The sequence below is a fragment of the Cohnella luojiensis genome, assembly GCF_004564235.1.
Taxonomy (GTDB): Bacteria; Bacillota; Bacilli; order Paenibacillales; family Paenibacillaceae; genus Cohnella; species Cohnella luojiensis.
The window spans coordinates 1-57671 of the sequence record NZ_SOMN01000030.1; the positions used below are offsets into that span (position 1 = coordinate 1).

The window sequence follows — 57671 nt, forward strand, 5'->3', positions numbered from 1 at the left end:
GATTTCCCAATTCGTAAGACCCCTGGAAGAACACCAGGTTGATAGGCTCGGGGTGGAAGCGCGGCAACGTGTGCAGCTGACGAGTACTAATCGGTCGAGGGCTTATCCTAAACGAATGACACTGTAAGACAAATGATACTCACCACCTTCTTCTAAGCTTTGCTTCGCATCCAGTTTTCAAGGCGTAAGTATGCAACGCAATGCTACACATTGCCGTCTGCAACATTGCGGGTCGTGACGATTTCATCGCACGATGGCGCAAGCCTCTTTATGTAAATTCCAAGCATCCTATGCGATAGGGTGCTTTTTTGTATTCGTTGATTTCTACCCCTTTCGTCTAAAAAGTGCAGGCAAATGAACCAACATTTGCGGAGGCCTTTTTTATTTTGACCATAACGGATAGGAATAAAGCACGGGGGACCCCCGAATAATAAGGTTAAACCATTCGAGGAAAGAAGGAGCGAAGACACTTTGCATTTTTTTAAAAGCCGAGTATAATGGGACTATAGTCAAAGAAAGTCAAAGTCAGATCCGCCCCTGTTTGACGAACCGGCAAGAGACGCCTAAAGCGATCTACAGTCGGCTTGCATCGATGAAAGGAGGTTGGACGTTGCCGAACATTACCGATCTGATCGAGCTTTATTTGAAGAAAATTCTGCAGAGCAGCTCGGAAGGGTCCGTTGAAATTCAAAGAAGCGATTTAGCGGATAAGTTTTCATGCGTCCCATCGCAAATCAATTACGTGATAAGTACGAGGTTCACCCTGGAAAAAGGCTACTACGTGGAAAGCAAGCGCGGCGGCGGAGGATACATCCGTATTCAACGCGTCAGCCTTCCCTCGCTTGAAGCGATTCAGAACCATATCCGGCAAACGGTCGGAGAACAGATCGATCAAACCGCGGCCGAAGGACTCATTTATCAATTAGAGGAAGCCCGATTCCTTACCGAGCGGGAAGCGCATCTGCTTAAAGCGGCTGTTTCGCGGGATGTCATAGCGTTAAAGCTGCCGGTTCGGGACGAGATCAGGGCAAAGCTTATGAAGGCTATGCTTATCGCGTTGCTCGTGAAATGAGGAAAGGAGTCCTGTCCGATGCAATGCCAAGAATGCGGTAAACGTCCCGCGACTTTGCATTTTACAAAAATCGTCAACGGAGAGAAAACGGAATTGCACATTTGCGAAGCATGCGCGAGGGAGAAGGGAGAGCTTATTCCCGGAAACCCAAACGGATTTTCCATTCACAACTTGCTTTCCGGGCTTCTTGACTTCGAGCCTCAGAACCCCAATCCCATGGCTAAGCAGCCAGCGGCTAAATGCGATACGTGCGGGATGACCTATGCTCAGTTCAGTAAAATCGGCCGCTTCGGATGCAGTCACTGCTATAAGCAGTTCTCGGAACGGCTTGATCCTCTGCTGAAACGGGTACATGGTAATACGGTGCATGTTGGTAAGGTGCCGAAGCGAGCGGGGGGACGTCTGAAGACGAAGCGGGAAATCGACCGGCTTAAGAAGGAAATGCAAGGCCGAATCGAGCGCGAGGATTTCGAGACTGCCGCGCAGCTGCGCGATCGGATCCGCGAGCTTGAGAAGGAAATGAGCGGCTGAAGGGTAGGGAAAGACAATGGCCAAACGGAAATTCGTCAAACAAGCGCTCAGTCAGTGGATGAACGGTGAAGGTCCGGATTCGGAAGTTGTTATCAGCAGTCGAGTGCGCATCGCCCGCAATATTCGCAACATGCCTTTTCCGATGATGGCGGGACCAACCCAATCCCTCTCGGTCATGGAGCAACTGCTCGGGGTCGCCGAGAGCGGAAGGCTGAATGGACTGGGCAAGATCGAGCAAATTCGGTTGACCGAGCTAACAGAGCTTGAAAAGCTCGTACTCGTCGAGAAGCATCTGATCAGCCCCAACTTGGCTAACGAATCCCGCAACGGAGCACTCATTCTGAGTCCTAACGAGGATATCAGCGTCATGATCAATGAGGAAGACCATTTGCGAATTCAATGCTTGCGCTCCGGATTTCAAGTTCACGAAGCTTGGGATTCCGCCAGTAAAATCGATGATATTTTCGAGGAGCAGGTCGATTTCGCCTTCGATGAGAAGCATGGCTTCCTCACGAGTTGTCCGACTAACGTAGGTACCGGCATCAGGGTATCGGTCATGATGCATTTGCCGGCACTCGTCATGACGGGCCAGATCAGCCGAATCCTGTCGGCCGTTACCCAAGTGGGGCTAGCCGTTAGAGGATTATACGGCGAAGGCAGCGAAGCGACCGGGAACCTATTCCAGGTATCGAACCAGATCACGTTAGGTCAGTCCGAGCAGGAGATTATCGAGAATTTATTTCAAGTCGCCCGCCAAATGATCGAACATGAGAAGTCGGCCAGGAGTAAGCTATTAACCGAGTCGCGGCTACGGGTAGAGGATCGGGTACGGAGATCCTATGGAATATTGTCCCAGGCGCTCATCATGGATTCGAAGGAAGCTTCTCAGCGACTATCGGACATCCGGCTTGGCGTTCATCTAGGACTGCTGCCGGAGGTAAACGAGCTTATACTTAACGAGCTTCTCGTGTCGACTCAGCCCGGATTTCTCCAACAGACGTTCGGGGAAGCGATGAGTCCGGAAGACAGGGATAGGTCAAGAGCGGAATTAATTCGCTCGCGACTGGCAACTCGTTCATAAATGTTTTATTCTTAACTTTATAGGGGAGGTGTTTTTCATGATGTTTGGTAGATTTACGGAACGTGCGCAGAAGGTATTGGCATTGGCTCAGGAAGAAGCAGTACGTTTGGGACACAATAACATCGGTACGGAACATATTCTGCTCGGTCTCATCCGGGAAGGGGAAAGCATCGCCGCCAAAGCCCTGATTGCTTTGGGTCTTGGTTTGGAGAAGATCCAAGATGAAGTGGAATCCCTTATCGGCCGGGGTCAAGAACAACCTACGAACATCGCTTATACCCCGCGTGCCAAGAAAGTTATCGAACTATCCATGGATGAAGCACGCAAATTAGGTCATACGTACGTGGGCACGGAGCATATCTTGCTCGGCCTTATCCGCGAGGGAGAAGGCGTTGCGGCTCGCGTTCTTAACAATCTTGGCATAAGCCTCAACAAAGCGCGCCAACAAGTATTGCAACTGCTCGGAAGCAACGAGAGCGTGTCGCAGAACCATGGTCCATCCTCCAATGTCAGCACGCCAACGCTGGATGGCTTAGCTCGCGACCTGACCGCTAGCGCCCGGGATGGGAACATTGATCCCGTCATCGGACGTCAGAAGGAAATCGAGCGCGTTATTCAAGTGTTATCCCGCCGGACGAAGAACAACCCGGTACTTATCGGGGAGCCTGGCGTAGGTAAGACGGCGATTGCCGAGGGTCTCGCCCAGAAGATCGTCAACAACGAGATTCCCGAGACTTTGCGCGACAAACGCGTCATGACCCTCGATATGGGTTCCGTCGTCGCAGGTACGAAATACCGCGGTGAATTCGAGGATCGACTGAAAAAAATCATGGACGAAATCCGCCAAGCCGGCAACGTCATCCTTTTCATCGATGAGCTTCATACGTTGATCGGAGCTGGCGGCGCGGAAGGCGCGATCGACGCTTCCAACATTCTTAAGCCGGCGCTTGCTCGCGGCGAGCTTCAATGCATCGGAGCGACGACGCTGGATGAGTACCGCAAATATATCGAGAAGGATGCCGCTCTCGAGCGACGGTTCCAGCCGATTACGGTTGATCAGCCGACGCCTGAGGAAGCGATCCAGATTCTGTTAGGCTTAAGAGACAGATACGAAGCCCATCACAGGGTAAAAATCACCGATGAAGCGATCGATGCGGCGGTTAAGCTGTCCGATCGTTACATTCCGGACCGGTTCCTGCCGGATAAGGCGATCGACTTGATCGACGAAGCGGGATCCAAGGTGAGGCTGAATTCCTACACGGTACCGCCTAACTTGAAGCAGTTGGAAACGAGGCTCGAGGATATCCGCAAAGAGAAGGACGCCGCAGTTCAGAGCCAAGAGTTCGAGAAAGCGGCCGCTCTTCGAGACACGGAGCAGAAGATCCGCGAAGAGCTCGACCACACGAAGAATCAGTGGAAAGAAAAGCAAGGCCGTACCGATTCCGAGGTGACTCCGGAAGATATCGCCCAAGTCGTAGCAAGCTGGACCGGCATTCCGGTTAGGAAGCTGGAAGAGGAAGAGACGCAACGCTTGCTCAATATGGAAACCATTCTTCACGACCGGGTTATCGGTCAGGAAGAAGCCGTTAAGTCCGTGTCCAGGGCCATCCGTCGCGCCCGCGCAGGTCTTAAAGATCCGAAACGTCCGATGGGCTCCTTCATATTCCTAGGACCTACGGGCGTCGGTAAAACGGAGCTCGCCCGGGCAATCGCCGAAGCGATGTTCGGCGACGAGAACGCGGTCATCCGCATCGATATGTCGGAATACATGGAGAAGCACTCGACTTCCCGTCTCGTCGGAGCTCCTCCGGGATATGTCGGCTACGAAGAAGGCGGCCAGCTGACGGAGAAAGTCCGCCGCAAGCCATACTCGGTCGTATTGCTTGACGAAATCGAGAAAGCCCATCCCGAAGTATTCAACATTTTGCTGCAGGTGCTGGAAGACGGTCGATTGACCGACTCGAAAGGCCGTTCGGTCGACTTCCGCAATACGCTGATCATCATGACGTCCAACGTCGGGGCGGAGCAAATCAAGAAGAATTCCACGCTCGGCTTCACGGCCGCGCAGGATGCGGGACGCGATTATCAGAACATGAAGGAAAAGGTGCTCGCCGAGCTGAAGAAATCCTTCCGTCCGGAGTTCCTCAACCGGATCGACGAGTCCATCGTGTTCCATCCGCTCAACGAGGAGCATATCACGCAGATCGTAACGCTTATGGCGGACGACTTGCGGAAGCGCCTCGTGGAGCATAACGTGAGCTTCGAATTGACCGACTCGGCCAAAGCTTTCCTGGCGAAGGAAGGTTACGATCCGCAGTACGGCGCGCGGCCGCTTCGCAGGGCCATCCAGAAGCATATCGAGGATCGTTTGTCGGAAGATCTGTTGCTCGGCAAGATCACGAAGGGCAACGCTCTCCTTATCGACGAGGAGGACGGCGGTCTCGTTGTCAGACAAAAGGGCGAAATCGAATTAACCAAAGCTTAATCGCATAAAGTAAGTAGGACTCTCCGAAGCGCCAGAAATGGCGATCGTTCGGAGAGTCCTTTTTTTAACCCGCCCAAAGACGGCGACAGCCGTTTATGCTTGTGTTAAAATTCAACTATAAGCAATGCGCGCAAAGGAGCCGTTATCTGCAATGGCCAAGGTCAAAACAAAATTTGCCTGCACCCAGTGCGGCACGGAATCTCCGAAGTGGATGGGCAAATGTCCCGGCTGCAACGAGTGGAACACGATGGTCGAAGAAACGGAAACGGAGATCAAGGCTCCCGTGGGGCGAGGCGAACTACTCCGGACGAAAGAAAAAGCGCGAGCTATCATAGATATAGAAAGTGGGCGGGAGCCCCGCGTTTCGACCGGTCTATCCGAGCTGAACAGGGTACTCGGCGGGGGGCTAGTCCCAGGATCGCTTTTACTGGTCGGCGGCGACCCGGGAATCGGGAAATCAACCTTGCTGCTCCAAGCCTCGTATTCCCTGTCGACGCAGGGTTTGAAGGTGCTATACGTGTCGGGAGAGGAGTCCGTGCGACAAACCAAGCTGCGCGCGGATCGGCTCGGCGCATTAAATGACAGGCTATTCGTTCTGTGCGAGACGAACCTGGAAGTTATCGAAGAAGCGATAACCGAAGTGAGTCCGGATTTTCTCGTCATCGACTCCATTCAGACGGTATACCGTCCGGAGGTTGCGTCCGCTCCCGGCAGCGTAGCGCAAGTAAGAGAGTGCACCGCCCATTTCATGAGAATATCCAAAATTAACGGTGTGGCTACCGTTCTCGTGGGGCACGTAACCAAGGAAGGTGCAATCGCCGGCCCGCGGCTGCTCGAGCATATGGTCGATTGCGTGCTCTACTTCGAAGGCGAACGCCATCATACTTATCGGATATTACGCGCGGTTAAGAACCGCTTCGGATCGACGAATGAAATCGGCATTTTCGATATGACGGAAGACGGCCTTCGGGAGGTTACGAATCCCTCGGAGTTATTCTTGTCGGAGCGTCCGCTTGGGGTTTCCGGCTCCACCGTCGTTGCAAGCATGGAAGGAACGAGGCCCGTATTGGTCGAGTTGCAAGCTCTTGTTACACCGACGCATTTCCCTTCGCCGCGGAGGATGGCATCGGGCTTCGATCATCACCGGATGTCGCTCGTTATCGCAGTGCTGGAGAAACGAATGGGCATGTTCCTGCAGAATCAGGACGCTTATCTTAACGTAGCCGGCGGAGTCAAGCTTGACGAGCCGGCAGCCGATTTGGCCGCGGCAGTCAGCCTGGCATCCAGCTTGAAGGATAAGCCGACGCGCCCTTACGACGCGATTTTCGGCGAAGTAGGATTAACGGGCGAGGTACGGGCCGTTTCTAGGGCGGAGCAACGGGTGAAAGAAGCGCACAAGCTGGGTTTCAAGCGGGTAATCATGCCGGAGCAGAGCATGAAAGGCTGGAGCCCGCCCAAGGATATACAACTTATAGGCGTTAAGACGGTCGCTGAAGCGCTTAAAGCCGCATTGGAATAGGGGGTATCGCTCATATAATGAAAGAACACAAAGACAGAGACCCTAAGGAAAAGGAACGCGCTCAGCAGGAAAAGACGATGAACCTGCTGCTGCAGATGGTAGCTCCCGGTACCCCGTTTCGCGATGGGCTGGAGAACGTGCTGCGAGCGAAGACCGGGGCGCTGATCGTTGTTGGATACAGCCCGGAAGTGATGGAGGTCGTGGATGGCGGCTTCTCGATCAATTGCGATTTCAGCCCGAACTATCTGTATGAGCTCGCCAAGATGGACGGCGCAATCATACTGAATGAGGACGTTAAACGCATTTTATATGCGAATACCCAGTTGATTCCGGATTCGTCCATTTCCTCCTCGGAGACCGGCATTCGTCATCGGACTGCGGAGCGAGTAGCTAAACAAACAGGTAAACTGGTCGTATCGATCTCTCAGCGGCGGAACGTTATCACGCTGTATCAGGGGCAATTGCGCTATGCGCTTAAAGAGATGGGCGTCATTCTCACGAAGGCCAACCAAGCGATTCAGACGCTGGAGAAATATCGGGCGGTATTCACCCAAGCGCTAACTAACCTTTCGGCATTGGAATTCGAAGAATTAGTCACGATGCATGAAGTGGCCTATGTCATTCAGCGCGCCGAGATGGTTCTTCGCATTAATAACGAGATTAATCGTTACGTTCTAGAACTCGGGAATGAAGGCAGATTGATTAGCATGCAGAAGGAAGAACTAGTCGGATCGGCCGAAGAAGAAGCTTGGCTGTTACTTCGGGATTATGCCAAGGACGATGCGGAGAACAAGGTTCGCGATATCCAGACTACCATCCGCAAGCTCTCATCCGAAGAATTGCTCGATTCCGCTTCGTTGATTCGGATTCTGGGCTATCCATCCTTGAGCTCCGTCGTTGAGGAAGGATTGTTGCCTCGCGGGCATCGGATGTTAAGCAAGATCCCTCGGTTACCCAGCGTTATCATACACAATCTCGTCGACCGGTTCGCAGCTCTGCCTCATATCGTAATGGCCTCGATCGAAGAATTAGACGAAGTGGACGGAATAGGCGAAGTTCGGGCGCGCGCGATTAAAGAGGGTTTGAAACGTATTCAAGAACAGGTGTTTATTGACAGACAGATATAAGGGGAATACAATTGGAAATGTTCTTCAATTCGCGAAACGAACTCATGCGCCATGCGAGACGCGCTTAACTTTGCGATCAATAGGGTATAGTAAAATCGAGGTGGCATACATGATTACGAAGTCGATACCGAATCTTTTTACCATTGGCAACCTGTCTTTAGGCGTGATCGCCATCATCTTGGCATTCAACAATGAAGCGAACACTTCGAACACGGCGGCCTTATTAGTGATTATCGCCATGCTTCTTGATGGGTTGGACGGTCGTGTGGCCCGCGCTTTAAACGTCCAAAGCGAATTCGGCAAAGAATTAGATTCCTTGTCAGACGTCATTTCGTTCGGGGTTGCTCCCGCGTTTATCATGTATCAAGCGGCATTCCAAGATGTGAATCCTGCGTTGGCTTGGATAGTAACCGCGATCTTCCCGATATGCGGAGCGTTAAGACTGGCGAGGTTTAACGTAATCGACGGTATTCCCGGCTATTTTATCGGGTTGCCGATTCCGGCGGCTGGCGGTGTGCTGGCTACGTTGGCGCTATTTCACCACGAGCTCCATTACTCCTTGCTGTTGATCAGCACGGTAGCTTTATCCTTCCTGATGGTCAGCAACATGAAGTATCCCAATTTCAAAAAGCTGGGTCTGCCGAAGAAAGCGATATGGGCCATTCCGATCGTCGTTCTGGCTGCAGCGGTCCTGGCCTTCATGTTCCAAGAAGCGATCCCGAAGGTCATCCTAGCATTGCTTCTTCTCTATGCGTTATGGGGCCTAAAAAAAAACGTTGATGGACTATTGCCATCGAGTAAGCGTGCGAAGCGCAGGAAGGCCGCGGAAGAGAAGGAACAATCCAAGCATAGCGCTTAGTTGACTTTAGTTGAACCGGAAGCATCGGATGTCTCTCTGTTATTGGGGAGTTATCGGTGCTTTTTTTATAGACTAATGATTATCTCAAATTAACGAAAAAGCAGCTTCCCGGCAATCGGGAGCTGCTTTTCTAGTTCATGATAAGGAGTTAAGTTAGATTAAACCAGCCTAACGTAGAGCATTTATCCGCTTCCTTGGCGACGACTTCCTCGAGGCTAATATCCAGCAGATTGCACATGGCAGACATATAGAACAGGTTCTTGCCCATTTCGTTGCGGATGACTTCGCGGCATTGCTCGCACAAGCTGCCTTCCATATGGGATTTCGATTGGCGATTCGCTTGGTCCAGCGGCATCTCCTCGGAAAACCCTTGGTTTCTGGCGTTTAATTCGATACATCCGCACTCGGTAATCGATTTGGATACGGCCCGGTTGACGGATGCGTTCGACTGGCTGTACTTCGTAACGACATCAAGCAGACTGCGATGACGGAGCAACAATTCCGACACCTGACTCTGAAATTCCTGGAGCGTAGGTGCGCTCATCCGTTCCACCTCGGTTACCTTTAATTTACTTTTCTCCTTCATTATAGATCAAGGGCTGGCAGAATTCAAAAGAAGTTGTTGTTTTTTAAGAAACTTTAAGAAGCTGGCTAAGGGAAGATTAGCAATCGAAAAATTGGAACATACTAGTAACGATATTTCTGACTTATTACGAGAAAGGGAGTGAATTTATGGTCATGAAAAGAGTAATACAAATCATCGGCATTCTGATAGGAGCCATGCTTGGTCAACAAATGTCTACCTGGCCGATGTCCTCGGAAGCGCCTTGGATGGGAGCGATGTTAGGAGCGACGACAGGAACGGGAGGCAGCTTCAGTGCCGTTGTCGGCGCATTCGCCGGATTCTTGCTTGCTACATCTATCGCGACTCCGTTATCTAGTTCCTTGCAACGCGGAATCGATAGGCTGTCCGGTTACCCTATGTCGGATCTTATGTCCGGCTTGATCGGTTTGACCTTTGGACTCGCACTTTCTTCTTTCCTGTATCCTTATGTAACGGACATTCCTTATGTGGGACAAGTATTGGCTGCGGGAACGGCACTTACGCTTGGATACGCGGGATTAAGAATCGGTATGCGCAAAAAGGACGAAATCGGGGATTGGGTGCGCACGCGCAAAACGGTTGAAGCACCGAAGAGCGATGGGCCGCGGTACGAGGAGCATAAAATTCTGGACACAAGCGTCATTATTGACGGCCGGATCGCGGATATTTGCAAAACGGGGTTTATAGAAGGGACCTTGGTCATCCCGGAATTCGTGCTGGAAGAACTCCAGCATATCGCGGATTCTTCCGACTTGCTCAAGAGGAACAGGGGGCGGAGAGGCTTGGATATCCTTAATAAAATCCAGAAGGAATTGGACGTTAGGGTGCTCATCTACGAGGATGCGAACGAGGAACCCGGGGAAGTGGACAGCAAGCTCGTCAAGCTCGCTAAGGCCATGCAGGGCAAAGTGGTCACGAACGATTTCAACTTGAACAAGGTGTGCGAACTGCAGGGCGTATCCGTACTTAACATTAACGATTTGGCGAATGCGGTAAAGCCGGTCGTGCTTCCCGGAGAAGAAATCGTCGTTCAAGTCATCAAGGACGGCAAGGAGCATGGGCAAGGCGTCGCTTACTTGGACGATGGTACTATGATCGTAGTCGAAGGCGGGAGAGACTACATCGGTACGACGATGGAGGTACTCGTCACTAGCGTGCTGCAGACCTCCGCGGGCCGGATGATCTTCGCTAAGCCGAAGCTATTGGAAAAAGCGCTCTAACAAGGTATGATAATAGAAATATGGGCGGGACGCGCTCTAGTGTCCCGTCTTTCGTCTGTTATTCAGGTCATATAAGCAGCAACTTAAGGGGAATGAGCCATGGATTGGGGAGCTGTCGTGGTTGCCGCAGGGCGTGGCACGCGCATGGGAGCCGCGGATAACAAGCCCTATCTGAAGCTTGCGGGGCGTACCGTGTTGGCTCATACGTTAGAGGCATTTGAGAGGAGCTCTTCGGTGTCTTCGATCATCTTGGTCGTAACATCGGGCGAGCAGAGGAAAGCGGCCGAGATCATCAGTGTTGAAGGGTTTTGCAAAGTCACTCTTATTATCCCTGGCGGAGCGGAGCGGCAGGATAGCGTCTACGCCGGTTTGGCCGCGTTATCGACGGAGGGCGTGCTGGTCCATGATGCGGCCAGGCCTTTAGTGACCTCCGAGCAGATCGAGGCTTGCTGCCGTGCTGCGGAAGAGCATGGCTCAGCCGCATTAGCCGTTCCCGTTAAAGATACGATTAAGGTTTCCGACGGCAATGGCTTCATCGTTGCGACGCCGGAGCGCAGAACGCTGTGGAGCGTGCAGACTCCTCAAGCCTTTTCTCGCCAAGAGCTAATGCAGGCGCATCGGGAGGCGCAAGAAGAGGGGGCGACCGCAACGGATGACGCGATGCTTCTCGAACGGCTGGGGCGCAAGATCGCCATCGTCCAAGGGGATTACGCGAATTTGAAAATCACGACGCCGGAAGATTTGCCGATCGCGGAACTGCTGTTAGCAAGACGTCATGGGAAGGAGATCAACAATGATTAGAGTAGGACAAGGCTTCGACGTACACCAACTGGTTGAAGGCCGCCCATGCATCATCGGCGGCGTGGCCATTCCGTACGAGAAAGGGTTGCTAGGCCACTCGGACGCGGACGTACTTTTACATACGATCAGCGATGCTATCCTCGGTGCTCTGGCCTTGGGAGATATCGGCAGGCACTTTCCCGATACCGACCCGGCATTCAAGGACGCCGATAGCGTCAAATTGTTGGAGCACGTATGGCGCTTGGCCAAGGAGCGCGGCTACAAGCTCGGCAACGCCGACGCGACGATCATCGCGCAAGCGCCCAAGATGGCGCCGTACATCCCGGCCATGGTTACGGTTATTGCCCGCGCTCTAGAATGCGAGGAGTCCCGGATCAACGTGAAAGCGACGACGACCGAACGGCTTGGCTTCCCGGGCCGCGGCGAAGGCATTGCTTCTCAAGCCGTTGTTTTGTTGGTTCGGGTGTAGGGTAGTTTATTGACTTGCTCGGTGAAGAGGGACGGAGGAAAAGGGTCAGTACGGAGAGTTTACGTCCGCCTTTAAAATCGAGTTGCCACTGCAAAGTCAATTCAGGCAACTCGATTTTAACAGCGGCGTAGTACTGACCCTTTTTCGTAGTCACGGTATTCCACGAGCTTTATACAGGAGGAAACAAAATGTCGACCAAAGTCCGCGTACGTTACGCGCCGAGCCCAACTGGCCATCTCCATATCGGCAACGCCAGAACCGCAATTTTCAACTACTTATTCGCTCGCCATCACGGCGGTGAATTCATCATCCGCATCGAAGATACCGATGTGAAGCGCAACGTGGCCGGCGGCGAGGAAAGCCAGCTTACCTATTTGAAGTGGCTCGGCGTCGATTGGGACGAGAGTGTTGATCGCCTTGGCAAATACGGCCCTTATCGTCAAACCGAACGTCTTGATATTTACCGTGAGCACACCCGGCAGTTGCTTGATCGCAAGCTCGCTTATCACTGCTATTGCAACGAGGAAGAACTGGAGCGGGAGCGCGAGGAGCAAACCGAACGCGGCGAAACGCCGAAGTATTCAGGCAAATGCCGTAATCTCGACGCTGAAGCGCAAGCTGCTTTAGTCGCAGAAGGGCGCATTCCGAGCATTCGATTTACCGTGCCGACCGATCGCGTTTATACGTTCCAGGATACGGTTAAGGGCGAAATCTCCTTCCGTGCCGACGATTTCGGCGATTTCGTCATCGTCAAGAAAGACGGAATTCCGACTTACAACTACGCAGTAGCGGTCGATGACCACCTCATGGCCATCACGCACGTATTGCGCGGCGAAGACCATATTACCAACACGCCTCGCCAGCTGATGATCTACGAAGCGTTCGATTGGTCTCCGCCCGAGTTCGGACATATGACGCTGATCGTCAACGACCAACGCAAGAAGCTGTCCAAGCGCGACGAATCCATCGTTCAATTCATTCAACAATATGATGAGCTTGGTTACTTGCCGGAAACTCTGTTTAACTTCATCACCTTGCTCGGCTGGTCACCTGAAGGCGAAGAGGAGATCTACTCCCGCGAGCAATTGATCGAGATTTTTAACGAGAATCGCTTGTCCAAGAGTCCTGCCGTCTTCGATACCGCTAAGCTAAGCTGGCTGAACCAGCATTACTTGAAGCAGGCTACGCCGGAGCGGGTCATCGGACTGTGCATTCCTCACCTGAAGTCGGCTGGCCGGTTGCCCGCGGAGCCGAATGAGCAAGAACTGGAGTGGGCGACCGCTTTGGTGAACTTGTTCCGCGACCACTTGCGCTTCGTGGCGGAGATCGTTCCATTATCGGACCTGTTCTTCCAAGAGGTGCCCGAGCTTAATGATGAGGCTGCGATCGTCATGGCGGAAGAGACCGTACCGACCGTGTTGAGCGCGTTCCGGAGCCAGATCGAAGCCGCCTCTGAACAAGATTTCACGATAGACAATATCAAGGCATGGATCAAAGCGGTGCAAGTCTCGACCGGCATTAAAGGCAAAGGTCTGTTCATGCCGATCCGCGTCGCCTTAACCGGACAGATGCACGGACCGGATTTGAACGGCACTATCTGGCTTCTCGGCCGCGAGCAAGTGTTGAAGCGCCTCGCCAAGTAATGCTGCCGGCTCGCCAAGCCCAAATAACGGTGCCACGCACCGCTATTTCACCAAAAACGGCTCGCCAAGCCCAAATAACGGTGCCACGCACCGCTATTTCACCAAAAACGGCTCGCCAAGCCCAAATAACGGTGCCACGCACCGCTATTTCGCCCAAAACGGCTCGCCAAGACCAAATAACGGTGCTGCGCGCCGCTATTTCGCCCAAAACGGCTCGCCAAGACGAAATAACGGTGCTGCGCGCCGCTATTTCGCCCAAAACGGCTCGCCAAGACGAAATAACGGTGCCACGCACCGCTATTTGAATCGAGCCACCTCAGGCAACCACATGACTCTTGTCACCCGAATAGGGTTAAGCTATACTGGTGCTATATCGAAAATGTGCGACGAACAGGAAAGTACGTTTCGCTTAACGAATGATCAGAGAAGGCGGTCTTGGCTGAGAGCCGCCACATTCACGCGAAACCGAATTGCGCCTGGGAGCTGCGCCGCCGATCGGACAACCGACGGGGCCGCGATCATCGAATCGCGAGCTCTACGGAAAGTTTCGGGTAAGCGGTGCCGGGGGGATCCCGTTAACCATCCAATGAGGAGCCGGCGTCTCGTAAGACGCAAGCTCAAGCAGAGTGGGACCACGTCACGACGTCTCTGCAGCGATAAGCTGCAGGGGCTTTTTTACATTCCAGGATGTATAAAATTACGTTATCCATTTCTGAAATGTCTCCGACATAAACCTCTGCCGCCATCCAAAGGACGGCGACAGCCGTTTATGCTTGTTCCATCGCTCAATCGGAATTTATTATTCGCTTTTTTAAGGGGGGGACGGGGGTATGGGGATGTGGCGTACAGTCAAATCTGATATTGATGCCGTATTCGAGAATGATCCTGCGGCCAGAAGTTGGTTTGAAGTCGTATTTACGTATGCAGGCTTGCATGCGATATGGTCTCATCGCGTCGCTCATTTCTTTTACCGCCGTCGGTTATTTTCCATCGCTCGCGTAATCTCCCAGGTAAGCCGGTTTTTCACCGGCATCGAGATTCACCCCGGCGCCCGTATCGGGAGTAAACTGTTCATAGATCATGGCATGGGCGTCGTCATCGGCGAAACGTGCGAGATCGGAGACGAGGTTGTCATTTACCAAGGGGTAACGCTCGGTGGAACGGGTAAAGAAAGAGGAAAGCGGCATCCGACGATCGGCAATCGCGTCGTCATCGCTTCCGGCGCGAAGGTTCTTGGATCTTTTACGGTCGGAGACAACACGAATATCGGGGCAAACTCCGTCGTTCTTCGCGAGATCCCGCCGAATAGCACGGTGGTCGGCATTCCCGGCCGGATCGTGAAACACAACGGAAAGAAGATAGGCGACCGGCTCGACCATACGAACCTGCCCGATCCACTCATCGAAACGTTCCGTTTCATGCAGAAGGAAATCAACGATCTGAAAACGGAAGTCGAACGTCTCAAAGCCGTGGACGCCGGCGGAAAGAATAAGGAATCCGACGAAACCGCAACGAATCAACCCGTGAGCATCCCCGATTACGAAGACAAAAGGAGCTAATGTCAGTGACCCTTAAGATATATGATAGCATGACCAGAGAACCTCAGCCGTTCGTGCCCCGCGAAGCGGGAAAAGTGAACATGTACGTGTGCGGACCGACCGTGTACGACTATATCCATATCGGCAACGCGCGTCCGGTTATTTTCTTCGACGTCGTTCGCCGTTATTTGGAAGCGATCGGCCTGCAAGTCAATTACATCGTGAATTTCACGGACGTCGATGACAAAATGATCCGCAAAGCGGCGGAGATGGGCATCACGGTTCCGGAGCTGGCCGAGAAATTCGTTACGGCGTTCAACGAGGACCGGGACGCGCTCGGTGCGTTCCCGTCGACGGTTTCGCCACGCGTAACGGAAACGATTCCCGAGATCGTAGACTTCATCCAAGGGCTCGTCGATCAAGGCGCTGCCTATGAAAGCTCCGGAGACGTGTACTTCCGCACCGGTTCCTTTCCCGAGTACGGCAAGCTGTCCCATAAAAACCTGGATGAATTGCAATACGGCATTCGGATCGACGTTGACGAGAGAAAAGAAAATCCCCAAGATTTCGTGCTGTGGAAAGCCGCTAAGCCTGGTGAGATTTATTGGCCTAGTCCATGGGGAGACGGACGACCGGGCTGGCATATCGAATGCTCGGCGATGGTACGCAAATACGCCGGAGACACGCTCGACATCCACGGAGGCGGACACGATTTGCAGTTCCCGCACCATGAGTGCGAGATTGCCCAATCCGAATCGCTTACGGGCCAACCGTTGTCCCGTTATTGGATGCACAATGGCTTCGTAAATATCAATAATGAGAAAATGTCCAAGTCGCTGGGCAACGGCGTTACCGTCCGCCAGCTTCTGAATGGCACTAGCAAATACGCGATTCGTTACTTGATGTTGGCTACGCACTATCGCAGCCCGCTTAACTTCAGCGAAGAGACGATCCGTCAAGCCGCTAACAGCATCGAGCGGCTGACGAATAACCGGGATAATGTTAAGCATCGGCTCTCCTCGGTTGCGACTGGAGAGTTAGCGCTGCCGGGCGATGAAGCTCTGAATGCTCGACTCGAACAGCTACGATCGGAATTCCATTCGAGAATGGAAGATGACTTCAGCACGCCGGATGCAATTACGTCTTGGTTTGGTCTCGTAACGGAAGTCAACGCCTATCTGCAGAAGGAAGCGGTTAGCGAGTCCGATTTGAAGCTGATTCTAGCCCGAATCGATGAGATGAACGGTATACTGGGTTTGTTGCCCACGTTAGAGGAAGCGGGTTTGCTGGATGAAGAAATCGACGCGTTGATCGCGGAACGGACGGCGGCGCGCGCGAACCGTAACTTCGCCCGTGCTGATGAAATCCGCGATTTATTGGCTGACCGGGGAATTCTATTGGAAGACACTCCGCAAGGCATTCGTTGGCGGCGCAAATGACGGAGCATGCAAGCAATATCCAAGCTCCGGTCATATCGCCCGTCGTGCCCTCGGATGTTCCCGTTAATCTGCTATCTCCCGTCGTACTCGCATATATCGGAGACGCGGTGTTCGAAATCTATATCAGGCAAAGGCTCATTGCCGGCTTTAACCGCAAGCCGAATGAGTTGCACCGAGCGGCGACTGGCTACGTTTCCGCAGCGGCGCAAGCGAAGCTTCTGCAAAGATGGATGCCTCTTTTGACGGATGAGGAAGCCGATATCGTGCGCAGAGGACGCAACACGAAGTCGGGCCAGCCGCCGAAGAACGCAGATCCGGCGGACTACCGCCATGCGACCGCTTTGGAATGTTTGGTAGGCCACCTGTACTACAATGGCGCTAAAGAACGCTTGGAGCAGCTAATCGAATTGGCTTTTGCTCGCGAAGCCGCAACAGACGGAACGCAATAAACAATAAAGGAAGATGATAATGAGCAACTATAACCCGAGATCGCAGGGAAATCGTCCTGCTGCCGGTTCTAAGCCGCGCTCTTCGGATGATCACAAGACTAAGCGTTACCAGCCGGCGGCTTCCCCGAAGGAAACGGCCGTCGAGAACGAGCAATGGGCGGAGGAAAGCACGCTTAAGAGCGAGGAAGAATATTTAGCTGGCAAGCATCCCATCCTGGAAGCCTTGAAAGCCGGGCGCGCGATTAACAAAATTTTCATGTCCAATCAAGCTCAACGCCATCTTGTCCAACCGATTATGGAAGAGGCCAAGGCGCGCGGAATCGTCGTTCAGCAGGTCGATAAGAGCAAGCTGGATCGGCTAGTTCCGGACTTGCAGCACCAAGGAGTCGTTGCCCAGGCAGCGGCTGTTGCTTATGCCGAAGTGGACGAGCTTCTCGCACGCGCCGCCCAGCGTGGAGAAGCTCCGCTTATCGTACTTCTTGACGAGGTAGAGGATCCTCACAATTTAGGCTCTGTCCTTCGTACCGCGGATTGCACCGGAGTGCATGGCGTAATCGTACCCAAACGTCGCAGCGCGGGATTGACGGCAGTCGTTGCCAAGACATCCGCCGGAGCCGTTGAATATGTCCCCGTTGCAAGGGTATCTAACTTGGTGCAGACGATGGAGAAGCTGAAGGAAGGCGGATTATGGATCGCGGGAGCGGATGCGGGCGCCAAGGAAGGCTTCTACGAGACGAATCTCACCGGGCCGCTTGCAATCGTTATCGGCAATGAAGGCCAAGGGCTTTCCCGTCTGGTCAGAGAGAGATGCGATTTCATCCTGTCCCTTCCCATGGTTGGGCAGATCAACTCGTTGAACGCATCCGTTGCGGCGGGAGTCATTCTGTACGAGGTCGTGCGTCAACGTCAGCAAGCGCTCAAGAAAACAGGCGCAACGCAGGGGCAGGCTAGCTCGGCTTCGGATCATGCGTGAGAAGCGAATGTATCAGCGGGAGGACGTCCTGCTGGTAGACGGATACAACATGATCGGAGATTGGCCGGAACTGGCTATCCTGAAGAACGGGAAGTTGGAGGACGCCAGAGACCGGTTATTGGACATGCTGTCGGATTACCAAAGCTATGCGGGGCTCATCGTGATCGTCGTATTCGATGCGTTCCGCGTTCCCGGTGCCGGCGCAGAGTATCGGCATAAGAAGAAAATGCAGGTCGTGTATACCCGGGAACGAGAGACGGCAGACGAATGCATCGAACGGCTGGTAGGGGAATGGACGTCCGTACGGCGCAATATATACGTTGCGACATCCGATCAAGTGGAGCAGCATGTAGCCTTCGGGCGCGGAGCGCTTCGGCTCTCCGCCCGTGAGCTAAGGATAGAGGTTCGGCAAAGCAAAAACGAGATTCAAACGGCCATTCAGAAAGATTCCCGGATGAAAAAGAATCCGTTGGGCGGAGTATTGCCAGAGGATATCCAACAAAGGTTGGAACGCATGAGACGAGGACTTGGCGAAGGATAAGTGAAGCGTGGTTTTATTTTACAATTCTACCACCGGCGAGAAGTGGCGAAAAAAGGCAAATCCATTGACGCTATGCGTCATATCAAGTATATTGGTTATAGTTTAGTAGAGTACGAGGTTCCAGTACGGCAATGCAGACCGGAGGGATGTTCGTGAGCGTCGACTTGGAGAGGCTGGCAACACGTGAGTACGACTTCAAGGCCGATGAGGACATCGTCGAATTCGTTCGGACGGGCGATAGCGAAGCTTTGGAGTACTTGATTCATAAATATCGTAATTTCGTGCGGGCGAAAGCGCGCTCTTACTTTCTGATCGGCGCGGAGCGGGAAGATATCGTTCAAGAAGGCATGATCGGATTATATAAGGCTATACGCGACTTTAAGGGAGATAAGTTGGCATCCTTTAAAGCATTTGCGGAGTTATGCATTACCCGTCAGATCATCACAGCGATCAAGACCGCCACGAGGCAGAAGCATATACCGCTTAATTCCTACGTTTCTTTGGACAAGCCCATCTACGATGAAGATTCCGATCGGACTCTGCTTGATGTCATCTGCGGCTCAAGGGTATGCGATCCCGAGGAAATGATTATCAATCAAGAAGAATTCTACGGCCTAGAGGATAAGATGTCGGAGATTCTGAGCGACTTAGAGCGGAAGGTACTAATGCTCTACTTGGATGGCCGCTCGTACCAGGAAATCGCCGTCGACCTCGATAGGCACGTGAAGTCCATAGATAATGCTTTGCAGAGAGTGAAGCGTAAGCTTGAACGTTATCTCGAAATAAGGGATCTTGGACATTAAGCACTTATATGATTTTACCGGCAGCCGATATAATGCGCTGCTTTTTTAATGCCTGCTAACAGTGTTTCGAACAGGGAAACAATTATCTTTTTGGCAGAGGGTTAAATAGGCGAAAAAATGGAAGAATAGTACGAGGATGCTAGAGACCCATTCTAGAAAGCAGGCCGTGAATCCGCCCTATCGAGGAATTGGCAATAGTAGGCTAAGACACTTTTCGTTGACATCGCTATCCCCCCTGTGATAAATTACTTTAGTAACCTTAACGTGGTTTCTTATGCGCAGGTCTGAATCATCGGCGAAACACCAGGAATTGTTGTCTTGATGACCCGTCATCACGAGGCGATTCCAAACTCGGCCTTGGTTCGCCAAGCTGGGGTTTCCGCTGAATGGTTGTATTTTTATGAAGTTTTAATCCCGGGAGGTGGAAGGGATGCGCGTAATCATCACGCTAGCTTGTACGAATTGCAAGCAACGGAACTACACGTCGAGCAAGAACAAACGGACACACGCCGATCGCATCGAGTTGAAGAAGTTCTGCAAATTTTGCAATGAACATCATCCTCATCGCGAAACGCGTTAACTCCTAGGAGGTAAGAACGTGACTTTCCTGGCCAAAATGAAAGAAAACTTTGGGTCCTTTTTTTCGTTTTTTGCAGACAGCTGGAACGAATTGAAGAAAGTCCGTTGGCCCAGCCGGAAAGAGCTCGTCAGCTACACGATCATCGTTATTGTGACGGTATTGTTGGTAACGATCTACTTCTGGGGTCTGGACATCGGTATTTCATCCCTCGTCGATCTCATCATCTGACGTAGGAACCAAAGGTGGCTTTTCCATGGAGAAAAGATGGTACGTAGTACACACGTATTCAGGGTACGAGAACAAGGTTAAGGCGAACCTGGAGAAACGCGTGGAGTCTATGGGTATGCAAGACAAGATCTTCCGCGTGCTTGTTCCGATGGAAGAAGAGATCGTTAACAAGGACGGCAAGAAAAAGACGGTTATGCGTAAAGTATATCCCGGTTATGTCCTTGTGGAGATGGTTCAGACGGATGATTCCTGGTACGTGGTTCGCAATACTCCCGGAGTTACCGGGTTTGTGGGATCCACTGGATCGGGATCGAAACCGACGGCGCTTCTGCCGGATGAAGTAGAAGGAATTCTGCGTCATATGGGCATGGACGAGCCGAAGCCGGTTATCGATTTCGAACTCAAGGAAAACGTCCGTGTTAAGGTTGGTCCTTTTGCTAACTTCGTCGGCTCCGTGGAAGAAATTCTACTCGACAAGAGCAAGCTGAAGGTTCATGTTAACATGTTTGGCAGGGAAACCCCGGTTGAGTTGGATTTCACTCAAGTGGAAAAGATATAGGCATTTTCAGCAATATTGGGTTTCTTGAACGAGCGGGAGGAGCGATGGTTCCGTTAAACCGCATTATGGGTCAGGGAGGTGTGCAACATGGCAAAAAAAGTCATCAAACTGGTAAAGCTTCAAGTTAATGCAGGTAAAGCTAACCCTGCGCCGCCAATCGGTCCTGCACTAGGTCAAGCTGGCGTTAACATCATGGCTTTCTGTAAAGAGTTCAATGCTCGCACTGCGGATCAAGTGGGATTAATCATTCCGGTTGTTATTTCCGTATTCGAGGATCGCTCTTTTACGTTCGAAACCAAGACTCCTCCGGCAGCGGTATTGCTCCGCGTAGCTGCAGGAATCCAAAAAGGTTCCGGCGAGCCGAACAAGAAAAAAGTAGCTACTGTAAAACGCGCTAAAGTTCGCGATATCGCAGAGCAAAAAATGCAAGATCTTAACGCGGCTTCCGTTGAAGCGGCTATGCGTATGATCGAAGGAACTGCCCGCAGCATGGGCGTTGTAATCGAAGACTAATCGTACGCCGTCCGGCGTATGGACTGCGGTTCCTGGAACCGCTTGTGGGAGGAAACTTCCGTTAAAACCACAAAAGGAGGAGAACAACTTGGCTAAACACGGTAAGAAATATGCAGAGTCCGTTAAGCTGATCGATCGCGATGCTACCTACGAATCGTTGGAAGCAATCGAGCTCGTGAAGAAAGCGGCAACGGCTAAATTCGACGAAACGGTTGAAGCGGCCGTCCGTCTCGGCGTTGATCCGAGAAAACAAGATCAAGCAGTACGCGGCGTAGTCGTCCTGCCTCACGGCACCGGCAAAACGCAACGCGTTCTCGTATTCGCAAAAGGCGATAAGCTGAAGGAAGCTGAAGCTGCCGGCGCGGATTACGTAGGGGATGCTGACCTCATCGCAAAAATCCAACAAGGATGGTTCGAGTTTGACGTCTGCGTCGCAACTCCGGACATGATGAGCGAAGTCGGTAAACTGGGCCGTATTCTCGGGGGTAAAGGTTTGATGCCTAACCCTAAAGCGGGCACCGTAACGAACGACGTTGCTAAAGCCATCGCCGAGATCAAAGCCGGTAAAATCGAATACCGTCTGGACAAAGCCGGACAAATTCACGCTCCGATCGGCAAGGTTTCGTTCGATTCTCAGAAACTCGACGAAAACCTGAAAGCTCTGATCGACGCGCTGAGCCGCGCGAAACCCGCATCTTCCAAAGGCATCTACCTGAAAAACATCTCGATCTCTTCGACGATGGGACCAGGCGCCCGCGTTAATGCGTCCGTTTATCGCTAATCCGACAAGCTGCTAACTTGCTTGCGGACGGTAAAAACTGTCTTTGACATCGGTAAGCCCCCGTGGTAAGCTGATGAAGCTGATAAATGAATATGGATACCGTAGACCGTAGGTGCCCACGCAAATAGCGTGCGAGCTTAATCTCCTACCGAGGTGTGTGGATAGATTATTTTTTAATCATGTCATGCCTCCGCGATGTCTGCGGGGGCATTTCTTATGTCCCCGGGCTTCGCGAGACGAACATACGGTATGCCAAGACTTAGGAGGTGTACACAATGGCAAACGCAAAAATCATTCAAGCTAAACAGCAAGAAGTCGATGCGATCGCAACGAAGCTTCGCGAAAGCAACTGTACCGTTGTGGCTGACTATCGCGGCCTAAACGTAGCGCAAGTGACTTTGCTTCGCAAACAACTGCGTGAAGCTGGCGTTGATTTCCAAGTGTTGAAAAACTCTTTGGTAAGCCGTGCTGCGGCAAGCGCTGAAATGAGCGAGCTTGATGCCGTACTAACGGGTCCGACTGCTGTCGCATTCGGTACTGACGTCGTTGCTCCAGCTAAGATTCTTAGCGATTTCGCTAAGAAGAACGAAGCGTTGAAGGTTAAAGGCGGCGTAGTCGAAGGCCGTTTCGTTGACGCTGCGCAAGTTAAAGCACTTGCTGAGCTTCCTTCCCGCGAAGGATTGCTGTCCATGTTGCTTAGCGTCCTGCAAGCTCCGGTTCGCAACTTCGCACTCGCTGTCAAAGCGGTTTCGGAGAAGAACGAAGCAAGCGCGTAAGACAATCGAATACAAAAATAAGAAGATCATATGATCTCAAATAATGGAGGATATTCAAATGAGCAAAGAGCAAATCTTAGAAGCCATTAAAGGCATGACAGTTCTTGAATTGAACGACCTGGTTAAAGCAATCGAAGAAGAATTCGGTGTTACTGCTGCGGCTCCAGTTGCAGCTGGCGGCGCTGTTGCAGTTGCTGAAGTTGCAGAGCAATCCGAATTCGACGTTGTCCTTGTCGATGCCGGCGCTTCCAAAATCAACGTAATCAAAGCTGTTCGCGAAATCACGGGTCTTGGTCTGAAAGAAGCAAAAGATCTCGTAGACAACGCTCCAAAAGCAATCAAAGAAAAAGTGGCCAAAGAAGAAGCTGACGCTGTTAAAGGTAAGCTTGAAGAAGCTGGCGCTAAAGTAGAAGTAAAGTAAGAAGCGGATCATCAAACCCCTTGAAGATTTTCTTCGAGGGGTTTGTTCATGTGTAAACTTGATCATGCTTAGAGAAGGCATCTTACGCTGGAATGTTGGAGGAGCTTGAGTGAACGATCATTACTACTCGAGTAAGCCGAAATCGGCAAGTAATCGACGAGCTTTCGAAACTATGCTTCGGGGAATTAAACTTCAATTGACGTCGGATGCCGGCGTGTTTTCGCGGGACGGGGTGGACTATGGCAGTCGGGTTTTGATCGAGCTTATGGATATTCCGCAAGATGCACAAGTGCTGGATATCGGCTGCGGTTACGGTCCGATTGGATTGATCGCTGCCCGCCTTGCGCCGCAAGGACATGTTAAGCTGATCGATGTTAACGAACGGGCAGTAGAACTGGCCAAACACAATGCTCAACTCAATGGAATTCTGAATGTATCTGTTGCGCAGAGCGATTTGTTCGTGTCGGTCGAAGGCGAGACATTCGACGTGATTCTATCCAATCCGCCAATTCGGGCGGGGAAAACCGTCGTGCATCGGTTGTTCGAAGAATCATGGAGGCATCTAAGCCCAGGGGGAACCTTATGGGTAGTTATCCAGAACAAACAAGGTGCATCTTCCGCCAGGGCAAAGCTGGAAGAGATTTACGGCGAGGAAGCGGTCGTAGAGGCAGGTAAGGACAAAGGATTCCGGATATACAGTTGCACGAAAAGTCAAGAATAAATATTTGACTTGACATTTCTGTTGTGGTATTATTAAAAAATGTCAGTATTAGGATGGGCTAATTGTCTTCAACACAAAAATCCTCTAAGCCTGACTCCTTCCCAAGAATAAATTCACGTTTGTTGGCGTATAATGGGTTTGTTTTGGGTAGAAGACTGGATGAGTTGCCATTGTGCCGCCAACCGGCGCATAAGGGCTTTTCTTTATTTATGTGTTGAAGCAGACTTAAGGGGTGAGGTTAAGTTGGCAGGACATCTTGTTCAGTATGGCCGCCGTGCACGGCGCAGCTACGCCCGCATTAATGAAGTGTTGGAAGTTCCGAACCTGATCGAAATCCAACAGCAATCGTACCAGAAGTTTTTGGACGAGGGTTTGCGCGAGATTTTTCAGGACATTTCGCCAATCTCGGATTTTACCGGAAATCTAGTGCTCGAGTTTATCGACTATAGCCTGGGCGAACCGAAGTATTCCGTTGATGAATCGAAAGAACGCGACGTTACCTATGCGGCTCCGCTTCGTGTTAAAGTTCGGTTGCTTAATAAAGAAACCGGCGAAGTTAAGGAACAGGAAGTATTTATGGGCGATTTCCCGCTCATGACCGAAACGGGTACTTTCATAATCAATGGTGCGGAACGTGTTATCGTCAGCCAATTGGTGCGCTCCCCAAGTGTCTACTTCAGTACGAAGGTAGATAAGAACGGCAAGAAAAATTACACCGCAACTGTCATTCCGAATCGTGGAGCATGGCTTGAGCTTGAGACAGATGCTAAAGATATCATTTACGTGCGGATCGACCGTACTCGTAAAATTCCCGTAACGGTTCTTCTCCGTTCTCTGGGATTTGGAACCGACGCGGAGATTTTGGATCTGCTCGGACAAGACGATTACATTCGCAATACGCTTGAGAAGGATAATACGGATTCCACGGAGAAAGCGCTGATCGAGATCTACGAGCGTCTTCGTCCGGGAGAACCGCCGACATTGGAGAACGCGCGCAGTTTGCTTATCGCACGTTTCTTCGATCCTAAGCGTTACGATCTTGCGAACGTCGGTCGTTACAAAGTAAACAAAAAGCTGCATATTAAGAACCGATTGTTTAATCAACGTTTGGCAGAGACGCTGGTAGATCCATCTACGGGCGAGATTATCGCGGAAGCCGGACAAATGATAGACCGCCGGCTTTTGGATCAAATTCTCCCTATGCTGGAGAAGAACGTCGGATTCAAGAACTACCGCGTAACTGGCGGCGTGTATGAATCCGAAGACATTCCTCTGCAATCCGTTAGCATTTTCTCGCCTCTAGAAGATGGTAAAGTGGTCAAGGTTATCTCCAACGGCATCATCGACAAGACGGTGAAGAACATTACGCCTGCGGATATTATCGCGTCCATTAACTACTTCATGAATTTGCTGCAAACGGTCGGGAATACCGATGATATCGATCATCTAGGTAACCGTCGCCTACGCTCCGTCGGCGAATTGCTGCAGAACCAATTCCGTATCGGCTTGTCCCGTATGGAACGGGTCGTACGCGAGAGGATGTCGATTCAGGATCAGAATGCGATTACGCCTCAGGCCTTGATCAACATTCGTCCTGTAATCGCAGCGATTAAAGAGTTCTTCGGTTCATCCCAGCTGTCTCAATTTATGGACCAAACGAATCCGCTGGCGGAATTGACGCATAAGCGTCGTCTATCCGCTCTTGGACCTGGCGGTTTGACGCGTGAACGCGCGGGCTTCGAAGTCCGTGACGTCCATCACTCCCACTATGGCCGTATGTGTCCGATCGAGACTCCGGAGGGACCGAACATCGGGTTGATCAACTCCTTGTCTTCCTTCGCGCGCATTAACGAGTACGGCTTTATCGAGGCTCCTTATCGTAAAGTCGATCCTCATACGAACCGGGTTACGGATGATATCGTTTATATGACCGCGGATGAAGAGGACAACTATATCATCGCGCAAGCGAATGCCCAGTTGAATCCGGACGGATCCTTCGTCGAAGAGAATATTATCGTTCGTTATAACAAACAGACCGATAATATCTTGACGATGCCGAGTGACCGCGTTGACTACATGGACGTATCTCCTAAGCAAGTCGTATCCGTCGCGACGGCGATGATTCCGTTCCTCGAGAACGATGACTCCAACCGTGCGCTCATGGGATCCAACATGCAACGTCAAGCCGTTCCGTTGCTTATTCCGGAAGCTCCTTTCGTAGGAACCGGGATGGAGCATAAGTCCGCAAAAGACTCCGGGGTATGTATTGTATCCAAATATGACGGATTCATCGAAAGAGTTTCCGCCAATGAAATCCAATTACGTCGCGTCGAGATGATCGAAGGCAAAGAAGTCAAAGGCGACATCGTTAAATACAAGCTTCAGAAGTTCATGCGTTCTAACCAAGGTACTTGCATTAACCAGAGACCGCTCGTGCGTCGCGGAGATATCATCAAAAAAGGCGATATCATGGCTGACGGACCTTCGACGGATACTGGCGAATTGGCCCTTGGCCGCAACGTAGTCGTTGCCTTCATGACATGGGAAGGTTACAACTACGAGGATGCGATCCTGCTTTCCGAGAAATTGGTACGCGAAGATGTCTATACTTCGATTCATATCGAAGAGTACGAGTCGGAAGCGCGCGACACCAAGCTCGGACCTGAAGAAATTACTCGCGATATTCCGAACGTCGGCGAAGATGCCCTCCGCAACCTTGACGAGCGTGGAATTATCCGCGTAGGCGCGGAAATTAGCGCTGGCGACATCCTCGTTGGTAAAGTTACTCCGAAAGGCGTAACGGAGCTTACGGCGGAAGAACGCCTTCTGCATGCGATCTTCGGCGAGAAGGCTCGTGAAGTACGTGACACTTCCCTGCGCGTGCCGCATGGTACCGACGGGATTGTCGTTGACGTTAAAGTGTTCACCCGCGAGAACGGCGATGAGCTGCCTCCTGGCGTGAACCAATTGGTACGTGCCTATATCGCTCAGAAGCGTAAAATCTCCGAAGGCGATAAAATGGCGGGACGCCATGGTAACAAAGGGGTTATCGCTCGCATCTTGCCAGAGGAAGATATGCCGTTCCTACCGGATGGCACTCCAGTGCAAGTCGTTCTTAACCCGCTCGGCGTACCTTCACGGATGAACATCGGTCAAGTGCTCGAAGTTCACTTAGGCATGGCTTGTAAGTTGCTCGGCATTCACTCCGCAACTCCGGTATTCGACGGTGCGCGCGAGACGGACGTCTTCGATGCCATGGAAGAAGCAGGCATGAAACGTAACGGCAAATGGATGCTGCGCGATGGTCGCTCCGGCGAGTTATTCGAACGCGAAGTTACCGTTGGCGTCATGTACATGATCAAGCTGGCGCATATGGTAGACGACAAAATCCATGCCCGTTCCACGGGTCCTTACTCTCTCGTAACGCAACAGCCGTTGGGTGGTAAAGCCCAGTTCGGCGGACAACGCTTCGGGGAGATGGAAGTTTGGGCATTGGAAGCCTATGGCGCCGCCTATACGCTTCAAGAGATATTGACCGTCAAATCGGATGATGTCGTCGGTCGCGTCAAAACCTACGAATCGATCGTCAAGGGCGAGAACGTTCCCGAGCCAGGCGTACCGGAATCGTTCAAGGTATTGATCAAGGAGCTCCAAAGCTTGGGTATGGATGTTAAGATCTTGTCCGGAGACGAGCAAGAGATCGAAATGAAGGAAATGGACGACGAAGAAGATGCCGCTGGAGATAAGCTGAATCTTAATCTCGAGGGTACTGAAGTCGGTGTCGAATAGTGAAGCTGGCTGCGTACGTTTAGGCGCCGCAGCCCTGTCTTCGCCACGCATGACGCCGGACCTTCGGGGCCGTCGTTAAGATCTGAAATCCTAGCAACGATGAAGGAGGGCTTGCTCCTTGTTAGACGTCAACAACTTTGAGTTCATGAAAATCGGTTTGGCTTCACCGGACAAAATCCGGTCGTGGTCGAGAGGCGAAGTCAAGAAGCCGGAAACGATAAACTACCGGACATTGAAGCCGGAAAAAGAAGGCTTGTTCTGCGAGAAGATTTTCGGTCCGACCAAGGACTGGGAATGTCATTGCGGCAAATACAAGAGAGTTCGTTACAAAGGCGTCGTTTGCGATCGTTGCGGCGTCGAAGTCACGCGCGCGAAAGTTCGCCGTGAACGGATGGGGCATATCGAGTTGGCCGCTCCGGTTTCTCATATCTGGTATTTCAAAGGCATTCCAAGCCGTATGGGTCTTGCGCTCGATATGTCTCCTCGTTCGCTTGAAGAGATTATCTACTTCGCTTCCTACGTCGTAACGGATCCAGGCGATACGCCGCTCGAGAAGAAGCAACTGCTCTCCGAGAAAGAATACCGCAGCTATCGCGACAAGTACGGTTATGCGTTCCATGCGGGCATGGGCGCGGAAGCCGTCAAGAGATTGTTGCAGGATATCGATCTTGACCGCGAGCTGGAAGTTCTCAAGGAAGACTTGCGCACGGCACAAGGCCAACGCCGTAATCGTGCGATCAAGCGCCTAGAGGTCGTGGAATCTTTCCGGAACTCCGGCAACCTGCCGGACTGGATGATTCTTGACGTCCTGCCCGTCATTCCTCCGGAATTGCGTCCAATGGTTCAATTGGACGGCGGCCGGTTCGCAACGAGCGACTTGAACGACTTGTATCGTCGGGTTATTAACCGGAACAACCGGTTGAAACGTTTGCTTGATCTCGGAGCTCCGGACATTATCGTTCAGAACGAGAAGCGGATGCTGCAAGAAGCGGTAGATGCGTTGATCGACAACGGACGTCGCGGTCGCCCTGTAACGGGTCCCGGGAATCGTCCTTTGAAATCGCTCAGCCATATGCTGAAGGGTAAGCAAGGCCGTTTCCGTCAGAACTTGCTCGGAAAGCGCGTCGATTACTCCGGACGTTCCGTTATCGTTGTCGGTCCGAGCTTGAAAATGTATCAATGCGGTCTTCCTAAGGAAATGGCATTGGAGCTATTCAAGCCTTTCGTTATGAAGGAACTAGTCTTGAAGGGCTTAGCCCATAACATTAAGAGCGCGAAGCGCAAAGTCGAACGCGTAAGTCCTGAAGTTTGGGATGTGCTAGAGGAAGTCATCAAAGAACATCCGGTGCTCCTCAACCGTGCTCCTACGCTTCATAGACTTGGTATCCAAGCGTTCGAACCGATCTTGGTCGAAGGTCGCGCCATTAAGCTTCATCCGCTCGTATGTACGGCATATAACGCCGACTTCGACGGCGACCAAATGGCGGTTCACGTTCCGTTGTCCGCGGAAGCCCAAGCGGAAGCTCGCTTGCTCATGCTTGCTTCGGGTAACATCTTGAACCCTAAAGACGGTAAGCCTGTCGTTACTCCATCCCAGGATATGGTACTTGGTTGCTATTACCTGACGATGGATAACAATCAATCTTACGGTACGGGTATCCGGTTCGCAGACGTTAATGAGGCTATCTCTGCTTATCAGCGCGGAATCACGGGGATTTCCTTGCATGCCCGCGTTGTCATCCCGGTTAGAGAGCTGAAGAAGAAGACCTTTACTCCGGAACAGCAAGAAGCTCTGATCGTAACAACGATCGGTAAGATCATCTTTAACGAGATTTTCCCGGATACGTTCCCGTATATTAACGAAGCTTCGAAAGCGAATCTCGTCAAAGGAACGCCCGACAAATACTTCATCTACGATAAAGGCGCGGACATTAGCAAGTTCATCAACGATCCTGCGATTCCGGCTGCCGTAGGTAAAGAATACTTGGGTAACATCATCGGCGAATGCTTCCGAATCTATCATACGACCAAGACTTCCATCATCTTGGATAACATCAAGCAGCTTGGATTTACGTATTCGACTCGCGCGGGAATTACGATCGGCGTCTCCGACGTTATCGTTCCGCAAGAGAAGGATCAAATTCTGGCGAAGTCCGAAGAGCGCGTCACAGTCGTATCCACGCAATATCGTCGCGGATTGATCACGAACGAAGAGCGTCGCGACCGCGTTATCGAGATCTGGAGCAAAACGAAGGACGAAATCACGGATGTTCTGATGAAATCCATGGATCGCTACAACAACATCATGTTGATGGTGGATTCCAAGGCGCGGGGTAACAAATCGCAAATCACCCAATTGGGCGGTATGCGCGGTCTGATGGCCAACCCGTCCGGACGAATCATCGAGTTGCCGATTAAGTCCAACTTCCGCGAAGGTCTTACCGTATTGGAGTACTTCATCTCCACTCACGGAGCGCGTAAAGGTCTGGCCGATACGGCACTTCGTACGGCTGACTCCGGTTACCTGACTCGCCGTCTCGTAGACGTAGCGCAAGACGTTATCGTTCGCGAGGACGATTGCGGAACGGATAAAGGAATTACCGTATCCCGAATTGAAGATGGCAAAGAGGTCATCGAGGACTTGTTCGACCGTATCGAAGGCCGTTATGCCTTCCAAACGATCCGCCATCCGGAAACGAAGGAAATTATCGCGAACCGTAACGATTTGATCGATACGCCAATTGCGGAAGAGATCATTCGCGCGGATATCAAAAAAGTTCAAATCCGTTCCGTACTTAGCTGCCGTGCCCGTCATGGCGTTTGTAAGCTTTGCTACGGACGCAACCTTGCTACCGGCAAGAAGGTCGAAATCGGAGAAGCGGTCGGGATCATCGCCGCGCAATCCATCGGAGAGCCGGGAACGCAGCTCACCATGCGTACGTTCCATACCGGCGGTGTTGCAGGAGACGATATTACCCAAGGTTTGCCGCGGATTCAGGAGCTCTTCGAAGCTCGGAACCCGAAAGGTCAAGCAATTATCTCCGAGCTTGACGGCGTAGTTAAAGAAATTCGCGAGACGAAGGATCGTCGTGAAATCGAATTGCAGGGCGGAGCGGAATCCAAAATCTACCCAGTCAGCTACGGATCACGCATTCGCGTCACCCAAGGCCAGCAAGTTGAAGCTGGAGACGAGTTGACGGATGGTTCTATCGATCCTAAAGAAATGCTGCGCATCAAAGGCATTCGCGGCGTGCAGAACTATATTCTGCAAGAAGTTCAGCGCGTATACCGTAACCAAGGCGTTGAAATCAACGATAAGCATATCGAGGTTATGATCAAGCAGATGCTTCGTAAGATTCGCATCGTTGATCCAGGCGATACGGTGCTTCTACCGGGTGCATTCGTTGATCTGCACGAGTACGAGGCGGCTAACCGCGATGCGATCCTGGCTGATAAAGAGCCTGCAGTCGCGCGTCCGGTACTCCTCGGAATTACGAAGGCTTCTCTCGAGACGGATTCGTTCCTATCTGCGGCGTCTTTCCAAGAGACGACTCGCGTTCTGACCGACGCTGCTATCAAAGGCAAAGTCGACAGGCTGCTTGGTCTCAAAGAGAACGTTATTATCGGGAAGCTCATTCCGGCAGGTACGGGTATGGCTCGTTATCGCAACATTCGCGTCGTTTCGCCATTTGACGAACCGACCGATGAAACGGCTGAGCTTGAGCCGGTCGGCGTAGAGTAAGCAATAGGATCCAAATCTCCAGCAGATACCGGCAACGGTATCTGCGTTTTTTAATTGCCGTTAAAGATATGAGAGAAATAGAATAAAGCCATCAAATTTCTTGACACACCCAGATCCAGGTGATAATATATCCTAGTGTGTGCCAGACGTGCGTCAAACTGACGTACATCGATACGGTGCGGAACCAAGCAAAGAGTGTGACATTTAGTCGGTACGGCAGGCGCCGTGACCGTTGAGGAATAAGATTGTTGGGTTTGATTCGGTGTTCGTCCACTGAAAAGAGATTTTCATGTGAGAGAATACCGGTCGGGCCCTTTCTCGTCTCTCAAAATGAACCACCTGGATCTGTGGGCTTCGTAAAAGGTATCGATTGAGTCGTTTACTAATTATTTTTACCGTTCATGGGAAGGGGGTGGCAGCATGCCAACAATTAACCAGCTAGTTCGCAAAGGCCGTCAATCGAAGGTCGTTAAATCGAAATCGCCTGCACTTCAAAAAGGATTCAATGCCCTCAAACGCGTTGAAACCGATCTGAGCGCTCCTCAAAAACGTGGAGTTTGCACTCGTGTAGGAACTATGACTCCGAAAAAACCGAACTCCGCACTTCGTAAATACGCGAGGGTCCGTTTGACCAACCGCGTTGAGGTGACCGCCTACATTGGGGGGATCGGCCATAACTTGCAAGAGCATAGCGTCGTTCTTGTTCGCGGAGGCCGGGTTAAAGACTTACCGGGGGTTCGTTACCATATCGTTCGCGGAGCATTGGATACCGCTGGCGTTAACAACCGGAAACAAGCTCGTTCGAAATACGGTACGAAAAGACCGAAAGTTAAGAAATCCTAATAAGCGAATAGGCGGCTTGATCGCCTAAACGCTGCACAACATGAATGGGAAAGGAGGAACTTCAATGCCACGTAAAGGACCAGTTCAGAAACGGGATGTACTCCCGGATCCGCTGTACAACAGCAAACTTGTCACTCGTCTTGTAAACCGCATTATGATCGACGGTAAAAAAGGTGTAGCCCAACAGCTTCTATACGATGCGTTCACCCTGATTCAGGAGCGCTCCGGTAAAGATGCTATGGAGGTCTTTGAAGCCGCGATCAAGAACATCATGCCGGTACTCGAGGTTAAAGCCCGCCGCGTAGGTGGAGCAAACTATCAAGTTCCGATTGAAGTTAAGCCTGAACGCCGCACGTCCCTAGGACTGCGCTGGCTCGTTAACTACTCCCGCAACCGCGGCGAGAAAACGATGGAAGAGCGTTTAGCTGCTGAAATCCTGGATGCATCCAATAACACTGGTGCAGCCGTTAAAAAACGTGAGGATACTCACAAAATGGCGGAAGCGAACAAAGCGTTTGCCCACTACCGTTGGTAGAATTCGCTTAAGCAAGACAATCGAAGGGAGACTGTTACATGGCTAGAGAGTTCTCCTTGCAAAATACGCGTAATATCGGGATTATGGCGCATATTGATGCGGGTAAAACCACGACCACTGAACGGATTTTGTTCTACACCGGACGCGTTCATAAGATCGGCGAAGTGCACGAAGGCGCCGCTACGATGGACTGGATGGAGCAAGAGCAAGAACGCGGTATCACGATTACGTCTGCCGCTACTACCGCTCAATGGGATGGACACCGCATCAATATCATCGACACTCCGGGTCACGTTGACTTTACGGTAGAGGTTGAGCGCTCCTTGCGCGTATTGGACGGGGCTGTTGGCGTATTTAGCGCCAAAGAAGGCGTGGAACCTCAGTCCGAAACGGTATGGCGTCAAGCTGACCGTTACGGCGTTCCTCGTATCGCTTACGTAAATAAAATGGATATCATCGGTGCAGACTTCCTGAATGTCGTAAGAGACATGAAGTTGCGCTTGAACGCTAACGCTGTAGCTATTCAATTGCCTATGGGCGCTGAAGATGTTTTCGTAGGAATGATCGACCTGATTGAACGGGTCGCTTATAAATACAAAGACGATCTCGGCAAAGACCCAGAGAAAATTGCAATTCCTGCAGAGTATGAAGCGCAAGTGGAAGAACTGCGTGCCATCTTGGTAGAAAAAGTTGCCGAGCTTGACGAAGAATTGACGATGAAATTCCTGGAGGGTGAAGAACTCACCATTCCGGAAATCAAAGCAGCCCTTCGTAAAGGCGTCTGCGAAGTGAAAATCTTCCCGGTCGTATGCGGATCTTCCTACCGTAACAAAGGTGTTCAACCGATGTTGGATGCCGTTGTCAATTTCTTGCCGTCCCCGCTTGACGTTCCTGCAATCAAAGGACTTCTGGACGATGGTACTGAAACGACGCGCGAATCCTCCGACACGGCTCCATTTGCCGCACTTGCTTTCAAAATCATGACTGATCCTTACGTTGGTCGTCTGACTTTCTTCCGCGTTTACTCCGGCATACTGAACGCTGGTTCTTATGTTGTAAATGCGACGAAAGGCAAACGCGAACGCGTCGGCCGGATTTTGCAAATGCATGCGAATAGCCGTCAGGAAATCAGCGAAGTGCATGCAGGCGATATCGCAGCTGCCGTAGGTCTTAAAGACACTACGACTGGCGATACTCTGTGTGACGAGAAACATCCGGTTATCCTTGAATCGATGAACTTCCCAGAACCGGTTATCCAGCTTGCGGTCGAGCCGAAAACAAAAGCCGACCAAGACAAAATGGGTATTGCTTTGCAGAAGCTGTCCGAGGAAGATCCTACGTTCCGTGCCCACACGGACGAAGAAACCGGACAAACGATCATCTCGGGTATGGGCGAGCTTCACTTGGAAATCCTCGTTGACCGTATGCTTCGCGAATTCAAAGTCGAGACGAATGTTGGTAAACCGCAAGTTGCTTACCGCGAAACATTCCGTGTCCCTGCGAAGGTCGAAGGTAAGTTCGTTCGTCAATCCGGTGGTAAAGGTCAATTCGGACATTGTTGGGTTGAATTCACACCACTTGAGCCAGGCACAGGTTTCATTTTCGAAAACAAAACGGTTGGTGGATCGATTCCGAAAGAATTTATCGCTCCAATCCAAGCTGGTATCGAAGAGTCGATGAAAAACGGCGTACTCGCTGGCTTCCCGCTCGTTGATATTAAAGCTGTTGTTGTTGACGGATCGTACCATGATGTCGACTCTTCGGAGATGGCGTTCAAAATTGCTGGATCGTTAGCGCTTAAAGCAGCTAAGGACAAATGTAGCCCTTGCTTGCTAGAGCCTATCATGAAAGTAGAAGTAACAGTGCCTGAAGAGTACATGGGCGACGTAATGGGAATGATGAGCTCTCGTCGTGGTCGTATCGAAGGAACGGATACGCGTTTCGGCGCGCTAATCGTTCGCGCGAAAGTTCCACTCGCAGAGATGTTCGGATATTCCACAACGCTTCGTTCCGGTACACAAGGTCGTGGGGTGTTCTCGATGGAACTTTCCCACTACGAAGAAGTTCCGAAATCGATCTCCGAAGAGATCATCTCGAAATACAAAGGCGCGAAAGACATTTAGTAAGAGGTTGGGCATGGGAGTCTCATAAGCGGTTCCCACCCGCCACCAAATATAATCCTTTTAATCATTAAGGAGGAACAGTATTCATGGCAAAGGCTAAGTTTGAACGTACAAAACCACACGTAAACATCGGGACTATCGGTCACGTCGACCACGGTAAAACAACATTGACAGCTGCTATCACGACAGTACTTTCCAAACGTTATGGCGGAGCTGCAGTAGCTTTCGACCAAATCGACAAAGCACCAGAAGAGCGCGAGCGTGGAATCACGATTTCCACAGCGCACGTTGAGTACGAAACTCCTAACCGTCACTATGCACACGTTGACTGTCCTGGACATGCTGACTATGTTAAAAACATGATCACTGGTGCTGCTCAAATGGACGGCGCGATCCTGGTTGTATCCGCAGCTGACGGCCCAATGCCGCAAACGCGGGAACACATCTTGCTTTCCAAGCAAGTAGGCGTTCCTTACATCGTCGTATTCTTGAACAAATGCGACATGGTTGACGATGATGAGTTGCTTGAACTCGTTGAGATGGAAGTTCGCGACCTTCTGAACGAATACGATTTCCCAGGCGACGACACTCCAATCATCCGCGGTTCTGCTCGTGAAGCGTTGTCTAATCCTGAAGGCCCTTGGGCTGACAAAATCGTCGAACTGTTCGAAGCAGTCGATAGCTACATCCCGCAACCTGAGCGTGCAACTGACAAGCCTTTCTTGATGCCAGTTGAGGATGTATTCACAATCACTGGTCGTGGTACGGTTGCTACTGGTCGCGTAGAGCGTGGAGTTATCAAAATCGGTGATGAAGTTGAAATCATCGGTCTTGTAGAAGACACTCGCAAATCCGTAGTAACAGGCGTTGAAATGTTCCGTAAATTGCTTGATTCCGCTCAAGCCGGCGATAACGTTGGCGCATTGCTTCGCGGTGTAGACCGTAAAGACATCGAGCGCGGTCAAGTAATCGCGAAACCGGGTTCCGTTAAGCCTCATACGGAATTCACAGCGCAAATCTACGTTCTGACTTCCGCTGAGGGTGGCCGTCATAAGCCTTTCTTTACTGGCTACCGTCCACAGTTCTACTTCCGGACAACAGACGTAACTGGCATCATCAACCTGCCAGAAGGTACTGAAATGGTTATGCCTGGCGATAACATCGAGGTAACTGTTTCCCTTATCGCTCCAATCGCCGTTGAAGACGGTACTCGCTTCGCTATTCGCGAAGGCGGCCGTACTGTAGGCGCTGGCGCAGTTGCTTCTATCCAAAAGTAATTACAGCAAAGCCCTCTGGCGACAGAGGGCTTTTTTTTATGCTCGGAATCGGTTGACCTTGGTAGAAAAGGTACTGACAATGCTATAATAATGGGGCAAAATGAATGCAATGAAGAGGGGCTCGAAAAGAGTCTGAGAAGAGGGAACGTTTCGTGGCGAAAAAAGTGACGATGCAGCAGGTTGCGAACGCGTTGGGAATATCCAAAAACTCGGTGTCCCAAGCGCTTGGGGGTAAACCGGGCGTTAGCGAGGAAACGAGGGAAAGAGTACGGGAGGCAGCCGAAAGGCTCGGGTACGAATTCTCTTCAGCGGGAAAATCATCCCTTCGGAATCATGGAGGTCATATCGGGATGATCGTCTCAGAGAGCGCCATATCCGAGAACCTATTCTTTGGGATCATCAATTACCAAATCCAGAAGGAAGTCGAGCTCAGGAATTATTCCTTATTGATACACGTAGTCGATTCCGCAATGGAAATGCAGAATACCCTTCCCGCATTCTTGGAAGATCGGAAGGTTGACGGAGTCTTCGTTCTTTCCCATTTGGATAAGTCCTACATCCAAAGCATAGTAACTACGGGGATTCCATTTGTAATGATCGATCATCACCACCCCGAACTCCATGTGGATTGCGTTCTGACGAACAACCGATTCGGCGCATTTGATGCGGTCACTTATCTGATAAGCCTTGGCCATAAGCGCATCGGTTATATTGGTGATTTGTCTATTTCGCCAAGCTTTCAGGAAAGATGGGAAGGGTATCATTTAGCACTGAAGGCCAAAGGGCTTGTTGTGAAGCCGTCGGATCAGATTCTTGCCGGGGTCGAGAGCGAAGAATCGATCGCAGCCCAAATCCAGATGATGACGTCGCAGCCCGACGCGTGGTTTTGCGCGAATGATATGGTTGCGGTGCTCCTGAACAATGTGCTTACCAAGAGGGGAATGAATGTTCCCGAAGACGTCTCTATATGCGGTTACGACAACAATATGCTGTCGGAGCTGTCCAATCCTCCGCTTACGACCGTTAACGTCAATAAAGAGTTGTTCGGAAAGCGAGCCGTAGAGCGGCTATTTTGGCGGATGGACAATCCGTCGGAACCGTTCGAGGAGTTACTTCTGCGTACGACACTCGTTATCCGTGATTCGACGCGTGTTTCTTCCCGTTAAATAAATCAAAACGTCAACAGCGTCTCTGCAAGCCTTGCTGGCTGTAGAGACTTTTTTTTAACCGAAAAAAATCATGGCGCAACTGGAGTTTTGTAATGTAAAATAGAAGAGTGATAATTGTATTTGTAACGTTACAAAACAATTGATAAGAGTGGCGAGTTGCCGGGGGGTAAAGGGAATGTCCGTTGCGCATCAGACGAAAACATGTAATGACCTATTAAAGGAATATCTTGCTAAACCTTCAGCTTGTACGAATCCGCTGAAGCTTCGCTTCGACGGAGTGGGACGGAACGATGTATACAACATTACCGCGCCTTTCGAAGACGATGGGGAGCAGATCATTGCCGGACGAGTAGAATCGAGGGAGAGCGAGCAGTCGGAGATCGTCTTTTTCGTGGAACGGGAGGGGGTATGGACGCGGCATAAGGATCTGCCGACGTTCGCGTTGCAGGATCCTTTCCATACTAGGATTGGCGGAGAGCTCATCATTGGCGGGGTACAAACGTACCCGCATCCGGAAAAGGAGAATTTTCTTGCTTGGCGTACGGTATTTTATAGAGGATCCTCCATTCGCAATCTGAGCCCTTTCTTTACCGGACCGAAGGGGATGAAAGATATTCGCTTGATCGGGCTGGCAGATGGCACGGTTGGCGTATTCACCCGTCCGCAAGGGACCATAGGGGGGCTCGGCAAGATCGGGTTTACCCGGATCGCCTCTCTCGATGAATTGACCGTCGAAGCCATTGATGAGGCATACCTTTTCGAAGGACAATTTATCGATGCGGAATGGGGTGGAGCGAATGAAGCCCATCTGCTTGCGGGCGGGAGAATCGGAGTGCTCGGCCATAGCGCTTGTTATGATGAAAGGATGGACCGCCATTATTATCCGATGGTATTTACCTGGGATCCTGAAACGAATAGTCTAACCGAAATCGAGCTCATTGCGGTTCGCGACGACTTCCTGCCGGGAATGGCCAAGCGTATCGATTTGCGGGATGTGGTGTTTAGCGGCGGATTGATTCGGAACGGCGACGGTACCGCACACCTCTATGCGGGAATAGGCGACGCGGAAGCGCACCGTATCACGATCCCGGATCCGTTTGTTCCATTTGAAGCTAAAGGAGCTTAACCCCATGAATACTTACCGATATGAAGAAAATCCCATCATTACTCCTGCAGACGTTCGGCCGTACCATGATGGCTTTGAGGTCATCGGCGCCTTTAATGCGGGCGTCGCGAAATTCAATGATGAAGTGCTTCTCCTGCTCCGTGTGGCAGAACGCCCGATAAGCGACGATCCAGGAATCGTGAAAGCCCCGATCTACAATCCGTCAACAGGGCTGCTGGAAATCGTCGATCTGAGAAAGGAGGATGCCCGCTACGATTTTTCCGATCCGCGGATCGTCCGGGACGTAACGACTAGCGCAGGCTTCGCATATTTAACTTCAATCTCTTATGTACGGGCGGCACGCAGCAAAGACGGCCACAATTTTACGATCGATGACAATCCGTTAATCTATCCGTCTAATGACCAGGAAACGTTCGGAATCGAGGATCCGCGAGTCACTCAGATCGGAGACACCTACTACATCTACTTCTCTGCGGTATCGCCCGTAGGCATTGGCGAATCGATGGTGTCAACGAAAGACTTCATCCGTTTCGAGCATCACGGTATGATCTTCTGTCCGGACAATAAGGACGCTCTACTGTTCCCCGAGAAAATCGGAGGAAAGTATTATGCGCTGCATCGGCCAACGACCAAGAGTATCGGTTCTCCGGAAATCTGGATTGCCGAATCGGAAAATTTGCTATATTGGGGAAACCATCGCCATCTGATCGGCCTTCGTCCGGGCATGTGGGACGGCGGACGCATAGGAGGCGGCGCGGTGCCGTTCAAGACGGAAAAGGGTTGGCTCGAGCTCTATCATGGCGCAACTCCCGATCATCGTTATTGCATGGGTGCTGTTTTGCTGGATTTAGATGATCCATCGAAAGTGCTCGCCCGTTCGAGCATTCCGATTCTTGAGCCAGAAGCAGTGTACGAGAAAGAAGGGTTTTTCGGGAATGTCGTGTTTTCTTGCGGAGTATTGGTGGAAGGCGATACCGTTAAGATGTATTACGGCGTAGCGGACACTTCCATGGCATGCGCAGAGCTTAGCCTTCAAGAAATAATGGACAGCTTGACTTGGGAATGAGCGATTCTATCCGTGAAATATGCTAGAATGGTCAAGATCGCACTCTTAGAGAAATGCAATGAATGAATAGGAACACGGCCCTTCTTGAGCAGCTTGCTTAATAAGGGCTTTTATTTCCGGATTCCATTAGGAAAAAGGAAAGGGGGGATGAAACTTGTCGTTTTTGAAGAGATTTCAACATCATCGGGTTTACAGGCGTCTCGTCCTTTCTTATTTACTTCTCATTACCTTAACGATCGCCATATTGTGCACGATATTGTATTCGTTATTTTCATCCAGGGCCGTCAAGGAAATCGATCAGTCCTCGCGCGAAATGCTGTCGCAAGTCAGCTATACGGCAGATGTCGTATACAAGCAGGTCGAAGATATCTCTTATCAATTAATCAACGATAATCGCATCGTTTCATTCATGTATTCGAAGACGGAAAATAAACAGGACAATTACAATGCGGGTCTGTTGCTTTCAACAGTGCAGAGCATGTACCCGTTCATTTCGAACATAAGCCTATACAATCTCGTTACCGGAGCTTATATCGATGTCGCCGGACTTCCCGAAGATCCGGCGGTCCGGACGCATGAGAAGTCGCGGTATTTGGCGTTTTATCCGGACCGCGTTACCAGAAGCGGCGGGAATCCGATGCGAGTGCTCAGGTTTGTCGTCGTGCCGGAATACGCCTTGATTGCCAGCCCCAAATCTTTGATCGTACTGGATTTGCAAGAATCGTATATTCAGAATACGATGCGCAGCATAAGCAGCGTCTTCGACGACGCGAACAATTTCGTCGTGGATGGGAAAGGAAATGTGCTGTCCCATTCGAATCCGGAGCATTTTATGAAAGACTTTTCCAACCTGGAAGAGGTTCAAACGATATTGAAATCGAATGATGCCGAAGGCAGCTTCGTCCGCAAGATCGACAATAAAAAACAGCTTGTCACCTATGTGAAATCCCCTTCCCTTGATTGGAATTTCATCAGTGTCCGTCCTTATGACCAGTTGCTCTCCAATATTTATCAATTGAGGAATTGGACGCTTATGACGGCGGTGCTGCTGCTTGTCATCGGCATCGCTTTGTCGCTATTCGTGACCGGCAATTTCTACAATCCGATCAAATCGCTGGTCGATAAGGTCAGCGAGCACAGGCAGGCTGGCCTTGGTCCGTTATTGAAGCTGGACGAATACAAGCTGTTGACGGAAGCGTTTGACAGCACCTTAGAGAATGCCAGATCAATGGAGTCTTCCTTATCCCGTTCGACCGAGATGATTACGAACAATGCGATGTTCGAAATGTTGCGGGGGGGATTGGATAAGCTATCCACTTCGGCAGAAAGCGTGAAGACATGGCGCGACCGTCTGACCGCCCCATACCTGGGTGTTGTCCTGCTGCGAGTGGATTCCTACAGGGCATATAAGGACAATCACACCGCTTTCGACCGAAGACTGTTTCGTTTTGCCATATGCAACATCGCTCAGGAAATGCTCGGCAAATCGTACAAGAACGACGTCATCATGATGGAAGATGACGAGATCGTCGTCGTCCTTCAAACCGAGCGTCCCGAATGGGACGGCGCAATCTATTTGATCCTAAGCGAAATTCAGGAATCCGTCCGTGCTTATTACAAATTATCGCTCTCCGCCAGCATCGGCGATATGTGCGGGTTGCTTGAGGAGCTTCGCGGCTCATATCAAACGGCTTGCGACTATATGGAGTATCGAATGTTCGTGGGACATGGAGCCATTCTGGATGCCGGAATCGCCGTGAATCGGGCAGCCTCGCTTGATCGTTACCCGTCCTCGGTCGAACGCAAACTGATCGAGTCGATCAAGCTGTGCCACCTCAAGGAGATTCAAGAAGAAACCGATCATTGGATTTCGTTGATGCAGAAGTGCGAAACGCCTGCTCTGGCGGTGCAGTATACTCGTTTCTTGTTTACCGCGATCGTGCGGGAGTTCGAGAGCATAACGGAGTGGTGGAACGTCGGCCCCGATGAAATGTACGCTGCGATTAATGAGGTTCTGCATGCCGAAACGCTGGAGGATGTGCGGAAGCAGCTGGCGGGATTCGGGCAACGGCTGGTGTCGATGATCGAGGAACATCGGAACAATGCGGCGATCTTGAAGAACACCCGATTAATCGAGCAAGTGAAGGACATGCTGCAGGATAAATACGCGGAGCCTACGCTGTCGCTCGAATGGGTTTCCGAACAAGTCGCTTTGTCTTCCGGCTATGTAGGCAAGCTGTTTAAGTCGGTTATGGGAATGTCGTTTAATGAATATTTGACGCACGTGCGCCTGGAGCGGGCAAAGACGATGTTGGCGGAATCGTCTATCACCGTAGCCCAAATCGGGGAGCGGGTGGGTATTCACAACGTTTCGTATTTTACGACCTTGTTCAAGAAAAAGTACGGGGTCACACCTTCTCAGATCCGGGACAAAGCCTAAAGGCCAAATAGCGCGAACCCTTTGCCGGGAGCGGACTTTTCCGCTCCCGGTCGTTTTTTTCAACAATCGTTCCAAATTATTGAAAGGGGTTTGTGCGGCTTTGTGAAACGGTTGCGGATAATCGAAATACACAAGGGATAACCGCTGCCGTATAGTTGTGCCATAAGGAATGAAGAGAGGTGCATGCATGCAACAACAGTCACCCATGAAGGCGCAGACAGCCTCTGACCGTTTTTATCAAACGGAGTGGAAAACAAAAAAAGGCCTGGTTCATGAGCTCCTCCGGAATCGGTTTTCCTATTTGCTCATCCTGCCGGCTGTCCTGTACGTGGCGATCTTCTCGTACGCGACGTACCCTTACTTGTTGATCGCATTTCAACGATTCAACTACAACAAGGATCTGTTCCATAGCGAATGGATCGGCTTGCAGAATTTCGAATTTTTCTTCAAAAGCAGCGATGCGCTCCGGATTACGTTGAATACGCTGCAGCTTAATCTTCTGTTCCTCGTGTTCGGTACGATATTCGCGGTAGCGCTGGCGGTCTTATTTAATGAGGTTCGCCAACGGCTATTCCAGAAAGTCGCCCAAACCGCGATGATTTTTCCGAATTTCCTTTCCTGGATCATCGTTAGCTATATGATGTACGGCTTGCTGTCCACCGACTTCGGCCTGATCAACAAATGGCTATCCTGGTTCGGATTAGAACCCGTGAACTGGTATACGAAGACGGAAGCGTGGCCGGCTATTCTCGTCGGAATGAAGGTGTGGAAAGAAGCGGGAATGAGTTCGATCATCTATCTTGCGGCGATTACCGGAATCGATCATTCGTTGTATGAAGCGGCGGATATCGACGGAGCTTCCAGATGGCAAAAGATACGCAAGATCACGCTGCCATTGCTCGCTCCGACGATCGCGATTCTGACCTTGCTTAATTTGGGCAAAATCTTCTATGGAGATTTCGGCATGATCTATGCGATTATCGGCGACAATGGCGTGCTGTTCCCGACGACGGACGTTATCGACACTTACGTATTCAGGGCGCTTCGCCAAATCGGCGATCCTTCCAACGCGGCGGCGGTAGGTTTGTTCCAATCGACGGTCGGCTTGATTCTCGTCTTCCTGTCCAATTGGTTTACCCGCAGATTTTTTAGGGAAGGAGCGTTGTATTAAATGAAGCGGAAATTCGAAGCCTCCACGGCGCTGATCTATTTGCTTCTCGGTACCTTCGCGCTTGCCTGCATCGTGCCAATGCTCCTGACTGTCATGGTATCCATTACGGATGAAAGCAGCATCATACGCAACGGGTATAGCCTGTTTCCCGAGAACTTCTCGGTTGAAGCCTACAGGACTCTCTACAACAGCAGGGAAATGCTCTCGCAGAGCTTTTTCGTCTCCATCACGATCACTGTAGTCGGCACATTGGCGGCACTTGTCATTACCGGCATGGCGGCGTACACGCTGGCCAATCCGAATGTAAAATACAGAGGCTTCCTGAATTTATTCTTCTTCATCACCCTTCTCTTCAATGGGGGCCTTGTTCCATGGTATATCATGTGCCAGAAGCTCGGGCTGACGGATAATCTGGCGGCCCTGATCGTACCGGCGCTAATGTTTAATGCCTTTAACATGTTTCTGGTCCGCAATTTCATGGATGCCCTTCCGCAGGCATTGCGGGAGTCCGCTTACATTGACGGAGCTAACGACATGAGGATCGCTTTTCAAATCTATTTGCCGATTTGCGTTCCGGTGCTTGCTACCGTGACCTTGTTTTACGCCCTCTCCTATTGGAACGATTGGTTCAACGCCATCATGCTGGTGGACAGCAAGGACCTTTATCCGCTTCAATACGTGCTGTTCAAAATACGATCAAACATCGAGATGCTCACCATGATCCCGACGGGGGGCAGCATACAGTTTACGCCGCCGGCCGAATCCGCCAAAATGGCGACGGTTCTCGTTACGATCGGCCCGATCGTTTTCCTGTATCCGTTCTTGCAGCGCTATTTCGTGAAAGGCCTAATTGTCGGATCCGTAAAAGGCTGATATATCCCTCATTTAATATGATGAGGTTTATATATTAAAAAATCGCATTCAGGGAGAGGTCTACGATGAAAAAATGGTTCAATGCATCAATGGCATTCGTCGTTCTCATGTTGGTTATTACGGCATGCGCCGGGAATAGCAACGACAACGAAGCACAGCCAAGCCCTTCGGGCAGCGAAGCTTCCGAAACGGCTGCCGAGTCCTCGGCAAATGCGGAAGAAACGGTTACCTTGAAATATGTTCTTCCCGGCACCGAGCCGAAAGAGTGGCAGGCAGTCAATGAGGAAGTCAACAAGAAGCTGTTGGCTGACGGCGTCAACGTTCAAATCGAGAAAGAATACATCGACTGGGGCGCTTGGGAGCAAAAACTGAACCTGAAGCTGTCCACCGGCGAAGATTTCGATATGTTCCACGTCATGAACGACTGGATTTCTTTGGCTAACTATATCGGCCGCGGCGCCGTCAAGGATGTCGGCGCGGAAATCGAGGAATTCGGACCGAACTTGAAGACGGTCATTCCGGAATCGGTATGGAGCGGCGTCATCAAAGACGGAAAAACGTACGCAATTCCCGCTTATTGGTATGAGCCTGCGGTTGACGGCTCCTTCACGGCCAACCGCATTATCCTTAACAAAGCCGGCGTAACGGAAGTTCCAAAAACGCAAGAAGAGATGCTCGCGGCAATGGAGAAAGTCATGGCTTCCGAAGCGGGCGCCACGAAGCCTTACCTTCCGATTCGCGGCGGACTGCGCGACGCTTCCGACGTACTGCATCGAGCATACGATTCGTACCCGTTCGCGGTTAAAGACAAAATCGCTTTCATCGGGCAAGACGGCAAGGTGAAAAACTGGGTAGAGTCGGACGAATTCAAAAACGACGCTAACTTCTTCCGTCAAGCGTACGCGAAAAAATTAACGAGCCCTGACATCCTGGTCATCAAACAGGAGCAAATCACCAAACAAATCGATAGCGCCAACTGGGCGTTCATGTTCGGAACGCCGGATAAGCGCGAAGAGATGCAAAAAACGTTCCCGGAAATGAAAGACGAAGACTTTACGCTGAGTCGCTTGAATCCGGAAAAACCGCACTACCGCATGATGAACGCGAAGAACGTCAACGCCGTAGCGGCAAACAGCAAACATCCGGAAGCCGCGGTAAAATTCCTGAATTGGCTATACGCAAGCCAAGAGAACTTCGACCTGTTCGTGTACGGAATCGAAGGAAAAACTTACAACAAAGTCGGCGATCGCGGCGTGGAAAGCATCAAAGGCGCCGATGGAGTCAACCTGTACCTGCAGGATGAGTGGATGATAGGCAACCTGAACTTCATTCGCTATAACCCAAACCTGCTCAGTGCGAAGAAAGCGCTGTTTCAAGCGGATCCGGAGGCGCAAACCTTCTATGCGGCGGATTTCTTCTTCGATCCGTCCGAGGTCAAGGCGGAAATGGCGAACGTACAATCCGTCCTGACTTCCGATGTCATGCCGATCTACGACGGCGTCGTGGAATACGACAAAGGCATCAAAGGCGCTCTTGATAAGCTGAAAGCGGCAGGAGTCGATAAGGTGATTGCAGAATACCAAAAACAACTGGATGCCTACAAAGCATCGCAAAAATAAGATAAGCGGCTGCTCCAAAGGTTACGACCTTTGGGGCAGTTCTTGATTATCAATCTGGCAGCTTGCGCGTAACCAAGGGGATTGTGCTCCCTTAATCAAGCGTCATAAGAGAAGAACTTGATCGTACACAAGCTAGTCGCTAAGCCTCCGGCGCTAATCGTCGCGACGGAGAGGAAGAAGGTATCCACCGAAAATAGCAAACCGCCCGTGACTACCACGACAGCGTCCATAAGCAGGATCAAGACGCCAACGTTTACTTTTAATTTTTTAGCCAAGAGCTTGGCCAGCAAGTCAATGCCTCCGGTACTCGTATCAAACCTAAGCAGAATACCAAAGCCAAGGCCGATGAAGAACCCCCCGACAACGGAAGCGAGAAACGGATAAGCAGCCACGATAGTTCCCAGAGGATTGTAGGGGTCGAACAAATCGACGAAGTAAGACAGGAAGATCATGCCGAATAGGCTATGGAAAAATATAGCCCGGTCCTTATACCATGTATATATAAAGACGGGTAAACCGCAAATAATGAGAACAGGACCAACTTTAGCGCCGAATAAGTACTTGGCGATAAGAGCTACGCCTATGAAACCTCCATCTAGTACTTTAATGGGCATCAAGAAGAAATCAATTCCGGATGCGATCAATAAGCTGCCGATAATGATGGCAATGATTTTATGTAGCGAGTGCAAGCGAAACCAGTCCCTTCATTAGAGCCTGTCTTAACTATATGGAAGAGACGGGCGAGGCATGATAGAGACTGGAAAATAATTGGGGACTTAGCGTAAAACTTCGAAGATTTATTTGGAAATGACGACTAGGTATAAAAAGATAAAAATTGTGTTGCAATCGGTTGGGCAGATCGCTATAATAGTGAATGTTGGTCTGTGACTGTGCGTTGATGTGAGAGGTTGCCGACACACCCGGCCCCTTTGCCATAAGGGAGTCAATCGGTGATTGTCGGGTTATTCTCGCGGAGTATGTCCGATTCCAAAATTGGGCGAATGAAGGAGGGAATTCTATGGCTAAGCAAAAAATCCGTATCCGTTTGAAAGCCTACGACCACCGTATCCTGGATCAATCCGCGGAGAAAATCGTAGAAACGGCGAAACGTACTGGTGCAGGTGTATCTGGACCGATTCCGTTGCCGACCGAGAAGCAGATCATCACGATCCTGCGTGCGGTGCACAAATACAAGGATTCGCGTGAGCAGTTCGAAATGCGTACGCACAAGCGTTTGATTGATATCGTCAATCCTACGCCGCAAACGGTTGATGCGCTTATGCGTCTTGATCTGCCGTCCGGCGTTGATATCGAAATCAAACTTTAATTGTAGCATTAAGTAAATTAGATCCATGAAGAAAAGAGGTGTCAACATGTCAGGAATCTTGGGACGTAAACTCGGAATGACTCAACTATTCGCAGCTGACGGTAGCGTTGTACCGGTTACTGTAGTAGAAGCAACTCCGAACGTCGTATTACAAACGAAATCTGTGGATAACGACGGATACGAAGCAGTACAGCTCGGCTTCGCGGATAAACGCGAGAAGCTAGCAACCAAACCAGCCATCGGCCACGCTAAAAAAGCGGGCACGGCACCCAAGCGCTTCATTCGCGAAGTTAGCGGACTTACACCGGCTGACTTGGAAGTTGGTCAAGAACTTAAAGTTGACCAGTTCTCCGAAGGCGATATCGTTGACGTAACGGGTATTTCCAAAGGTAAAGGAACGACAGGCGCAATCAAACGTTGGGGCTTCCAACGCGGTAAGATGACGCATGGTTCCAAGTACCATCGCGGTAACGGATCGCTCGCGACCATTCGTGACGCAAACCGCGTACCAAAAGGCAAGAAAATGCACGGTCGTATGGGTAGCGAAACGGTTACTGTACAGAACCTTGAGGTCGTTAAAGTCGATCTTGAGCGTAACGTATTGTTGATCAAAGGCTCCGTACCGGGCGCTCGCAATAGTTATCTCAAAATCCGCACATCGGTGAAGAAATAATTCACAATGTATGAGGAAAGGAGGACCACTCATGCCGAAAGTTACTGTTTTTAATGTAGACGGCAAAGAAGTTGGACAATTGGATCTGGCAGAAGGAGTATTCGGACTTGAGCCGAATGTTCACGTGCTGCACAGCGCCGTATTGCTTCAACAAGCTTCGCTCCGCTCGGGCACGCACGATACGAAAGGTCGTTCGGAAGTTCGCGGAGGCGGACGCAAGCCTTGGAAACAAAAAGGAACTGGCCGCGCTCGTCAAGGTAGTATCCGTTCGCCGCAATGGAAAGGCGGCGGTATCGTATTCGGACCAACGCCACGCAGCTACGGTTTCAAATTGCCTCGTAAAGTGCGTCGTTTGGCTATCAAATCCGCTTTGTCTAGCAAAGTTGTGGATAACCAAATCATCGTTCTTGATCAGCTGAGCTTGTCCCAACCGAAAACGAAGGACATCGCTAAGCTTCTGAATAACCTCAAAGTATCTCGCAAGGCACTCGTTGTCACTGCAGACTTTGATAATAACGTGGCCCTGTCCGCGCGTAACATTCCTGGAGTCAAATTCGTCTCCGCAGAAGGAATCAACGTGCTTGACGTGATGAAACATGATCAATTGATCATCACGAAGGATGCAGTCGCTAAAGTTGAGGAGGTGTTCGCGTAATGAGAAACCCCCGCGATCTAATCAAACGGCCGGTTATTACCGAACGCACAAGCGACTTCATGGAACAGCGCAAATACGTGTTCGAAGTTGACTTGAAAGCGAACAAAACCGAAATCAAACAAGCCATCGAACAGATCTTCAAAGTGAAGGTCGTTGGCGTTAACACGCTCAGAATGCCTGCTAAGCCTAAGCGCTACGGTAAACACAGCGGGTACACTTCCGAGTGGAAAAAAGCGATCGTGCAGCTTTCCGCCGATAGCAAACCGCTTGAGTATTTTGAGTCCTCTGTATAATAAGTCTCTAAAGTAAGGAGGGAATCCAATTGCCAGTCAAAAAGTTTAATCCGACAACGGCTAGCCGTCGTCAAATGACGATTGCTACGTTTGAAGAGATCACGGCAACAGAGCCGGAAAAATCTTTGCTCGCGCCGTTATTCAAACGCGCTGGTCGTAATAACCAAGGTAAGATTACCGTTCGTCATCACGGCGGCGGACACAAGCGTAAATACCGGATCATCGATTTCAAGCGCATTAAGGACGGCATACCCGGCCGCGTGGCTACGATTGAATACGATCCGAACAGGACGTCCTACATCGCTCTGATTAACTACGCAGACGGTGAGAAGACATACATCATCGCGCCGAAAGGCCTTAAAGTCGGCGATGTAATCACATCGGGTCCTAACGCTGATATCAAAGTGGGCAACGCGCTTCCGTTGGAGAACATTCCAGTCGGTACCGTTATCCACAACATCGAGCTTAAGCCAGGCAAAGGCGGCCAAATGGTTCGCGCAGCCGGAACAAGCGCTCAATTGCTCGGTAAAGAAGAAGCCTACGTTACAATTCGTCTGACATCCGGTGAGATTCGCCGCATCCTTAAAACATGCCGCGCAACGATCGGTACGGTCGGTAACTCTGACCACGAATTGCTCAACATCGGTAAAGCTGGACGGAATCGTTGGTTAGGCAAACGCCCGACCGTACGTGGTGTCGTCATGAACCCGAACGATCACCCGCACGGCGGTGGCGAAGGCCGCGCGCCAATCGGACGCAAATCCCCGCTTTCTCCATGGGGCAAGCCAACGCTTGGCTACAAAACACGCAAGAAGAAAAAAGCTTCGAGCAAATATATTGTTCGTCGTCGCAGCAAGTAAGAAACGTTGTCTAGCGGCATGAACGAATGAGAAGTGATATGGGGTCCCCGAAAAGTAATCGGAATACGCTTCGAAGCATCGACTTCACTTTTTGGGGTGAAAACCGCGTTGAAGGGAGGAGCATTCCATGGGTCGCAGTTTGAAAAAAGGACCTTTCGTGGATGGCTATCTGCTGAAAAAAGTGGAAGAACTGTCCGGATCGAATAAGAAGGTAGTCATTAAAACTTGGTCTCGTCGCTCGACGATTTTCCCGCAATTCGTTGGTCAAACGTTCGCAGTATATGACGGACGCAAGCATGTGCCGGTATATGTGTCGGAAGACATGGTCGGTCACAAACTTGGCGAATTCGCGCCAACTCGTACTTTCAAAGGTCATACCGACGACGATAAGAAAACGGGCAAGCGATAATTTTAACCCTACGTAGTAAGTGCGATCGACTGATTCGCACCGATGCGTAACGTAAGGGAGGAGGTACACCGATGTCTCAGCAAGCCAAAGCTCATGTGAATAACATTCGCATACCGGCTCGTAAAGTCCGCCTGGTCGTTGACCTGATTCGCGGTAAAAAAGTCGGCGATGCTGTTGCCATTTTGCGTCATACGCCGCGTTCGGCATCTCCGGTTCTGGAGAAGCTATTGAACTCTGCGATTGCGAACGCTGAACACAACTACCAGCTCGACGTGAACAAATTGGTCGTGTCCGAAGCCTTCGTTAACGAAGGTCCTACGATGAAACGATTCCAACCTCGTTCCCAAGGTCGCGCATTTAGTATTTTCAAGCGCTCCAGCCACATTACGCTGGTCGTATCTGAGAAATAAGGAGGGACAACGTGTGGGTCAAAAAGTAAATCCCGTCGGTCTTCGTATCGGCATTATCCGTGATTGGGAATCCAAATGGTATGCCGAGAAAGATTTCGGCACTCTTCTTATCGAAGATGTCAAAATCCGCGAATTCCTTAAGAAGAAGCTTAAAGAAGCTGCGGTTTCCAAAATCGAAATCGAACGTGCCGCTAACCGCGTCAACGTTACGATTCACACTGCTAAGCCGGGTATCGTAATCGGTAAAGGCGGCGCTGAAGTAGAAGTGCTTCGCGGCCAATTGACCAAGATATCTAACGGTAAAAAAGTACACATCAATATCTCCGAGATCAAAAACCCGGAAATGGACGCTATCCTGGTTGCCGAGAGCATCGCGCAACAATTGGAACGCCGCGTTTCATTCCGCCGCGCGATGAAACAAGCTATGCAACGTACGCAACGCGCTGGCGCGAAAGGAATCAAAACATCCGTTAGTGGTCGTCTGGGCGGAGCGGAAATTGCTCGTCAAGAAGGATACAGCGAAGGAACGGTGCCATTGCATACGCTCCGCGCTGATATCGACTACGGAACGGCGGAAGCACATACGACTTACGGCCGCATCGGCGTAAAAGTATGGATCTACCGCGGCGAAGTCCTTCCGACGAAGAAAAGAGCTGCTGAGGAAGGAGGCAACTGATCATGTTGGTCCCTAAACGCGTTAAACACCGCAAAGAACATCGCGGTAAAATGAAAGGTCGCGCTAAAGGCGGCGCTGAAGTTCATTTCGGTGAATTCGGTCTGCAAGCGATGGAGCCTTCTTGGGTAACAAACCGTCAAATCGAGGCTGCACGTATTGCCATGACTCGTTATATCAAACGGGGCGGTAAAGTTTGGATCAAAATTTTCCCTTCGAAACCAATTACCCAAAAACCTCTCGAGGTACGTATGGGTAGCGGTAAAGGTAACGTAGAAGCATGGGTTGCCGTTGTGAAACCGGGCAAAGTATTGTTCGAACTCGCAGGGGTATCCGAGGAGATCGCACGTGAAGCGATGCGTCTTGCAGCACATAAGTTGCCGATCAAGACGAAGTTTGTGAAACGTGAAGAACTGGGTGGTGAAGCAAATGAAAGCCAGTGAATTTCGCAACCTGACATCGGCGGAACTCGAACAGAAGGTCGCCGGCTTCAAGGATGAGCTGTTCAACCTCCGCTTCCAAATGGCTACTGGCCAATTGGATAACCCGCATCGCCTTGGCGATTTGCGGAAAGAAATTGCTCGGGCTAAAACCATTTTGCGCGAGCGTGAACTCGGCATCGGCTAATACCCGGGAGAAGCCCTGAAGATTGATTTCAGGAAGGAGGATTACCATGAGCGAACGCAATAACAATCGTAAAGTGCAGATTGGTAAAGTCGTCAGCGACAAAATGGACAAAACGATTGTGGTGGCCGTTGAAACTTATAAGAAACACAGCCTTTACCACAAACGGATTAAATACACGAAGAAATTCAAAGCGCATGACGAAACTAACGATGCACAAATTGGCGACACCGTGAGAATCATGGAGACCCGCCCGTTGTCGAAAGACAAAACATGGCGCTTGGTCGAAATCGTCGAGAAAGCCGTATTGGCTTAAGCCGCTGCGAACACAACAACACTCGATTATAAGGTGTGCGTTCGTCAGCATTCAGCTGTGACTGAAAGGAGGACCTTGCGATGATTCAACCGTTTACGCGTCTGCATGTTGCCGACAACTCCGGCGCGAAAGAATTGATGTGTATCCGCGTTCTTGGCGGTACAGGACGCCGCGTAGGACATATCGGCGATATGATCGTATGCTCCGTTAAACAAGCAACACCAGGCGGCGTTGTCAAAAAAGGCGACGTAGTCAAATGCGTTATCGTTCGTACGAAACGTTCGGTACGCCGTAAAGACGGATCCTATATCGCGTTCGACGAGAACGCTGCTGTAATCGTTAAAGAAGACAAGAGCCCGCGCGGTACCCGTATCTTCGGACCTGTAGCTCGCGAGCTTCGCGAACGTGACTTCATGAAAATCATTTCCCTGGCACCGGAAGTACTTTAATACTCCGGAACGCACCGATGGAGAAACACTCAAGGAGGTGTACCCATGCCCCGTCTGAAAAAAGTGCTTGAATCGCACAACAATAAACTGCACGTGAAAAAAGACGATAACATCATCGTCATCTCGGGCAAAGACAAAGGCAAGAAAGGCCGTATTATCGCTGCATATCCGCGCGAAAATCGCGTCCTGGTCGAGGGTGTGAACATGGTAAAACGCCATACTCGCCCGAACCCAACGAACCAACAAGGCGGTATCATCGAGCGCGAAGCGCCGATTCACGTATCGAACGTGATGCATATCGATCCTAAAAGCGGCAAGCCAACTCGCGTTGGCACGAAGACGCTTGAGAACGGAACAAAAGTCCGGGTCGCTAAGCGCTCTGGAGAACTGATCGACTAATCGCAGTAAGAACGGAAAGGAGGTCACTGTGACTCATGGCAGCAAGAATGAAGGAACGTTTCCTGAATGAAATCACTCCTGCTCTTATGCAGAAGTTCAGCTACAAGTCAGTCATGCAAGTGCCGAAAATCGAGAAAGTCGTCATCAACATGGGTGTCGGCGAAGCGGTTTCGAACTCCAAAATCATGGATTTCGCGGTAGAAGACATGCAGAAGATCGCAGGTCAAAAACCTGTAATCACTCGTTCTAAGAAATCGATCGCGGGCTTCCGCTTGCGTGAGAACTTGCCAATCGGCGTTAAAGTAACGCTGCGCGGCGAACGGATGTACTACTTCCTGGACAAATTGTTCAACATCTCCCTACCCCGTGTACGCGACTTTCACGGCGTATCGACGAAATCGTTCGATGGCCGCGGCAACTACACGCTAGGATTGAAAGAACAACTGATCTTCCCGGAAATCGAGTATGACAAGATTGATAAAGTTCGCGGGATGGATATCGTCATCGTAACGACTGCGCAATCGGACGAAGAAGCGCGTGAGCTGCTCACCCAATTGGGTATGCCGTTTGCGAAGTGACGATAGCCCGGTCAATTAGCAAAAGGTACCTAATGGAGGTGTGAAAGCAAGTGGCAAAAACGTCGATGAAAATTAAGCAACAGCGTGCGCCGAAGTTTAAAGTCCAGGCTTACACGCGTTGCGAACGTTGCGGACGTCCGCATTCCGTTTTGCAAAAATTCAAGATCTGCCGGATCTGTTTCCGTGAATTGGCATACAAAGGCCAGATTCCTGGCGTCAAAAAAGCGAGCTGGTAATCAGCCTAGTTCGGGAAGGAGGTTTACCCCATGGTTATGTCTGATCCTATTGCAGATATGTTGACGCGGATTCGCAATGCGAACCTCGTGCGTCATGAGTCGGTGGAATTACCTGCGTCTATGGTGAAGAAGCAAATTGCTGAAATCCTGAAACGTGAAGGTTTTATCCGCGACGCTGAATATGTAGAAGATAACAAGCAAGGCCTGATCCGTATCTTCTTGAAGTACGGACCGAACAACGAGCGCGTTATCACGGGTCTTAAACGCATTAGCAAACCAGGTTTGCGCGTTTACACGAAATCTACTGAAGTACCGCGTGTGTTGGGTGGCCTCGGCATCGCGATCATTTCCACATCCAAAGGCATCATCACCGATAAGGAAGCCCGTCAAGGGAAGTCCGGCGGAGAAGTGCTTTGCTACGTTTGGTAATTTAACTGTCACAAGATTGGAGGTGTACCTATGTCCCGTATTGGACGCAAACCGATTCAGGTGCCTAACGGCGTGAACGTGAACCTGGACAACAACGTAATTACGGTTAAAGGCCCAAAAGGAACTTTGTCCCGCGTACTTCACAGCGATATGAAAGTTTCCTACGAGACCGATGTCATTACCGTTGAACGTCCTTCCGATAACAAACTTCACCGCTCGCTGCACGGCACGACCCGCAGCGTAGTAGCCAACATGGTAAGCGGCGTAACCGAAGGTTACATCAGAACCCTTGATCTGGTAGGTGTAGGTTACCGTGCAAGTAAATCCGGCGAAAAGCTGGTATTGAACGTAGGTTACTCTCACCCGGTTGAAATCGTTCCGGCTAGCGGCATTGAATTCGAAGTGCCGGCACAAAACAAGATTATCGTTAAAGGCATCGATAAAGAAGCAGTCGGCGAGATTGCTGCCAAGATCCGTGCCGTTCGTCCTCCCGAGCCTTACAAAGGCAAAGGGATCAAGTACGAAGGCGAACGTATCCTTCGCAAAGAAGGTAAAGCAGGCAAGAAGAAATAATGAATTAAGTTGCGGGTGGTTAGAAGCTGCCTAGATGCAACAACGAGAAGGGAGAGAACCTTTCGGATGATTACAAAAAGCGATAAAAATAAAGCCCGTCTGAAACGTCACCTTCGGGTACGTAAGAAAATCAGCGGTACGAACGAACGCCCGCGTCTTTCCGTGTTCCGTTCTTCCAAGCACATCTACGCTCAACTGATCGATGACGTTAAAGGCGTAACGCTTGCGGCTGCATCTACGGTTGACAAAGAATTTGCTGAAGTAGGAAATGGCGGCAGCGTTGAGTCTGCTCGCAAAGTAGGCGAACTGATCGCTAAGCGCGCGAAAGAAAAAGGATACGAGAGCGTCGTGTTCGATCGCGGCGGCTATCTGTATCACGGACGTATTCAAGCACTGGCTGACGCGGCACGCGAAGCCGGATTACAGTTTTAATTCATTTTTGACACAAGGAGGTAAACGACTTGCGTGTAGATCCGAATACATTGGAACTAACCGAAAAAATGGTTCAAATCAATCGTGTCTCCAAAGTCGTCAAAGGCGGACGTCGCTTTAGTTTCAGCGCACTCGTCGTTGTCGGAGACGGCAAAGGCTGGGTTGGCGCGGGAATCGGTAAAGCTTCCGAAGTTCCAGACGCAATCCGTAAGGGCGTCGATGACGCTAAGAAGAACCTAGTTTTCGTACCACTCGTTGGAACAACAATTCCACATGCCGTTACGGGAAGTTTCGGCGCCGGCAAAGTGTTGCTGAAACCAGCATCAGAAGGTACGGGCGTTATCGCGGGCGGTCCTGTCCGCGCGGTGCTCGAGCTTGCTGGAGTCGGCGATATTTTGACGAAATCGCTGGGTTCCTCCAACTCCATTAACATGGTCAATGCGACGTTGGAAGGATTATCCCGCCTCAAACGCGCCGAAGACGTAGCGAAACTGCGCGGTAAAACCGTAGCAGAGCTATTCCGTTAAGGAGGGGAAACAGATGGCACAGCTTCAAATCACCCTCGTTCGCAGCTTGATTGGCCGTCCTGAGAATCAACGTCAAACGGTGAAAACTCTAGGACTCGGCAAGTTGCATACGTCAGTTATCAGAGAAGATAACGTCGCTACTCGCGGCCTTATCAACACGGTTAGTCATTTGATCGAAGTTAAAGAAGTTTAAGATATTAAGCAAAACTTTCAAGGAGGTGCGACGTACGATGAAATTGCATGAGCTATCTCCGAACGAAGGCTCGACGTTCTCCCGTAAACGGAGAGGACGCGGAGCTGGTAGCGGTTTAGGCAAAACGGCAGGTCGCGGTCACAAAGGGCAAAACGCTCGTTCCGGCGGCGGAGTGCGTCCCGGCTTCGAGGGTGGACAAAACCCGTTGTACCGTCGGGTACCGAAGCGCGGATTTAACAATGATCGTTTCGCAACGGTCTTCGCGATTGTCAATCTGGATCAGCTGAACCGTTTTGAAGCTGGTACGGAAGTGACGCCAGAATTGCTTCTCGAAGAGGGCATTCTGAAAAATCCAAAAGATGGAATTAAAATTCTGGGCAATGGCGATTTGAACGTGCAGCTGACTGTTAAAGCTCATAAGTTCTCTCAGTCTGCAACAGAAAAAATTCAAGCCGCCGGCGGTAAAACCGAGGTGATCTAATGTTCGCGACCGTCACTAACATTTGGAAAGTCGAGGACCTTCGCAAGAGGATCCTCTTCACCCTTTTCATCCTGTTTGTATACCGTATCGGGTCCTTTATCCCGGTTCCGAACATTAACAAGGACGTTCTTACGGCAGCCGACCAAACAGGTACCGACCTGTTCGGCCTTCTGAACACGTTCTCTGGCGGTGCGTTATTCAATTTCTCAATCTTCGCGTTGGGAATTACGCCGTATATCACGGCTTCGATTATCGTTCAACTCCTTTCCATGGACGTCATTCCGAAGTTCTCGGAATGGCAGAAGGAAGGCGAGAACGGCAAGCGCAAGCTGGCACAGATCACTCGTTACGGAACGATTGTTTTGGGGCTTATCCAAGCATTTGCTACGGCAATCGGTTTTAACCGGATGTATAGTTACGAAATGGTTATTGATCCAAGTACGGCGACGTACCTGATGATTGCTATCGTATTGACGGCGGGTACCGCGTTCCTCATGTGGCTTGGTGAACAAGTCAATGAAAAGGGTATCGGCAACGGTATCTCGATCTTGATCTTCGCGGCGATCGTTGCCTCTATACCGAAGCATGTGCGCGATATCTACTCTAGTCAGTTCACGGATCCTAGCCAATTGTTCCTGAATATCGTGAAGATGGTCATTATCCTGCTCGTAATCATCTTGATTATCGCAGGCGTAATCTTCATCCAGCAAGGCGTGCGCAAAATTCCGGTTCAGTACGCGAAACGGGTCGTCGGACAGAAAATGTATGGCGGCCAATCCACGCACATTCCGCTTAAAGTAAATGGCGCGGGCGTAATTCCGGTAATCTTCGCAATATCGCTGTTGATGTTCCCGATTACCATTGCGCAGTTCTGGGCTGACCAAAGCTGGGCACAATGGATAATCAATAACATGAGCTACGATAAGCCGCTTGGCATGGTGTTGTACATCTTGCTGATCATTGGCTTCACGTTCTTCTACACCTTCGTTCAATTCAATCCGCAGCAATTAGCGGATAACATGAAGAAAAACGGCGGTTACATTCCGGGTATTCGACCTGGAAAACCAACGTCTGGCTTCTTAATGCGCGTGATTACTCGCATTACGCTGGCAGGCGCAGTATTCCTAGCGGTAATTTCGGTAATCCCGGTTTTCTTCGGCTCATTGGCGGGCTTGCCAAAGACTGTACAATTGGGCGGTACTTCTCTCTTGATCGTTATCGGGGTCGCGCTTGAGACCATGAAACAAATCGAGAGCCAGTTGATCAAACGCCACTACAAAGGTTTTATCAATAAGTAACCCAACGAGACGGACAGGAGGAACAACAATGAACATCTTGTTTATGGGGCCTCCTGGCGCCGGTAAAGGAACGCAAGCAGAACGGATCGTCGAGCAATTCGGCATTCCGCACATCTCTACCGGTGATGCGTTTCGTTTAGCCATCAAGCAAGGCACGCCAATCGGACAGAAGGCTAAGGAGTACATCGACCAAGGACTTCTCGTTCCCGACGAAGTGACGAACGGCATCGTTCGCGAACGTCTGGCTGCACCGGATTGCGCGAAAGGATTTTTGCTGGACGGGTTTCCCCGGACGCTCGCGCAAGCCGAAGCGCTCGACGTCATGCTTGC

63 protein-coding genes, 1 rRNA gene and 1 other annotated feature (1 of these 65 running past the window's edge) are annotated in these 57671 nt (G+C 50.8%); of the genes, 62 read left to right on the plus strand and 2 right to left on the minus strand.

Translation table 11 applies throughout. From position 1 onward, the window contains the following. The 8 genes from E2980_RS17690 to pssA all read left to right on the plus strand — a co-directional run. Positions 1-110, plus strand: a 23S ribosomal RNA gene (locus tag E2980_RS17690); the annotation flags it as partial. 500 nt (positions 111-610) lie between these two features. Then, entirely contained in the window at positions 611-1072 is a 462-nt protein-coding gene (locus tag E2980_RS17695; RefSeq protein WP_135153562.1) for a CtsR family transcriptional regulator, read from the plus strand. A gap of 18 nt (positions 1073-1090) precedes the next feature. Continuing rightward, a complete protein-coding gene (locus E2980_RS17700) occupies positions 1091-1603 on the plus strand; it encodes a protein-arginine kinase activator protein McsA (protein WP_135153563.1) in 513 nt (170 codons plus the stop codon). Positions 1604-1619: 16 nt separating this feature from the next. Further along, entirely contained in the window at positions 1620-2684 is a 1065-nt protein-coding gene (locus E2980_RS17705) for a protein arginine kinase (RefSeq protein WP_135153564.1), read from the plus strand. A gap of 37 nt (positions 2685-2721) precedes the next feature. Further along, positions 2722-5169 carry an ATP-dependent Clp protease ATP-binding subunit gene (locus E2980_RS17710; RefSeq protein ID WP_135153565.1) on the plus strand — a complete coding sequence of 816 codons (2448 nt, stop codon included), beginning with the start codon at positions 2722-2724 and terminating at the stop codon, positions 5167-5169. Positions 5170-5320: 151 nt separating this feature from the next. Then, positions 5321-6688 carry a DNA repair protein RadA gene (radA, locus tag E2980_RS17715; RefSeq protein WP_135153628.1) on the plus strand — a complete coding sequence of 456 codons (1368 nt, stop codon included), beginning with the start codon at positions 5321-5323 and terminating at the stop codon, positions 6686-6688. 17 nt (positions 6689-6705) lie between these two features. Further along, a complete protein-coding gene (disA, locus tag E2980_RS17720; RefSeq protein WP_135153566.1) occupies positions 6706-7815 on the plus strand; it encodes a DNA integrity scanning diadenylate cyclase DisA in 1110 nt (369 codons plus the stop codon). Positions 7816-7924: 109 nt separating this feature from the next. After that, on the plus strand, positions 7925-8674 hold the full coding sequence (gene pssA / locus E2980_RS17725) for a CDP-diacylglycerol--serine O-phosphatidyltransferase (RefSeq protein WP_135153567.1): 750 nt from the start codon (positions 7925-7927) through the stop codon (positions 8672-8674). A 148-nt stretch (positions 8675-8822) separates the two neighbouring features. Here pssA and E2980_RS17730 read toward each other — a convergent pair whose 3' ends face one another. After that, a complete protein-coding gene (locus tag E2980_RS17730; protein ID WP_135153629.1) occupies positions 8823-9218 on the minus strand; it encodes a nucleoside triphosphate pyrophosphohydrolase family protein in 396 nt (131 codons plus the stop codon). A 188-nt stretch (positions 9219-9406) separates the two neighbouring features. Here E2980_RS17730 and E2980_RS17735 point away from each other — a divergent pair, with 188 nt between their 5' ends. From E2980_RS17735 to E2980_RS17885, 31 genes are all read left to right on the plus strand, one after another. Further along, on the plus strand, positions 9407-10498 hold the full coding sequence (locus tag E2980_RS17735; protein WP_135153568.1) for a PIN/TRAM domain-containing protein: 1092 nt from the start codon (positions 9407-9409) through the stop codon (positions 10496-10498). Between the two features lie 99 nt (positions 10499-10597). Further along, positions 10598-11299, plus strand: coding sequence for a 2-C-methyl-D-erythritol 4-phosphate cytidylyltransferase (ispD, locus tag E2980_RS17740; RefSeq protein ID WP_135153569.1), 702 nt, complete (start codon positions 10598-10600; stop codon positions 11297-11299). Then, entirely contained in the window at positions 11292-11768 is a 477-nt protein-coding gene (gene ispF, locus E2980_RS17745) for a 2-C-methyl-D-erythritol 2,4-cyclodiphosphate synthase (protein WP_135153570.1), read from the plus strand. The genes ispD and ispF overlap by 8 nt, the downstream gene beginning before the upstream one ends. Before the next feature lie 188 nt (positions 11769-11956). Next, entirely contained in the window at positions 11957-13411 is a 1455-nt protein-coding gene (gene gltX, locus E2980_RS17750) for a glutamate--tRNA ligase (protein ID WP_135153571.1), read from the plus strand. Between the two features lie 836 nt (positions 13412-14247). Beyond that, positions 14248-14970: a serine O-acetyltransferase gene (gene cysE / locus E2980_RS17755; RefSeq protein ID WP_135153630.1), complete on the plus strand. Its 723-nt coding sequence runs from the start codon at positions 14248-14250 to the stop codon at positions 14968-14970. Between the two features lie 5 nt (positions 14971-14975). Beyond that, positions 14976-16388: a cysteine--tRNA ligase gene (gene cysS, locus E2980_RS17760; protein ID WP_135153572.1), complete on the plus strand. Its 1413-nt coding sequence runs from the start codon at positions 14976-14978 to the stop codon at positions 16386-16388. Then, entirely contained in the window at positions 16385-16837 is a 453-nt protein-coding gene (locus E2980_RS17765; RefSeq protein ID WP_135153573.1) for a Mini-ribonuclease 3, read from the plus strand. Before cysS ends, E2980_RS17765 begins: the two co-directional genes overlap by 4 nt. A 19-nt stretch (positions 16838-16856) precedes the next feature. Beyond that, positions 16857-17810, plus strand: coding sequence for a 23S rRNA (guanosine(2251)-2'-O)-methyltransferase RlmB (gene rlmB / locus E2980_RS17770; RefSeq protein ID WP_135153574.1), 954 nt, complete (start codon positions 16857-16859; stop codon positions 17808-17810). A gap of 7 nt (positions 17811-17817) precedes the next feature. Next, positions 17818-18351 (plus strand): NYN domain-containing protein, encoded by a 534-nt coding sequence (locus E2980_RS17775; RefSeq protein WP_135153575.1) that lies wholly within the window; start codon positions 17818-17820, stop codon positions 18349-18351. Positions 18352-18503: 152 nt separating this feature from the next. Then, complete coding sequence (sigH, locus tag E2980_RS17780) at positions 18504-19154, plus strand: RNA polymerase sporulation sigma factor SigH (protein WP_135153576.1); 651 nt, start codon at positions 18504-18506, stop codon at positions 19152-19154. A gap of 430 nt (positions 19155-19584) precedes the next feature. Next, on the plus strand, positions 19585-19734 hold the full coding sequence (gene rpmG, locus E2980_RS17785; protein ID WP_115995294.1) for a 50S ribosomal protein L33: 150 nt from the start codon (positions 19585-19587) through the stop codon (positions 19732-19734). An 18-nt stretch (positions 19735-19752) separates the two neighbouring features. Continuing rightward, positions 19753-19962, plus strand: a complete 210-nt coding sequence (gene secE, locus E2980_RS17790; protein ID WP_135153577.1) for a preprotein translocase subunit SecE — start codon at positions 19753-19755, stop codon at positions 19960-19962. Between the two features lie 25 nt (positions 19963-19987). Further along, the gene (gene nusG, locus E2980_RS17795; RefSeq protein WP_115995296.1) at positions 19988-20521 is read left to right on the plus strand and encodes a transcription termination/antitermination protein NusG; all 534 of its coding nucleotides are present in this window, start codon (positions 19988-19990) and stop codon (positions 20519-20521) included. A gap of 87 nt (positions 20522-20608) precedes the next feature. Beyond that, a complete protein-coding gene (rplK, locus tag E2980_RS17800) occupies positions 20609-21034 on the plus strand; it encodes a 50S ribosomal protein L11 (RefSeq protein WP_135153578.1) in 426 nt (141 codons plus the stop codon). Between the two features lie 88 nt (positions 21035-21122). Continuing rightward, positions 21123-21815: a 50S ribosomal protein L1 gene (gene rplA / locus E2980_RS17805; RefSeq protein ID WP_135153579.1), complete on the plus strand. Its 693-nt coding sequence runs from the start codon at positions 21123-21125 to the stop codon at positions 21813-21815. Positions 21816-21896: 81 nt separating this feature from the next. Then, positions 21897-22041 (plus strand) — a sequence feature (ribosomal protein L10 leader region). 49 nt (positions 22042-22090) lie between these two features. Then, positions 22091-22591: a 50S ribosomal protein L10 gene (gene rplJ, locus E2980_RS17810; RefSeq protein ID WP_135153580.1), complete on the plus strand. Its 501-nt coding sequence runs from the start codon at positions 22091-22093 to the stop codon at positions 22589-22591. 58 nt (positions 22592-22649) lie between these two features. Then, positions 22650-23012 (plus strand): 50S ribosomal protein L7/L12, encoded by a 363-nt coding sequence (rplL, locus tag E2980_RS17815; RefSeq protein WP_135153581.1) that lies wholly within the window; start codon positions 22650-22652, stop codon positions 23010-23012. Positions 23013-23121: 109 nt separating this feature from the next. Beyond that, positions 23122-23733, plus strand: a complete 612-nt coding sequence (locus E2980_RS17820) for a class I SAM-dependent methyltransferase (protein WP_135153582.1) — start codon at positions 23122-23124, stop codon at positions 23731-23733. A 243-nt stretch (positions 23734-23976) separates the two neighbouring features. Further along, positions 23977-27522, plus strand: coding sequence for a DNA-directed RNA polymerase subunit beta (rpoB, locus tag E2980_RS17825; protein WP_135153583.1), 3546 nt, complete (start codon positions 23977-23979; stop codon positions 27520-27522). A gap of 118 nt (positions 27523-27640) precedes the next feature. Further along, positions 27641-31264, plus strand: a complete 3624-nt coding sequence (gene rpoC / locus E2980_RS17830) for a DNA-directed RNA polymerase subunit beta' (protein ID WP_135153584.1) — start codon at positions 27641-27643, stop codon at positions 31262-31264. Between the two features lie 420 nt (positions 31265-31684). After that, complete coding sequence (gene rpsL, locus E2980_RS17835) at positions 31685-32107, plus strand: 30S ribosomal protein S12 (protein WP_115995304.1); 423 nt, start codon at positions 31685-31687, stop codon at positions 32105-32107. A gap of 64 nt (positions 32108-32171) precedes the next feature. Further along, a complete protein-coding gene (gene rpsG / locus E2980_RS17840; RefSeq protein WP_135153585.1) occupies positions 32172-32642 on the plus strand; it encodes a 30S ribosomal protein S7 in 471 nt (156 codons plus the stop codon). Positions 32643-32680: 38 nt separating this feature from the next. Then, positions 32681-34765 carry an elongation factor G gene (gene fusA / locus E2980_RS17845; protein WP_135153586.1) on the plus strand — a complete coding sequence of 695 codons (2085 nt, stop codon included), beginning with the start codon at positions 32681-32683 and terminating at the stop codon, positions 34763-34765. Positions 34766-34851: 86 nt separating this feature from the next. Further along, positions 34852-36042 (plus strand): elongation factor Tu, encoded by a 1191-nt coding sequence (tuf, locus tag E2980_RS17850; RefSeq protein WP_135153587.1) that lies wholly within the window; start codon positions 34852-34854, stop codon positions 36040-36042. Positions 36043-36194: 152 nt separating this feature from the next. Next, positions 36195-37208: a substrate-binding domain-containing protein gene (locus E2980_RS17855; protein WP_135153588.1), complete on the plus strand. Its 1014-nt coding sequence runs from the start codon at positions 36195-36197 to the stop codon at positions 37206-37208. Positions 37209-37386: 178 nt separating this feature from the next. After that, positions 37387-38337 carry an MTP-1 family protein gene (locus E2980_RS17860; RefSeq protein ID WP_135153589.1) on the plus strand — a complete coding sequence of 317 codons (951 nt, stop codon included), beginning with the start codon at positions 37387-37389 and terminating at the stop codon, positions 38335-38337. 4 nt (positions 38338-38341) lie between these two features. Further along, on the plus strand, positions 38342-39403 hold the full coding sequence (locus E2980_RS17865; RefSeq protein ID WP_135153590.1) for a BtaManbiosPhlase: 1062 nt from the start codon (positions 38342-38344) through the stop codon (positions 39401-39403). A 154-nt stretch (positions 39404-39557) separates the two neighbouring features. After that, positions 39558-41843 carry a helix-turn-helix domain-containing protein gene (locus E2980_RS17870; RefSeq protein WP_135153591.1) on the plus strand — a complete coding sequence of 762 codons (2286 nt, stop codon included), beginning with the start codon at positions 39558-39560 and terminating at the stop codon, positions 41841-41843. A gap of 187 nt (positions 41844-42030) precedes the next feature. After that, entirely contained in the window at positions 42031-43014 is a 984-nt protein-coding gene (locus tag E2980_RS17875; protein ID WP_420808660.1) for an ABC transporter permease, read from the plus strand. Next, entirely contained in the window at positions 43015-43887 is an 873-nt protein-coding gene (locus E2980_RS17880) for a carbohydrate ABC transporter permease (protein WP_135153592.1), read from the plus strand. 65 nt (positions 43888-43952) lie between these two features. Further along, on the plus strand, positions 43953-45506 hold the full coding sequence (locus E2980_RS17885; protein WP_135153593.1) for an extracellular solute-binding protein: 1554 nt from the start codon (positions 43953-43955) through the stop codon (positions 45504-45506). 95 nt (positions 45507-45601) lie between these two features. Here E2980_RS17885 and E2980_RS17890 read toward each other — a convergent pair whose 3' ends face one another. Then, entirely contained in the window at positions 45602-46195 is a 594-nt protein-coding gene (locus tag E2980_RS17890; RefSeq protein WP_135153594.1) for a YitT family protein, read from the minus strand. Between the two features lie 329 nt (positions 46196-46524). Between E2980_RS17890 and rpsJ the strand changes: the two genes are divergently transcribed. From rpsJ to E2980_RS18005, 23 genes are all read left to right on the plus strand, one after another. Next, positions 46525-46833 (plus strand): 30S ribosomal protein S10, encoded by a 309-nt coding sequence (rpsJ, locus tag E2980_RS17895; RefSeq protein WP_027087350.1) that lies wholly within the window; start codon positions 46525-46527, stop codon positions 46831-46833. Positions 46834-46879: 46 nt separating this feature from the next. Further along, the gene (gene rplC, locus E2980_RS17900; RefSeq protein ID WP_135153595.1) at positions 46880-47506 is read left to right on the plus strand and encodes a 50S ribosomal protein L3; all 627 of its coding nucleotides are present in this window, start codon (positions 46880-46882) and stop codon (positions 47504-47506) included. 31 nt (positions 47507-47537) lie between these two features. Continuing rightward, complete coding sequence (gene rplD, locus E2980_RS17905) at positions 47538-48161, plus strand: 50S ribosomal protein L4 (protein ID WP_135153596.1); 624 nt, start codon at positions 47538-47540, stop codon at positions 48159-48161. Further along, positions 48161-48454, plus strand: a complete 294-nt coding sequence (gene rplW, locus E2980_RS17910) for a 50S ribosomal protein L23 (protein ID WP_135153597.1) — start codon at positions 48161-48163, stop codon at positions 48452-48454. The genes rplD and rplW overlap by 1 nt, the downstream gene beginning before the upstream one ends. A 29-nt stretch (positions 48455-48483) precedes the next feature. Continuing rightward, complete coding sequence (rplB, locus tag E2980_RS17915) at positions 48484-49314, plus strand: 50S ribosomal protein L2 (RefSeq protein WP_135153598.1); 831 nt, start codon at positions 48484-48486, stop codon at positions 49312-49314. 127 nt (positions 49315-49441) lie between these two features. Next, on the plus strand, positions 49442-49723 hold the full coding sequence (rpsS, locus tag E2980_RS17920; protein WP_135153599.1) for a 30S ribosomal protein S19: 282 nt from the start codon (positions 49442-49444) through the stop codon (positions 49721-49723). 71 nt (positions 49724-49794) lie between these two features. Further along, positions 49795-50133, plus strand: coding sequence for a 50S ribosomal protein L22 (gene rplV / locus E2980_RS17925; RefSeq protein WP_120979963.1), 339 nt, complete (start codon positions 49795-49797; stop codon positions 50131-50133). A gap of 13 nt (positions 50134-50146) precedes the next feature. After that, positions 50147-50809: a 30S ribosomal protein S3 gene (gene rpsC / locus E2980_RS17930; RefSeq protein ID WP_135153600.1), complete on the plus strand. Its 663-nt coding sequence runs from the start codon at positions 50147-50149 to the stop codon at positions 50807-50809. Between the two features lie 2 nt (positions 50810-50811). Beyond that, entirely contained in the window at positions 50812-51249 is a 438-nt protein-coding gene (rplP, locus tag E2980_RS17935; RefSeq protein WP_135153601.1) for a 50S ribosomal protein L16, read from the plus strand. Continuing rightward, positions 51236-51433: a 50S ribosomal protein L29 gene (gene rpmC, locus E2980_RS17940; RefSeq protein WP_135153602.1), complete on the plus strand. Its 198-nt coding sequence runs from the start codon at positions 51236-51238 to the stop codon at positions 51431-51433. The genes rplP and rpmC overlap by 14 nt, the downstream gene beginning before the upstream one ends. A 46-nt stretch (positions 51434-51479) precedes the next feature. After that, positions 51480-51746, plus strand: a complete 267-nt coding sequence (rpsQ, locus tag E2980_RS17945; RefSeq protein ID WP_120979966.1) for a 30S ribosomal protein S17 — start codon at positions 51480-51482, stop codon at positions 51744-51746. 80 nt (positions 51747-51826) lie between these two features. Then, positions 51827-52195: a 50S ribosomal protein L14 gene (gene rplN, locus E2980_RS17950; protein WP_135153603.1), complete on the plus strand. Its 369-nt coding sequence runs from the start codon at positions 51827-51829 to the stop codon at positions 52193-52195. 45 nt (positions 52196-52240) lie between these two features. Beyond that, on the plus strand, positions 52241-52594 hold the full coding sequence (gene rplX / locus E2980_RS17955; protein WP_240703081.1) for a 50S ribosomal protein L24: 354 nt from the start codon (positions 52241-52243) through the stop codon (positions 52592-52594). A gap of 35 nt (positions 52595-52629) precedes the next feature. Further along, positions 52630-53172: a 50S ribosomal protein L5 gene (gene rplE / locus E2980_RS17960; protein WP_120979969.1), complete on the plus strand. Its 543-nt coding sequence runs from the start codon at positions 52630-52632 to the stop codon at positions 53170-53172. Positions 53173-53222: 50 nt separating this feature from the next. After that, on the plus strand, positions 53223-53408 hold the full coding sequence (locus E2980_RS17965) for a type Z 30S ribosomal protein S14 (protein WP_027087364.1): 186 nt from the start codon (positions 53223-53225) through the stop codon (positions 53406-53408). Between the two features lie 30 nt (positions 53409-53438). Further along, positions 53439-53837, plus strand: a complete 399-nt coding sequence (gene rpsH, locus E2980_RS17970; protein ID WP_135153604.1) for a 30S ribosomal protein S8 — start codon at positions 53439-53441, stop codon at positions 53835-53837. Positions 53838-53867: 30 nt separating this feature from the next. Beyond that, the gene (gene rplF, locus E2980_RS17975) at positions 53868-54410 is read left to right on the plus strand and encodes a 50S ribosomal protein L6 (protein ID WP_135153605.1); all 543 of its coding nucleotides are present in this window, start codon (positions 53868-53870) and stop codon (positions 54408-54410) included. A gap of 66 nt (positions 54411-54476) precedes the next feature. Beyond that, positions 54477-54842, plus strand: a complete 366-nt coding sequence (gene rplR, locus E2980_RS17980; RefSeq protein ID WP_135153606.1) for a 50S ribosomal protein L18 — start codon at positions 54477-54479, stop codon at positions 54840-54842. A 29-nt stretch (positions 54843-54871) separates the two neighbouring features. Further along, positions 54872-55369, plus strand: coding sequence for a 30S ribosomal protein S5 (gene rpsE, locus E2980_RS17985; RefSeq protein WP_094050613.1), 498 nt, complete (start codon positions 54872-54874; stop codon positions 55367-55369). Positions 55370-55382: 13 nt separating this feature from the next. Then, a complete protein-coding gene (gene rpmD, locus E2980_RS17990) occupies positions 55383-55562 on the plus strand; it encodes a 50S ribosomal protein L30 (RefSeq protein WP_135153607.1) in 180 nt (59 codons plus the stop codon). A 37-nt stretch (positions 55563-55599) separates the two neighbouring features. Next, positions 55600-56043: a 50S ribosomal protein L15 gene (gene rplO, locus E2980_RS17995; RefSeq protein ID WP_135153608.1), complete on the plus strand. Its 444-nt coding sequence runs from the start codon at positions 55600-55602 to the stop codon at positions 56041-56043. Then, positions 56043-57341, plus strand: coding sequence for a preprotein translocase subunit SecY (secY, locus tag E2980_RS18000; protein ID WP_135153609.1), 1299 nt, complete (start codon positions 56043-56045; stop codon positions 57339-57341). The genes rplO and secY overlap by 1 nt, the downstream gene beginning before the upstream one ends. 28 nt (positions 57342-57369) lie before the next feature. After that, on the plus strand, positions 57370-57671 hold the 5' end (the start) of the coding sequence (locus tag E2980_RS18005; RefSeq protein WP_135153610.1) for an adenylate kinase. Its footprint extends 355 nt past the window's final position; the window shows 302 of its 657 coding nt (coding positions 1-302); it begins with the start codon at positions 57370-57372; the stop codon falls past the right edge of the window.

Excerpts from the sequence above, each read along its gene's own strand:
- E2980_RS17700 (WP_135153563.1), top strand. The coding sequence starts at position 1,091 with ATGCAATGCCAAGAATGCGGTAAACGTCCCGCGACTTTGCATTTTACA.
- E2980_RS17705 (WP_135153564.1), top strand. The coding sequence starts at position 1,620 with ATGGCCAAACGGAAATTCGTCAAACAAGCGCTCAGTCAGTGGATGAAC.
- E2980_RS17710 (WP_135153565.1), top strand. The coding sequence starts at position 2,722 with ATGATGTTTGGTAGATTTACGGAACGTGCGCAGAAGGTATTGGCATTG.
- radA (WP_135153628.1), top strand. The coding sequence starts at position 5,321 with ATGGCCAAGGTCAAAACAAAATTTGCCTGCACCCAGTGCGGCACGGAA.
- disA (WP_135153566.1), top strand. The coding sequence starts at position 6,706 with ATGAAAGAACACAAAGACAGAGACCCTAAGGAAAAGGAACGCGCTCAG.
- pssA (WP_135153567.1), top strand. The coding sequence starts at position 7,925 with ATGATTACGAAGTCGATACCGAATCTTTTTACCATTGGCAACCTGTCT.
- E2980_RS17730 (WP_135153629.1), bottom strand. The coding sequence starts at position 9,218 with ATGAGCGCACCTACGCTCCAGGAATTTCAGAGTCAGGTGTCGGAATTG.
- E2980_RS17735 (WP_135153568.1), top strand. The coding sequence starts at position 9,407 with ATGGTCATGAAAAGAGTAATACAAATCATCGGCATTCTGATAGGAGCC.
- ispD (WP_135153569.1), top strand. The coding sequence starts at position 10,598 with ATGGATTGGGGAGCTGTCGTGGTTGCCGCAGGGCGTGGCACGCGCATG.
- ispF (WP_135153570.1), top strand. The coding sequence starts at position 11,292 with ATGATTAGAGTAGGACAAGGCTTCGACGTACACCAACTGGTTGAAGGC.
- gltX (WP_135153571.1), top strand. The coding sequence starts at position 11,957 with ATGTCGACCAAAGTCCGCGTACGTTACGCGCCGAGCCCAACTGGCCAT.
- cysE (WP_135153630.1), top strand. The coding sequence starts at position 14,248 with ATGTGGCGTACAGTCAAATCTGATATTGATGCCGTATTCGAGAATGAT.
- E2980_RS17765 (WP_135153573.1), top strand. The coding sequence starts at position 16,385 with ATGACGGAGCATGCAAGCAATATCCAAGCTCCGGTCATATCGCCCGTC.
- rlmB (WP_135153574.1), top strand. The coding sequence starts at position 16,857 with ATGAGCAACTATAACCCGAGATCGCAGGGAAATCGTCCTGCTGCCGGT.
- E2980_RS17775 (WP_135153575.1), top strand. The coding sequence starts at position 17,818 with ATGTATCAGCGGGAGGACGTCCTGCTGGTAGACGGATACAACATGATC.
- rpmG (WP_115995294.1), top strand. The coding sequence starts at position 19,585 with ATGCGCGTAATCATCACGCTAGCTTGTACGAATTGCAAGCAACGGAAC.
- nusG (WP_115995296.1), top strand. The coding sequence starts at position 19,988 with ATGGAGAAAAGATGGTACGTAGTACACACGTATTCAGGGTACGAGAAC.
- rplK (WP_135153578.1), top strand. The coding sequence starts at position 20,609 with ATGGCAAAAAAAGTCATCAAACTGGTAAAGCTTCAAGTTAATGCAGGT.
- rplJ (WP_135153580.1), top strand. The coding sequence starts at position 22,091 with ATGGCAAACGCAAAAATCATTCAAGCTAAACAGCAAGAAGTCGATGCG.
- rplL (WP_135153581.1), top strand. The coding sequence starts at position 22,650 with ATGAGCAAAGAGCAAATCTTAGAAGCCATTAAAGGCATGACAGTTCTT.
- rpsL (WP_115995304.1), top strand. The coding sequence starts at position 31,685 with ATGCCAACAATTAACCAGCTAGTTCGCAAAGGCCGTCAATCGAAGGTC.
- rpsG (WP_135153585.1), top strand. The coding sequence starts at position 32,172 with ATGCCACGTAAAGGACCAGTTCAGAAACGGGATGTACTCCCGGATCCG.
- fusA (WP_135153586.1), top strand. The coding sequence starts at position 32,681 with ATGGCTAGAGAGTTCTCCTTGCAAAATACGCGTAATATCGGGATTATG.
- tuf (WP_135153587.1), top strand. The coding sequence starts at position 34,852 with ATGGCAAAGGCTAAGTTTGAACGTACAAAACCACACGTAAACATCGGG.
- E2980_RS17860 (WP_135153589.1), top strand. The coding sequence starts at position 37,387 with ATGTCCGTTGCGCATCAGACGAAAACATGTAATGACCTATTAAAGGAA.
- E2980_RS17865 (WP_135153590.1), top strand. The coding sequence starts at position 38,342 with ATGAATACTTACCGATATGAAGAAAATCCCATCATTACTCCTGCAGAC.
- E2980_RS17875 (WP_420808660.1), top strand. The coding sequence starts at position 42,031 with ATGCAACAACAGTCACCCATGAAGGCGCAGACAGCCTCTGACCGTTTT.
- E2980_RS17880 (WP_135153592.1), top strand. The coding sequence starts at position 43,015 with ATGAAGCGGAAATTCGAAGCCTCCACGGCGCTGATCTATTTGCTTCTC.
- E2980_RS17885 (WP_135153593.1), top strand. The coding sequence starts at position 43,953 with ATGAAAAAATGGTTCAATGCATCAATGGCATTCGTCGTTCTCATGTTG.
- rpsJ (WP_027087350.1), top strand. The coding sequence starts at position 46,525 with ATGGCTAAGCAAAAAATCCGTATCCGTTTGAAAGCCTACGACCACCGT.
- rplC (WP_135153595.1), top strand. The coding sequence starts at position 46,880 with ATGTCAGGAATCTTGGGACGTAAACTCGGAATGACTCAACTATTCGCA.
- rplD (WP_135153596.1), top strand. The coding sequence starts at position 47,538 with ATGCCGAAAGTTACTGTTTTTAATGTAGACGGCAAAGAAGTTGGACAA.
- rplW (WP_135153597.1), top strand. The coding sequence starts at position 48,161 with ATGAGAAACCCCCGCGATCTAATCAAACGGCCGGTTATTACCGAACGC.
- rpsS (WP_135153599.1), top strand. The coding sequence starts at position 49,442 with ATGGGTCGCAGTTTGAAAAAAGGACCTTTCGTGGATGGCTATCTGCTG.
- rplV (WP_120979963.1), top strand. The coding sequence starts at position 49,795 with ATGTCTCAGCAAGCCAAAGCTCATGTGAATAACATTCGCATACCGGCT.
- rplP (WP_135153601.1), top strand. The coding sequence starts at position 50,812 with ATGTTGGTCCCTAAACGCGTTAAACACCGCAAAGAACATCGCGGTAAA.
- rpmC (WP_135153602.1), top strand. The coding sequence starts at position 51,236 with ATGAAAGCCAGTGAATTTCGCAACCTGACATCGGCGGAACTCGAACAG.
- rpsQ (WP_120979966.1), top strand. The coding sequence starts at position 51,480 with ATGAGCGAACGCAATAACAATCGTAAAGTGCAGATTGGTAAAGTCGTC.
- rplN (WP_135153603.1), top strand. The coding sequence starts at position 51,827 with ATGATTCAACCGTTTACGCGTCTGCATGTTGCCGACAACTCCGGCGCG.
- rplX (WP_240703081.1), top strand. The coding sequence starts at position 52,241 with ATGCCCCGTCTGAAAAAAGTGCTTGAATCGCACAACAATAAACTGCAC.
- rplE (WP_120979969.1), top strand. The coding sequence starts at position 52,630 with ATGGCAGCAAGAATGAAGGAACGTTTCCTGAATGAAATCACTCCTGCT.
- rpsH (WP_135153604.1), top strand. The coding sequence starts at position 53,439 with ATGGTTATGTCTGATCCTATTGCAGATATGTTGACGCGGATTCGCAAT.
- rplF (WP_135153605.1), top strand. The coding sequence starts at position 53,868 with ATGTCCCGTATTGGACGCAAACCGATTCAGGTGCCTAACGGCGTGAAC.
- rplR (WP_135153606.1), top strand. The coding sequence starts at position 54,477 with ATGATTACAAAAAGCGATAAAAATAAAGCCCGTCTGAAACGTCACCTT.
- rpmD (WP_135153607.1), top strand. The coding sequence starts at position 55,383 with ATGGCACAGCTTCAAATCACCCTCGTTCGCAGCTTGATTGGCCGTCCT.
- rplO (WP_135153608.1), top strand. The coding sequence starts at position 55,600 with ATGAAATTGCATGAGCTATCTCCGAACGAAGGCTCGACGTTCTCCCGT.
- secY (WP_135153609.1), top strand. The coding sequence starts at position 56,043 with ATGTTCGCGACCGTCACTAACATTTGGAAAGTCGAGGACCTTCGCAAG.